The organism is Mesorhizobium sp. M0048, from assembly GCF_040323405.1.
In the GTDB taxonomy this organism is placed as follows: Bacteria; Pseudomonadota; Alphaproteobacteria; order Rhizobiales; family Rhizobiaceae; genus Mesorhizobium.
This window is the reverse complement of sequence record NZ_JAMYUV010000025.1, coordinates 1-53,982: the sequence shown is the minus strand read 5'-3', so window position 1 is coordinate 53,982 and position 53,982 is coordinate 1. Positions and strand designations below refer to the sequence as shown.

Here is a 53,982-nt window from a genome sequence, read left to right as displayed (position 1 = left end):
CCAGTGCGATGTGAATGGTGACCGGCACGGTGCGCAGGTCCGGACCGGCAAGCAGCATAACCGGCGTCACTTCGGTGCGGGTGTGAAGCGATGCCAGATGCGCCAGATATTCGGTGTGGCCGGGAAAGCGAAAGCCGGCATCGTAGAGCGGCTTCTTGGCAATGGGGCAGGTGACGACCGCGGCAGCGCGGCCGGCCAGGCAGTCGGCAACGGCGCGGTCGATCGCCTCGATGATTCCGGCGGCGTTGGCTGGATCCGGGCGGCCGGGACTGTCGACGAAACGGGCGGAAAGCGCCACCACCGGCAGCGCGCGCGAAAACATACTAGGCGCTAGCGCCGGCGTCGTCTCGGCAATCGCGATATCGGTGCCGAGCCCGTGCGCCCGCGCGGCAATCAGCGCCGGATCGGCAAGGAGATAAAAAGACGGAACGCCGGCGCTGTCGCGGGCCTGCCAAGCGGCGATGGCGATGTCCGGCCCCACGCCGGACGGATCGCCGACGCTCAACGCCAGCGGAAGCTCTGCGTCAGGCATGGCGATCGCGACTTCAGCGCTCGATGATGCGGGCTTTCTTCCGCAACTCCTCGACGTATTTCTTTGAGAGCTCGTCGGCGTTCTTGTCGCTCGAGCCCTCGCTCTGGAACACCATCTGCGCGACTTTGTCGTCCGACACTTCGCGCGACGAGCAGATGCCGACGAATTCGACGCCGCGGTCGGTCTCGCGCGTCGCGGTGGCGCCGCCGACCTTGGTGGCCTTGATCTGCTCGGCCCAGTCCGGCGGCAGTTGCGGCGCCAGCACCCGGCCGAGGTCGCGAACGGTGACATCGATCAGGCCCTTGGCAAATTCGCGCGTGGTGTTGCAGCCGTTGAAGCGGGCGCGCATGGCGTCGGCTTCGCGCTTGCGCTTGGCCAGCGTCGCGCTGCGCTCGGCTGCCGGCACGACGAAGATGACCTGCTGCAGCATGTATTCGGTGGCGCTCGGCTTGCTGCCGCCTTTTTCGAGCATGCGCTTGACGACGTCCTGCTCGCTTATGGCGCCGCCCCCGTCGGCGGAGCGGTAGCGCGCGGACAGCGCCTGGTTCCAGGCCATCTGCGCTCGGATGAATTCCTTGAAGTGCTCCTTGGTGACGCCTGATTGCGCCATCACACCGTCAAGCTGCTTGAGCTGCATCTTGTTGTTCGTGGCGAAACGCTGATAGGCGGCATCGACCTGCGCATCGCTGATGCGGATGCCTAGGCGCCGGGCCTCGGCCGAGCGCAGCGTCTGATCTATCATTTCCTGGCCGGCATCGCCCTTTCTGCGCTGCAGGCGCAGGAAAGCGGCCCGATGCTGGATGTCGCCTGTGGTGATCGGTACGTTGTTGACGACGTATTTGATCTCGGTGGCGAAAGCCGGCGGCGTCACTGCGGTGGTCGAGAACGCCACCAGCAGCGCGAACCCTGCCGAAAAGAGGTATTTCCTCATCGAAAGCATCCCAGTTCCATCCCGATTCGACCCAACCCATCCCAGTTCAGGTCGCCGAAATCCGTGCCTGCTCTATGCGGCGAAACAATGTCGTCCGCCAGCCACCCCGTTGCCGACTTCCGTTATTGGATGGTGTCGATTGAGCGTTGCGACGAGCCGAAATCGCCGAGCGTGCGGAACGACAGGTTGAAGCCGACGTTCTGCGACACTTCCCTGGTGTTAAGGTCACGTCTTTCCGAAAACGTCATCAAATAGGTAAAGCACGAATCACTATAGGCAAAGCCGACGCCGTCCTTGACCAGCACGCTCTGCTCAAGATCATATGTGCCGGTGCCAAAGACGCGCCAGTTCTCGGCAAGATGCGTCGAGGCGCCGAGCGTGACCTCATGGCGATCCGTGGAGAAGCCATAGAGCGGCTGCGCCTGGATGAAGGCGTATTTGGCGCTCAGCGATACTGGCAGGCCTGAAAAGGCGGCCTTTACCTCAGCGCGGCGGATCTCGAAGCTTTGCTCGTCGAAACGGCCGCTGACCGAGCCGGAAAACCCGCTGGGGCTGTTGAAGCCGACAAGGCCGACATAGTCGGAGGTTGCAGTTTCAAGACCCGAATAGGCACCGACATTGACCAGATCCGGCGTGCCGAACGAGTTCTGGCCGCCGAGCTGGTAGGATTGGCCGAACACCGCGTTGGTGCCCCAGCCATTGTCGTATGCGCCGGAATAGCGGAGCCCGACATTGGCGCGTGTGCCGCCTTCCATGCGGTCATAGCCCGAGAATTTGTCGCGCTCAAACAGCGTCGTGGCGTCGAAGACGAAGCTCTGGGCGTCCTCGTTGGGAACCGCCAGCCCGCCGACATATTGCTCGTTCGGACGCATGAATACTTGCGCCATCGGCTCGAAGACATGGCTGGAACTGGTCATCGAGAACAGCACCGGCCAGCGCATCTCAAGCCCGGCGGTCGCCATATAGCGGGCAAGCGATGAACGCATATCGTCCTCAACGCCGAGATTGGTCGCCATCTGGTTGATGGCGTCGAGCGAGGCGGAGGAGGCGTTGACATAGCCGGCGTCGCCGCGCAGCGCCAGGAGCGGCGTCAGCAGCAGCCCACCATCGGTGGTGATGGTGCGCTTCCATTCGGCTTCCGCGGTAAGACGGCCAGATTGACCGTCGATGCCACGAACGTTGTTGACGGACGAAGGGACGCCCGAATCTGCAAGAGCCGTATCGAGCCTGTCGCGGTCTATGACCCGCGCGTTGACGTCGAACGAGAGCTGCCCGCCGGCCACCGGCATGTCGGGGATATAGGCGTAGTCAAGCGAGGGCAGCACCCAGGGCTGCTTGGCGGCGCGTGCGGTCGGATCGCTGGCGAGAGTGTCTTCCTGAACGTCGAAGTGCATGGCGCGCACATCGAAGTAATTGCGATCGTTGAGTCCCGTCAGATACACCTCGGAGCGGTGCACGCTGTCGTTGAAGCCATCGATGTCGTAAGTGCGCGCGAAATTCTTGTCGCTCTGCAGCAGGATATCCCAACCGAAGTCCCAGCGCGGGTTGATAGCGAACTGGCCCTGGGTGCCCATCATCCCGCGGAACCTGTTCGGGTCGCCTTCGGTACCCGAATTGACGTTGTGGCCATTGTCGTCGATGAAGGCGTCGGGATTCTCCTGCCGGATGCCTGCAATCTTCAGGCTGTACTGACCATTGTTGAAGCGCTGCCTCCACTCGGCCTCACCGAGGAAACCTTGCTTGGTATAGCCGCTGCCGGTGACAGTGAGATCGTAGGTCGGCGAGAGCGCGAAATAATAGGGGACTTTAATACCCACGCCGAGGTCGCTCTTGTAGGCGACGCCGGGAATCAGGAAGCCGCTCTTGCGCTTGACCGTTGGGTCGGCGATCTCGAAAGCCGGCAGATAGGCCAGCGGAAAGCCGAAGAACTCGAAGTTCGAGTTTTCGAAGCGAACCGTCTTCTTTTCGCCGTTCCAGATGATCTTCCTGGCCTTGATACGCCAGGTCGGCGCTTTGTCGGGCTTGTCCTCGCACGGCTCGCACGCGGTATAGACGCCATTGTGGAACGTCGTCAGCACGCCGCCCATGCGCTCCGCGCTTTCGGCGGCGAAGTACGCCTTGTCTATGGTCTCGACCCGCAACGCGTTGACGAAGCCGTCGGCGAAATCGTCAGTGATGTCGGCATGCTGCGAATAGATTTTGGTGCCGTCGCTATTGACGAGTTCGACATTGCCGCTGGCGACGAGGCGTTTGGTGTTGCGGTTGTATTCGACCCGCTGGGCGACGAGACGGTTGCCGCCGTAGTCGATCTGGACGCCGCCGACGGCCGTCACGGTCTGCTTGTCGTTGTCGTAGACCAGCGTATCGGCTGCCAGCAGCATTTGCGTGCCACTCGGAACCTTCGTCGCCAGGTCACTGACGTCCTGGGCAAAAGCCGGAGCAGCCGGGGCGACGCTGGCAAGCAGGCATGCCAAGGCGCTCGCCGCAGAGAGGCGTGCCAAACCGGCGTGCCTATGGCTGCGCAAAACCGCCTCCCTCACTAGCCGTCTTCCTTGTATAGCAGGAATGTCACCCCGAAGAACATAGCCACGACAACCGGGACCCAAGCCGCTACGGCTGTGGGTACGAATCCCGCTACGCCGAATGCCTTGACCAGCACCGAAACGACATAAAGCAGAAAGCCGGCCACGATGCCACCCAGAATCATCGTCGCCGACTGCCCCATCCTCGCAAATCGCATTGATACCGTTGCCGCAATCAGCGTCATCGCGACGAGCAGGAAGGGCAGCGCCACGAGGGAATCGAACTGCATGGCGAAGGCATTTGCCTTGAGGCCGAAGGAGCGGGCCACCTCGACTTTGCCGGGCAAATCGTAGAAGGGGATAGTCTCAGGGCGCGCCAACCGCTCTTGCACGAATTCCGGCTTGAGATTGGTCGGCAGCCGATCGCTGGGTAACGACTGGATGGTGCCGTCCCGGAACACCTTGACGTCCTGCAATTCCCAGTAGCCGTCCCGCAAAAAGGCGCGCGCCGCATCCTTGCGCTCGATGATATCGCCTTGCGGACTGAAGCTGAAGAAGACCGCGTCGGCCATCTCCAAGCCTTGATTGAGAATGGCGCGCGCTCCGATGATGGTATCGCCGGAACTGGTTTTCTGCCTGATCCAGGGTGCGGCATCGGCCGAGACCGTATTCGACTTGCCCGAACGGAGTTGGGTCTCGATCTGCTCGGACCAGGAATAGGCGTGCGCGGCTATCGGATTGATGACGCCGACCGACAAGGCACCAAACAGCAGCGCCCCGATGCAGCATGGCAGCAGGAACTGCCATGCTGAAACCCCGGCGGAACGGGCGATTACCAATTCATATTTGCGGTTGAGCGACACCAGGGTCGCCATCGCCGAGAACAGGCCGACGAACGGCACCGTCTGCAGCATGATCATCGGCATCCTGAGCCCGGAAATGGCGAAGGCAGTTCCGTAAGTGAAGCCTGGCACGCCGGTCGTGCGGCCGGAAAGCTCGGTGAAATCGATCAGGAACACCAGCGCCAAAAGACCGATGAAGAACCAAATGGTGATCGTCACATAGCGAAAGAAGAAGTATCGACCCAGAGTCCAGCCCATCAGCCGGCTCCCTGTCCGGAAGCGCCGCGCCCAGCAAAACGGAGCTTGATGGCGCTCCAGCCCTCACTGAAGCGGCCGGCAAGATTGGTCACCCAGTCGGCCCAGGCAACAGGCAGTTCCATGGTCCGGTTGGAAACAATGAACCAGATGGCGATCGCCGATGCCACGATCGGGACGCCGTAGACCATATAGGCATATTGCGGCACCTTGTCGGCCTTGCCGGCGGCAAAGAACCCGAGCCAGCGCACGAACAGCGCGATCGCGATTGCCGTGATCAGCGGGTGCACACGCGCCTCACGATGCGAGCGTGCATCTCCGGCGACGGCGAGCGCGATCAGCGCGAAGACGAGCGAATAGGACCACTCGGAAAAACGCTGGTCGAGCTCGGCTAGGTACCTGTTCGGCTTTTGCTGGTACATCTTGTCGTTCGGACTGGGATTGAGCAGATACTGGGTCGTCCGGTCCTTCGGCAAAAGCAGGATGTCGGATGATGCCGACATGAAAGCGGACAAATCGAAGGCATAGGAGGTGAACCGGATCACCGAGAGGTCGCCGGTCATGGTTTTGCGATGGATCACCCCGTCATTCATCATCAGCACCTTCTCGTCGCCGCGTTCGATGATGCTGCCGGACTCGGCATAATAGACGAGATTGACGCCTTCTTCGCGCGAATCGGCGACGAAGATGCCGCCGAGGCGATTGTCGGGAAGCCGTTCGCCAACCTGCAGGAACAGGCCGTCATCGATCTTGCGGAAGGTGCCTTCCTGGATGATCAACGACAACAGATCCGCACGCGAAGATGCTATCAGCTCGCGGTTCTTCTGGCGCGCGTAGGGGTCGACGCCATTGTCGACCGCGAACGAAAAAACGCTGGCTGCTAGTGCCAGAAGCATGATCGGCCTGACGATTGTCCAGCGTGAAGCGCCGGCGGCATTGATGACGGCGAGCTCCGAATCCGAATTCATCACGCTGAGGATCTGGGCAACCGCGACCACCAGGGCGAACGGTACGACGATCGGAACGATCGTCGGGATGATCAGCGCTGCGACTTCGAAGAAGGTGAGGGCCGATTGACCGCTATCGGTGACGAGGTCGATGCGGGCGAGGACCTGAGTCGTCCAGACGATCGCCAGCGTCCAGACGAGCGCCAGCGCGAATACCGCGAAGGCACGGCGCATGATGTAACGTTCAACGACCTTCATGAAGGCTTTTCTCGGCGATTTCGAACGGCATCATGCCTTGGAACAAGGTAGTCGTCCGGCGCCGGCTGCACAACTGGCTCAGTTTGGCGGTTCGATCCGGGTTCTGTCCCGTATCGTACATTCCGCTGGGCCGGAGTGTCGGCGGCAATGGATAAGAAAGGGCGAACATTGTTGGTTAACAACAGGTTGCGGCTGGAAGCGGGGCCGTGCCGCGACGAATCGTGGGTGGTTCGATATCGCATATGGGAGCGATTTCGGCCAAAGTCTTGTCAAATGCGGCAAAACGACCAAATGTCGCGCCGGTCGCGACCGCCGCGGCGTGATAAGACGGGTCAGGATCTGTTGAGCCCCAGCATGGAAGCGGAAAAATTGCGCAGTCAAACCGGTCGAGAACCCGTCTTTGACGGCGCGATCGTGGTCGGCGCCGGCGCGGCCGGCCTTGCCGCCGCCCACGCCTTGATGAAGGCCGGCGTACCGACGCTCGTCCTGGAAAGGGAGAGCCGGCTTGCCGAACCCTGGCATCGGCGCCACCAGCGGCTACACCTCAATACCCATCGCGATCTCTCGACGCTCCCCGGTGTCGGCTATCCCGCAGGCACCCCGGCTTTTCCGCATAAATCGGCCGTCATTCGCCATCTGAACGATTTCAGCCAGACGCATGGTCTGCCGGTCGCATTCGGCGTTGCCGTTGAAGAGGTCACGTTCGACGGCGATCACTGGACCGTGCGGACGAACGCCGGACGTCGTCTGGCGCGCCATATCGTCGTCGCCACCGGGCGCGACCGGCAGCCGTTTATTCCCGCGTGGAAAGGCATGAAGGATTTTGCAGGCCGGATTATCCATTCGGCCGATTTTGGCGATGCGAAGGACTACGCCGGCAAAAGGGTGCTGGTGGTCGGTGCCGGCAATTCGGGGTTCGACGCACTCAATCATCTTGCGAATGCAGATGCCCAAAGCATCTGGCTGTCGGCCCGCAACGGCCCCTCTCTGCTGCCGAAACGCATCGGCAAGGTCGCCGTCCACAGGCTTTCACCGTTAATGGCGAGCTTGCCGGTGCGGCTGGCCGATGCGGTGATGGCGACAACCCAGCGCCTGGTTTTCGGCGACCTGACGAAATTTGGGCTTCCGCCGGCTCCCACAGGCGGTGCGAGCCGTCTGAGCGCCGACTACACCGCGATCGCAGCCGACGACGGCGCGGTTCGCGCCATCACGGCAGGCACGATCGTGGTGGTGCCACCATTGCGGGAATTTAGCCAAGACGGCGTCGTGTTGAATGACGGCAGGTTTATCACGCCCGATATCGTCATTGCAGCGACTGGTTATCGCACCGGTCTGGAGCAGATGGTCGGCAAGCTCGGCGTTCTCGACGGCAAGGGCGTTCCGCTTTTCAACGGCGGCGATGCCGATCCGAAATTGCCCGGCCTGTGGTTTACCGGCATGCGGCCGAGCATTCGCGGTTGTTTCGCCAATGCCCGCATTCAGGCCAGGGCGATAGCGGCGCGGATTGTCAAGCAGCGATAGTGAGCAGGACTATGCCGATTGTTCCGCCCGCAATAGACACGCCTTGTTGGAGCGTGCTCGAACCGAAAGGTCAATGATCATGACGCCAGTCAGCATTCGCTACATGGTCGATGATGTCGCCACCTCGATCGATTTCTACTGTGGACAACTGGGCTTTACCGTCGAACAGGACGCGCGACCGGCTTTTGCTTCCGTCACGCGCGGCGCGTTACGGCTCCTTCTGAGCGGACCCGGCAGTTCGGGTGCACGGGCTATGCCGGATGGCCGGCAGCCGGTGCCGGGAGGCTGGAACCGCATCCTGCTGGTGGTGCCGGACCTGAAAGAAGAGGTTGCGCGCCTCAAGAGTGCTGGACTTGTCTTTCGCAACGATATCATAACGGGCGTCGGCGGTTCCCAGACCCTGCTCGAAGACCCATCGGGCAATGTCATCGAGCTGTTTCAACCCGCCGCTCACTGACGCAACAACACGGCACCTTTCGGTCCGACCAATCGAACGCTTCTCGCGATAATCCAACGCACTTCCCGAAAGCAGGACATCATGAATTCGAGACCCTCGATCGCCTTCGCCAAATTCGCCGCGCCCAAAAAGGGCAGCGTTTTCGTTCTGGCGGCCGACGAGGGCGACCTCAGCGATGCCGCCAGGGCTTGTGATCCGGCAAAGACCCTTGAGCGGGCTTTTCCGGTCGCTGACTTCACCGGCAAATTCGCCAGCTTGGTCGAAGTGCTGGCACCGGAAGGGACATCGCTCGATCGACTGGTAGCGGTCGGTGCCGGCAAGGGCTCCAATCTCGATGATTATGGTTGGCTGAAGCTCGGTGGCACGATTGCCGCGTCCTTTCGCAAGGCAACCGAAGTGGCCGTCGTGCTCGATCTTCCCGGTGCCGCCATCAGCGGCAGGCAAGCCGTTCAGCTCGCAGCAGGCATCCTGCTGCGCAGCTATTCCTTCGACAAGTACAAGACCAAAAAGAACAATGGTGACGACAAGCGCGAGCCAAAAAAGCCGGTCAAGGTGACTATTCACACCGCCGATCCGGCAGCTGCAAAGAAGGCCTTCGCCGATGAAGCGGCGGTGATCGACGGTGTCTTGCTGGCGCGCGATTTGGTCAATGAACCGGCCAATGTTCTGGGGCCGGTGGAATTCGCCACCCGCATCGCCGAACTGGAGGCGCTCGGCGTCACGGTCGAGATCCTGGCCGAGAAGGAGATGAAGAAGCTCGGCATGGGTTCGCTGCTGGGCGTAGCGCAGGGCTCGCCGCGTGGCGCCCGCATCGCGGTCATGCGGTGGGACGGCGGCAAGGCCAAGGAAAGCCCGGTCGCCTTCGTCGGCAAGGGCGTCACCTTCGACACCGGCGGCAATTCGATCAAGCCGGCCTCGGGCATGGAGGACATGAAGGGGGATATGGGCGGCGCTGCTGCCGTCACCGGGCTGATGCACGCGCTAGCCGCGCGCAAGGCGAAGGTCAATGTCGTCGGCATTGTCGGGCTGGTCGAAAACGCCGTCGATGGCCACGCTCAGCGACCGGGCGACATCGTCACCTCGATGTCGGGCCAGACCATCGAAGTGCTCAATACCGACGCCGAGGGCCGCCTGGTGCTGGCCGATGCGCTGTGGTACTGCAACGACCGCTTCCAGCCGAAATTCATGATCAATCTGGCGACGCTGACCGGCGCCATCATGGTGGCGCTCGGCCAGCATTATGCCGGCCTGTTTTCCAACAATGACGAGTTGGCGGACCGGCTGACGGCGGCCGGACAGGCGACGCAGGAGCGGGTGTGGCGCATGCCGCTCGGTGCCGAATACGACAAGCTGATCGATTCCAAGAATGCCGACATGAAGAACATCGGCGGCCGCCACGGCGGCGCCATCATCGCCGCGCAGTTCCTGCAGCGTTTCGTCAAGGACACGCCCTGGGCGCATCTCGACATTGCCGGCACCGCTATGGGCGCGCCCTCCAACGAGATCAACCAGTCATGGGCTTCCGGCTTCGGCGTCAGGCTGCTCGACCGGCTGCTGCGCGATCATTACGAGCAATGAGCGGCTGGGGCGGGGTTCCGAAAATGTAGACTGAACGCATGGCCGAGATTCTGTTTTATCACCTGACCGAATCGACGCTGGAGGCTGCGCTGCCCGGCCTCCTGGAGCGCAGTATCGATCGCGGCTGGCGCGCCGTGGTGCAGACCGGCACCGAGGAACGGCGCGACGCGCTGGACCAGCATCTGTGGACTTTCCGGGACGATTCATTCCTGGCCCACGCAACGGACCGCGAAGCCCGTCCCGCCGAGCAGCCGGTGCTTCTGACCGTCAGCCCTGACAATCCGAACCAGGCGCAGATACGCTTCCTGGTCGATGGGGCGGTGCCGCCGGAGCTTGGCGGCTACCAGCGCGCCGTGTTCCTGTTCGACGGTCACGATGCAGCCCAGCTAGAGGCGGCACGCACGCACTGGAAGACAATGAAGGAGGCGGGCCACACCGTGACCTACTGGCAGCAAACGCCCGACCGGCGCTGGGAACGCAAGGCTTAGGGAATTTGCCGCCTAGTGGAATCACTGGCGCCGCAAGAATGCGACGCCAAAAAGATGGACTGCCGGCTATTCAAAAGACCTGAGCAAGCCCGATGCCGCCCGATGAACGAACACCAGGCATGCCGATAGATGCCGCACTTGTTCGCCGGCTGATTGCCGCGCAGTTCCCCAAATGGGCGGACCTGCCGGTAGAGCCGGTCGAGCCTGGCGGCTGGGACAACCGCACGTTCCGACTGGGCGATCACATGTCGGTGCGGCTGCCGAGCGCCGCCGCCTACGTCGCCCAGGTCGAGAAGGAGCATCGCTGGCTGCCCCGCCTGGCGCCTCACCTGCCTCTGCCCATACCCGTGCCGCTGGCCAAAGGCGCGCCCGGGGAAGGCTATCCATGGCCTTGGTCCGTCTATCGCTGGCTTGGCGGCAGACCGGCGGCTGGTGGACTGATTGCCGATCTTACTGAGCTCGCCCGTTCGCTGGCCGGCTTTTTGGTGGCGCTCTACCGGATCGACGCTGCCGATGGGCCACCGGCAGGGCAGCATAATTTCCACCGCGGCGGCCGGCTTTCGGTCTACGACGCCGAGACCCGAGCCGCGCTCTCGGCGCTCGGTGGCCGCATCGACAAGGCCGCAGCCGAGGCCGTGTGGGCGACGGCCCTTGCCTCGGGATGGAAAGGGCCGCCGGTCTGGGTCCATGGCGACGTCGCCTCGGGCAATCTGCTCGTCGAAGATGGCAAGCTGTGCGCGGTGGTCGATTTCGGTAGTTCGGCTATCGGCGATCCTGCCTGTGATCTGGTGATCGCGTGGACGGAATTTTACGGCGAGAGCCGCCAAGCGTTCCGCGACGCCATTGCGCTTGACGAGCACAGCTGGGCGCGCGCTCGGGGCTGGGCGTTGTGGAAGGCGCTGATCGTCGCTTCGGGACATGACGGCAACCAGCGCGAGGCGGAAAAATCGTGGCGGGTCATCAATGAGGTGCTGGCGGATCACACAAACAGTCGGAGCGGGATGGCTAATTCAGTCTGAATGCATCCCGCTCTAACAACGAAAGGCATTACTGCCCGCCCATCTCCTTCTTGAATGTATCGAAATCGACCTGCATGCCGTTGAAGATGGTGCTCCAGTGGCGGGTCAGCGCTGAAACGGCGACCGCCTCCTGGATCTCCTCGTCGGTAGCGCCGGCCCGCTTGGCGTCCTGCGTGTCCGACCAGATGCAGTAGTTGCACGGGATTTGCGCCGCCACCGCCAGCGAGATCAGTGACTTGACCTTCGGCGGCAGCGCCGTCTTGTCGCTGAGCTGGATAGCCTTGACCTCGGCCCATGCACCGGGCAGACCGGCTTTCGGGAACTGCTTTACGAAACCGGGCACCCCGCCCATGGTCGACTGGATGTCCTTGACGGTTGCGTCATACTCATCGGCATAAGAAGGAGTTGCAGCCAGCGTCAGCACACAGGCGGCGGCGAGCAGGCAGGCACGGCGGATGGAAGAATGCGTTGATGAAAGAGTACGATACACAGACATGACGTTCTCCTCTGGCGTTTGTAGACCTTACGGTGTAAGGTAATGTCGAAAATGAACCTTACAGTGTAAGTTGTCAAGCGGCACCATGGACACATCGATCAAAAAAAAGCGACCGCGCGGCAGACTGTCTCGCGAGATGATCGAGGCTGCCGCTTTGAAGGTGATCGAGAGCGAGGGCCTCGCCGGTTTTTCGATGCGCAAGCTGGCGACTGCACTCGGCTGCGAGGCGATGAGCATCTATCACCACTTTCCTTCGGTGGCGCATCTCTTCGAAGCCTTGGTGGACCGGCTGATCGGCTCCCTCGAAATGCCCGACACGGACCTACCTTGGCGACAAAGGTTGCGCATCGCCGTGCAGGATTTCCGCCGCGTCGCGCGTGAGCACCCGGCTTTCGCCAGCTTCTTCGTTACCTACCGGATGAACTCGCCGACCTGCCTTGCGTGGCTGAACGGCATCCTCGGCCTGTTCGAGGCCGGCGGCTTCGGACCGGAACTTGGTGCGCGGCTGTTCCGTACCACCGGCTATTATCTGATGGGTGCCATCCTCGACGAGACTGCCGGCTATGCGAAGGGGCCTTCGGCCGTGACCACGGTCAGCGATGAGCAACTGGCGCAGGATTTTCCAAAAGTAGCTGCGGCCGGGCGTTATTTCGGCACCGCCGAATTTGACCGGACGTTTGATCTCGGCCTTGATATGCTCCTGGACGAAATGGAACGCGCCCGCGACGGCACCAGCGCGCCGAATACCGGGTCTTGACCTCATGCGCTCTCTGTTCGCCCTGATACTGCTCATCGGTACCGGCATCGGCGTCGTCTATCCCTGGGCGATGACCAATTTCTCCGGCCGTGAGATCGGCACCTGGAGGGTTTACGACCAGGGCCGGTTCAAGCCAGTGACGGTGGCCCTTAGCGCACGCGACGGGCCGCTACGCGTGCTGGTCGACCTTACGGCAAGAGCCGAGCGTATCGTCTCGCAGCAGCGCACCGTGTTGACCCTCACTGCCGCCACCGCCGGCAGGACGGTGCTCGCCTCGACGCTGCAGTTCAACCATTCCGACAATCCTCGGCAGGTCAGTCCGCAACTGCCGGACAGGATCTTTCGCGACGAGGCCGGCCTGATCCCGACCGTTACCGCCGGCCCCTATATTTTTACCGTTGGTCCGGGCGACGCCGAGGGCATTCCGATGCGGGCCGTCGACCTCGTCCTGCGCTCGGCTGCCGGCGAGGTCGACCGCCGGGCGCGACCGGTCGGTTTTTCCCTGATGGCGGCCGGCTTGGCCGGGCTGGTGCTGGCATTCCGTTTCGGCGGCCGTCGGCCGGAAAATCCGAATTCGCAGCCGCCAGCGCCTCGCTGGGGCAGGGGCTCCAATTGAACTATCGCCACGCCTACCATGCCGGAAACTTCGCCGACGTCGTCAAGCATGTCGTGCTCAGCCGGCTGATCGAATATCTGAAGCAGAAGGACAAGGCGTTTCGGGTCATCGACACCCATGCCGGGATCGGCCGTTACGATCTGTCCTCGACCGAAGCGCAAAAGACCGGCGAATGGCAAGGCGGCATCGGCCGGCTGGTCGATGCGGCCCTCGATGCGCCGGTGGCAGCACTGCTGGCGCCGTATCTTGAAGCCGTCCGCTCGCTTAATCCGGACGGCGGCGTGAAAAAATACCCGGGTTCGCCGCTGATCGCTCGGCACCTGATGCGCAAGCAGGACCGGCTGTCGGCGGTCGAGCTGCATCCCAAGGATGCCGCCAGGCTGAAGTCGCTGTTCGACGGCGACTTCCAGACCCGGGTGATCGAGCTCGACGGCCGGCTGGCGCTCGGCGCGCATCTGCCGCCAAAGGAGAAGCGCGGCCTCGTCCTCATCGATCCGCCTTTCGAGGAAGAGGGCGAGTTCGGTCGCTTGGTCGACGGGCTGCAAAGAGCCCATCGGCGCTGGCCAGGAGGGATTTACGCGCTCTGGTATCCGTTCAAGGACCGCAAGGCGGTCGCCGCCTTCCGCAAGGCGCTGAAGCAGACGGGCGTTCCCAGGCTGCTCGACATCGGTTTTGAGATCAGGCCGGCCTCTGTCGAGCCGAGCCTCGATGGCTGCGGCATGGTGGTGGTCAATCCGCCCTTCACCCTGGAGGGCGAGTTGCGGACGCTGCTGCCGGCGCTGCACCGGCTGCTTGCTGTCGAGCAGCCATCGCATTGGACGCTGGACTGGCTGGCGGGAGAGTAGTTTGAGATGCGGTCGTTGTCGTTCCCTCAGCGCAACCGCGTCACCACAACCATAGTCGCTACAACCGCTTGACCGCGCGTCAGCGAATCCGCACAGTGCGCGCAGTCGACCTTGAGAGGCTGCCATGACTCGCTTCGCCCAATCCGCCCTTGCCGCACTGCTCGCCGTTTGCACGCCGCTGGCTGCGCCTCTTGGCGTTACTCAGGCGGTGCAGGCCGCCGACCTTGCAATCTATACTGATGAGGACAGCGGCGTGTGCGGCGAGGCCTGGGTGCTGAACAAAATCACCGACCGCTTCTCCTATCAGGTGCATCACGTGCCGCATCTGCCGGATGTGCAGATCGTCGACTTCCAGCGCATCCACCAGCATCGCTATCTGCCGGCCGACGACACCTGGCCGATCGGCCGCCGTTATTGCGGCGCCACCGTCAGCCTCTCCGACGGCCGCGCCCGCACCATCTGGTACCTGATCGAGGAAGGCCAGGGCTTTGCCTCGATCGGCGACAATGTCGAATTCTGCGTGTCGGGCTTCGACCGCTGGATGGTCTACAACGGCCGCTGCCGCGTCCTGCGCTGATCGCGCACTCGCTGATTCCGACTTTTTAGCACCGGCCACCTGATCGACCGTCACCGTTTCCATGCGGCGCAGCATTCGCGGGAAGCGCGATCTGCTGTCACGAGTTTGCGGGGAAACAGCACCACATGGATTTGCTTGTTTATACTGTTGCTCTCGGCGCGGTCGTTGCTGGCTTCGTCCAGGGGCTTTCCGGGTTCGCTTTCAGCCTGGTTGCCATGTCGATTTGGGTTTGGACCGTGGAACCCCAACTGGCTGCTGCCATGGCGGTCTTTGGGGCGCTCACCGGTCAGATCATCGCTGCCGTCACCGTCCGCCGGGGTTTCGACCTCAGGCTTCTGCTGCCCTTCCTGATTGGCGGGACCATAGGGATTCCGGTCGGTGTCGCCATCCTGCCCTTGCTGGATGTGCAGTTGTTCAAGCTGGTCTTCGGCGCGCTGCTGGTCGTTTGGTGTCCCTTGATGCTCTTTGCGCGTCGCCTCCCTCCCATCAAGGTCGGGGGTCCTGTTGCAGACGGTGCAATAGGTCTGGTCGGTGGCATCATGGGTGGACTTGGCGGCTTCACCGGCCCGGTTCCAACGCTGTGGTGCGTGCTGCGCCAATGGGAAAAGGACAGGCAGCGTATTGTCATCCAGAATTTCAACCTTGTGACCCTCTCCATGACGATGGCCGCCTATCTTGCGGCCGGAAAGATCAAGCTCGAAATGCTGCCGATGTTTGCCGTCGTCGCGCCGGCGATGTTGATACCGACACTCCTTGGCGCGAGACTCTACATCGGCGTTAGCGAGGCGACTTTTCGAAAGATCGTCCTCACACTCTTGGCCGCATCAGGTGCGGCATTGTTGGCATCGTCCCTGCCGCACCTCATAAGCCGGCTTTGAACGACACACAGAAATCCCGACTTCCGCCGTGCCATGCGCTATCGACCGGTACGGCCCGCTCCCGATAGGTAGGCGCAGATCAGTTCGACGAGTTGCTTTTGCAGCTCCGGCGCGGCGAGCATGTTCCGGCGTGCCGCGTTGTGGATCACACCTTCGATCGCTGACGACAGCACCCGCGCCACGGCCTCCGTGTCGGCGCCTTTCCTTGGCTTGCGATAACTGGCGACAGCAGCCGCATAGTGATTGAGGTATTGTGCCTGGAACGAAGCATGGGCGGCCCTGGAGCCACGATCGCCAGGCGCCTCGTCGAGCAGCACCTGGTGTAGTGTCGGGTGAATGCTGTGTGCCGCGATCATGCCGCGCACCAGCTCCTGCGCGAATGTCCTGAGCGGCTTTTGGTCTTCCGCCGAATCGCGAATGACCGACAGCACATGATCGAAGTGACGGCGCCGGACGGCTGCGAGCAGGGAGAGCTTGTCGGGAAAATACTGGTAGAGCGTGCCGATGCTCACACCTGCTGTCTCGGCCACTTTGTTGGTGGTGAAGCCGGCCCAGCCCAGCCCGCTCAGAACATGAGCCGCTGCCTCGATGATCGCCTCGACGGTTGCCCTGGAACGCGCCTGGCGCGGCTGCTTGCGCATGCGCGGATGCGGTCTTGCAATGCGAGTAGACACGCCCTCTCATTCTCCTGAAAATATAAACAACATACTCGCATTTCCGGAAAAGGACACCGACCATGAGTGCGCTCGCTCTGGTTCGCAGCCTGTTTGCCTATCAGGCCTGGGCCATGACGAACTGCTGGAAAAGCTCGCGAGTCTCGACCCGCATGTTCACGGCAAGGAACGGCAGGCCGTGATACGGCTCGTCGATCACAGCCATGTGGTGTCGCGGATATTCTCGGCGCACCTGGTTGACGCAAGCCATGGCTACTCCGCCGCCACCACTGAGGACACGCCGGCGTTCGACGAACTTCGCGCCGCGGTCGCAGCGACCGATCGCTGGTATCCCGATTATCTCGAAACCGTTTCGTCGCGGCAGCTGTCCGAGCCCCTCGCCTTCGTGTTCACCGACGGGGATAAGGTATTGATGTCGCGACAGGAAATGCTGACCCACGTCGTACTGCACGGCGGCTATCATCGCGGTGAAGCGGGGCGCATCCTGGCACAGATTTCCGTCATGCCGCCATGGGATACCTTCGCCGTCCATCTCCACAGGGCCGAGCCTTCGCGCCGGCTGCAGATGAGCCGTGAGCCGCCCGGCGCCTGAACGGCCAAGCGCTTTCGATCACGCCGGTCGGCTCGACCGGATCTATCGAACGATATCCTGTCCTTCAGAAATGTGAGCTGTCTGCTTACTTTCATCGCGCCGTGCAAGATAGTGCAGCGGCGTGCTCGTCGCGTTGCTTCCTACTTACCTGTAGTTTATCTTTTCAAACAAGACGAGGCGGGCGACCGCCTTCGTTCTGGACAATGTTCGCGCTGCGCGCCGGACGTTGAAGCGCAAAGCTGGTCGAAAAGGTCCTGAGCTTGACGAGAAGACCGGTCGAGATAGAGCGGCCAGAATTTCTGTCGCAGAACTTCACTGCGGGAGACAAAGATTCGCAGCCGGTTTTTGCGAGGGTAAAATGGTCGTGCGCTCGCCGTAACCGAAACTTAAGCTGCAAAAATCATTCTAATGCTTCGCTGGCTAGCAAGCCGCGAGTCAGATATGCAATACGCGCCGGGTCAATAACGGCCGTCGGCACAACGGAAGGGGCATGATATGGCTAAGCAGTCATCCAAGGCGCCGGCATCCAAGGCACCGGCAAAGAAAGCACCAGCAAAAGCAGCCGCGGCAAAGGCCGCAACTGCTGTGAAGAAAGCGGCACCCGCTGCCAAAGCGAAGGCCGCCGCGCCTAAGGCAAAAGCAGCGCCGGCCAAAAAGCCGGCCGCCAAGGCCGCGGCAAAACCGGCCGTGAAGAAAGCAGCACCTGCTAAGGCAAAGGCAGCACCGGCCAAGGCTGCACCCGCAAAGAAGGCGGCACCGGCCAAGAAGCCGGCTGCAAAGGCCGCCGCGAAGCCAGCTGCGAAGAAGGCAGCACCGGCAAAGGCCGCCGCTGCGAAATCTTCTGCGGCAGTGAAGAAAGCAGCGCCCGCGGCCAAGCCGAAAGCAGCGCCCGCAAAGGCGAAGGCCAAGAAGTAGTCGCCGCCCTGCTACCGTCGGGGACAATACTCAAGACAGTCAGGGCGGGATGCCGGACAGGCGCCTCGCTTCTTGGTTGACGGTCGGGCAGAACGAGAAAGAGGCGGGAGGAAGACGTCTTTTCGCAGCTCCCAGGGCTTCGCCATGCGGCGAAGTCCGGTGGGATTTTCGTGGCTGCCAAAGGCTAACCTTCGGTGCAAGGCCGAGTTGGTAGCCAATCGGATTTGGATTGTCCGACCCGCTCGCGTCTGCCGCCGCACTGCGGCTTATCGCATCGCGATTGACGTCGAGACAATGGTTGTACGCTGGCGGCGCGGTTTTCCGCCTCTGGCCGTTGATGAACCCTGCATGATCGGTCAACAGTGCCCACGCACGAGCCCCTGTCGGAATCGATTTTCGGTGAGGGTCATGCGCGAAGTCACAATGCTACCGCGTCCTTTTGCGCGTCCAACGGGGCATATGGAGCTGTAGCCGGCAAACAGGAATCGACAATGCCCAGACTGCTCTACGCGTCTACTTCCCCCTACAGTTCCAAGGTGCGCATGGCAGCACTTTATGCTGGCATCGCGGTCGATCTCGTGCCGATAAAGACCGAGGAAAGGCCGGCCGAACTGATCGGCGCCAATCCGCTCGGCAAGATCCCGGTGCTGGTGCTCGATGACGGCCGCTCGGTCCACGACAGCCGCGCCATCACGCAGCATCTCAACCGGATGTCGAAGAACGCATTGTTTCCGCGCAATCCCGACAGGCGCCTTGAGGCGGAGGTGCTGGAGGCATTGGCCGACGGTATCTGCGACTGTGCGCTGTCGATGGTCTATGAGCGGCGCACGCGGCCGGAAGAGATGGTCTACCAGCCTTGGCTCGAGCGCCAGTGGACGAAGATTTCGGCCGCGCTCGATCTGCTCAACGCCAACCCGCCGAAGCTGCCGAAGAAAATCACCTTAGGCCAAATCGCATTGCGCGCCTGCCTTGGCTATCTCTCGCTGCGCTTCGCCGGAAAATGGGAAAAGGGCCGCGGCCGGCTGACGCGCTGGGCGGCGCGCTTCGACGAGAAATTCCCGGAACTGAAGCCGGCCATCCCGGCCTGAGGGCGGGCGGCCCAACCGGTGCCACAAAAAAAGCCGGGCGCGAGGCCCGGCTTTTTCGTGTCGTGGCTTGGACGACTTAGAACTTCATACCGACGCCGAAAGTGACGCGATTGTCGGTCGACTTAACTTTGCCGATACCGTCGAAGTCCTTCCTGCCGAAGTCCGTGTAACGATACTCGACACGGCCGAACACATTGTCGGTGATCTTGATGTCGGTACCGACGCCGGCTGTCCAGCCGAACTGCGTGTTGGTGTCGCTTACGCCGGCAGCTTCAATCTTCTGGTTCTTCAGCGCGCCACCGGCGGTGCCGTAGAGCAGGATGTCCGGGCTGACGGCATAGCCGAGGCGGGCACGCAGCGAGCCCTCGAAGCCACCCTTGGCCTCGATGCCGGCATCGTCGCCCTTGACGCCGTTGTAGCCGATATCGGCTTCGGCACCGTAGACGAAGTTCTCCTGCTGCCAATTATAGCCGCCGAAGACGCCGCCGACAAAACCCTTGGTGTCGACGTCGACGCCAATGTCTTTGGCTTTGGCATGGCCGGCGAAGCCGTAGCCGACGCTCACACCGGCATAGGGACCGGCCCAGGATGCGACCGGAAGTTCTGCAATCGGGGCAGGTGCCGGCGGCTCTTCCTGAACCACGTCCGCGGCATAGGCAGTTCCGCCGAGGGCGAACAGCCCAAACGCCACCGCCAGCGGTCGCGCAAATTTAAGATTGGCTTGCATTGTTCTTTACTCCTTAAGCCACAGGACACAGGCTTGTTTTTCATGAGCGCCCTCAACCCGTCCGGGGGATGAAACGGATCCGGCGTTCAACGGTTGCAAATGTCGTGTCGAAATGCGGCTGAAGCGAACCTGAACTTGGGTCATTCCCTGGCACGAATGAGGCAGAACCTTGACGTTGCATCTTCGCAACAGCGAATGTCAGCAGGTTCGCCGTGCTGCACTGCACACGGCTTGGTATAAGGGCTCCAGCGCCCTATATTGCGGACGGGCTGGCCCGAATTCCGGTCGAACCAGAACGCCCACCGGCCACTTTGCCACAATCTTGCCGCAGGTGGAAATGGGATTTAACGCTTGGCGGGCCATAATTTGCCGGCGCTATCCCGGCAGGTCGGAATCGGCATCGGATTAAGGATTGACAGATGAGCAAGGTCGCCGCGACGGCACTGGTGACGGGCGGGGCGAGGCGGATCGGCAGGGCGATCGTCGAAGATCTTGCCGGGCATGGTTTTGCCGTCGCCATTCACTGCAATCGCTCGCTGGCCGAGGCGGAGGCGCTCGCGGCCGAAATCAACGGTGGTCATTTTGGTCGACATGGCCGGGCCGCCGTGGTTGCTGCCGACCTGACCGACATGGATGCCGTCGGCAACCTTGTCGGCCGCGCGGCGGCGGCGCTCGGGCCGGTGTCGCTGCTGGTCAACAACGCCTCGCTGTTCGAGCACGACAGTGTTGAGGATTTCGACTGGCCGGCCTGGGATCGCCATTTCGCCGTGCATGTCAAGGCGCCGGCGCTGTTGGCGCAGACTTTCGCCCGGGCCTTGCCGCAGAACAGTGAGGGGCTGATCGTCAACATGATCGACCAGCGCGTCTGGCGCCCGACGCCGCGTTATTTTTCCTATGCGCTGTCGAAGTCGACATTGTGGGCGTCGACCGAGATGATGGCGCAGGCGCTGGGTCCCCGCATCCGCGTCAACGCTATTGGTCCTGGCCCGACCTTGAAGAACACGCGCCAGCACGACAGCGATTTCGATGCCCAGATTGCCGGGCTGATCCTGAAACGCGGCCCGGAATTGCCGGAATTCGGTGCCACCATCCGTTATCTGTGGGCGGCACGCTCGGTCACCGGCCAGATGATTGCGCTCGACGGCGGCCAGCACCTTGCATGGCAGACGCCCGATGTGACAGGCATGGCGGAATGAGCCCCATGGACCAGAAACAAAAAACGCGCGGTGGCGCCGACGACCTGCCGCCCGAAATCGACCTCGAGGACGAGGCGGCCGAAGAGGTCGTCGAGCCTGCGGCCGGCGGTCCGGACGTCACCTTCACCGCCATCGACTGGACCCCGCATGCCGGCGACGCCGACGGCATGGTCGGCGCCGAGGTGATCCAGACGCTGGTCAAGCGGCTGCCCAATGCGCCCGGCGTCTACCGGATGATGAATGCCGCCGGCGACGTGCTCTATGTCGGCAAGGCACGCAGCCTCAAGAAGCGGGTCACCAGCTACGCGCAAGGCCGGTTCCACACCAGCCGCATCGGCCGCATGGTGCGCGAGACGTCGACGATGGAGTTCGTCGTCACCCGCACCGAGATCGAAGCGCTGCTGCTTGAAGCCAACCTCATCAAGCGCTTGCGGCCACGCTTCAACGTGCTGATGCGCGACGACAAGTCGTTCCCCTATATCCTGTTGACCGGCGATCATGTCTCGCCCGGTATCTACAAGCATCGCGGCGCGCGCTCACGCAAGGGAGACTATTTCGGCCCCTTCGCCTCGGCCGGCGCCGTCGGCCGTACCATCAACTCGCTGCAGCGCGCCTTCCTGCTCAGGAGCTGCACCGACTCCTTCTATGAGAACCGCACCCGGCCTTGCCTTTTGTTCCAGATCAAGCGCTGCGCCGGCCCATGCACCGGCGAAATCTCGCATGGCGATTATGCAAGGCTTGTCGCCGAGGCGAAGGATTTCCTTTCCGGCCGCAGCCAGAAGGTGAAGACGGAGATCTCCGCCGCCATGCAGCAGGCTTCGGAGAACCTCGATTTCGAACGCGCCGCCATCTATCGCGACCGGCTGGCGGCGCTGTCGCATGTGCAGAGCCATCAAGGCATCAATCCGCAGACCGTCGACGAGGCCGATGTCTTCGCCATCCATCAGGAGGGCGGCCAGGTCTGCATCCAGGTGTTCTTCTTCCGCACCGGCCAGAACTGGGGCAACCGCGCCTATTTTCCCAAGGCCGATCCGGCGCTCGAAGCCGGCGAGGTGCTGGGATCGTTCCTGGCGCAGTTCTACGACGACAAGCCGACGCCGCGCACCATCCTGTTGTCGCATGGCGTCGAGGACCAGGAATTGCTGGCGGAGGCGCTCTCCACCCGGGCCGGCCGCAAGGTGTCGATCTCGGTGCCGCAGCGCGGCGAGAAAAAGGACCTGACCGACAATGCGCTGCAGAATTCGCGCGAAGCGCTCGGCCGGCGGCTGGCCGAAACCTCAACTCAGGCGCGGCTGCTCACTGGCTTTGCCGAGACCTTCGGCCTGGAAAAGCCGCCGGTGCGCATCGAGGTCTATGACAACTCGCACATCATGGGAACCAACGCCGTCGGCGCCATGGTCGTCGCCGGGCCGGAAGGGTTTGTGAAGAACCATTATCGAAAGTTCAACATCCGCTCGACCGAGATCACGCCGGGCGACGATTTCGGCATGATGCGCGAGGTGATGCAGCGGCGCTTCTCGCGGCTGTTGAAGGAACATGGCGATGCCCCGCAAACCGAGGGCACGGGCGAGGCGAACCCTACCGAACCGGGCGACGATATCGAGGACGCGGGCGGCTTCCCCGCCTGGCCCGACGTCATCCTCATCGACGGCGGCCAGGGCCAGATGACGGCGGTGCGCAAGATCCTCGCCGATCTCGGCATCGAGGATCGCGTTGTCGCCATCGGCATCGCCAAGGGTCAGGACCGCGATGCCGGCCGCGAACGCTTCTTCGTAAAGGGCAGGGCCCCATTCTCGCTGCCCGTTCGCGATCCGGTGCTCTATTTCGTCCAGCGACTGCGCGACGAGGTCCATCGCTTCGCCATCGGTTCGCACCGCGCCCGCCGCAAGAAGGAGATGGTCAAGAGCCCGCTCGACGAGATCAGCGGCATCGGCCCGGGCCGCAAGCGCGCGCTGCTGATGCATTTCGGTACGGCCAAGGCGGTCAGCCGTGCCGCCGTCGAAGACTTGGTCAAGGTCGACGGCATTTCCGAACAGGTGGCGAAATTGGTCTACAATCATTTTCACGAGAGCTAAGACTTATTGCCGATATTTCGGCTGGCTAATCGATTCTGGCCTGTTGACCCCCCACATTCGCTTCTGATTTGACTAAGCAGGCAGAAAGAGTTCCCAAAACATGTCCCAGCGCGCGTTCAACCTGCCCAACATGCTCACTTACGCCCGCATCCTGGCGGTGCCGCTGGTCGTGCTGTGCTTTTTCCTGGAGGGTCATCTGAAATCGAGCGACTTCGCCCGCTGGTCGGCGCTCATCATTTTCCTGCTCGCCTCGATCACCGATTACTTCGACGGCTATCTGGCGCGCGCCTGGCAGCAGACCTCCAACATCGGCAAGATGCTCGACCCGATCGCCGACAAGCTGCTGGTCGCCACTTGCCTGCTGCTGCTTGCCGCCGACACCGACCGCCATGCCGGCATCGCCGGCTGGTCGCTATGGGCGGCGATCATCATCCTGTGCCGCGAGATCCTGGTCTCGGGCCTGCGCGAATATCTGGCGGCTTTGAAGGTCTCGGTGCCGGTGACGCAGCTCGCCAAATGGAAGACCACCATCCAGATGATCGCCATCGCCTTCCTGCTTGCGGGCCCGGCCGGCGACAAGCTCTTTCCGCTGACCACCCAGACCGGGCTGGTGCTGCTGTGGATCGCCGCCCTGGTGACGCTCTACACTGGCTACGACTATTTCCGCGCCGGCCTCAAGCACATCATGGACGAGTAGCATGTCGACGAAGCTCATTTATTTCGCCTGGGTGCGCGAGCGGATCGGCAGACCGGAAGAAGACGTCGAGTTGCCGGCCGGCATCGAAACGGTCGCCGACCTGTTGCGCTGGCTGAAATCGCGCGGCGAGGAATACGAGCACGCGCTGCAATATCCTGACGTGATCCGCGTCGCCATCAACCAGGAACATGTCGAGCACCGCGAAAAGATCGCCGGCGCGCGCGAGATCGCGCTGTTCCCGCCGATGACCGGTGGCTGAACCATGTCCGCGGTGGTGCCTGTCGTGCGCATCCAGGCGGAGGATTTCGACGTCGCCGCCGAGATCGCCAGGCTGAACAGGGGTCGCAACGACATCGGCGCTGTGGTGACCTTCTCCGGCCTCTGCCGCGATGAGCAACGCAGGCTCTCCGCGCTCGAGCTCGAACATTATCCCGGAATGGCGGAAGCCGAGATATCCCGCATCGCCGGCGAGGCAATCGCGCGCTGGCCGCTGCAGGGGCTCACCGTCATCCATCGCCACGGCAAGATCGCGCCGGGCGAAAACATCGTGCTGGTGGTGTCCGCTTCGGCCCACCGGCAGGCGGCGTTCGAGGCCGCGAATTTCCTGATGGATTATTTGAAATCACGGGCGCCGTTCTGGAAAAAGGAACACCATAGCGACGGTTCCGAAGGCGGCTGGGTCGACGCCAAGGAGGCCGACGACAAGGCGGCGAGCCGCTGGAAGCGAGACTGACCAGGCTTCCGCGAGCCCTCAACCTTTGTCAGTGCCGATCAGATGATCGAGCGAAATCCGGCCGGTTCCCCAGGCCATGATGCCAAGCGCCATCGCCGCCCAGGTAATGTGCAGCGGCCAGCCGTCCGGCACGGTGAACTCGATGACCAGCGTCATCAGCAGCAACCCGAATGCCGCCAGTCGCGTCGCCAGGCCGAAAACAAGGAGAACTGGCAACACGATCTCCGCTGACCCTGAAGCGAACGCCACCAGCGCGGGTGCCGGAAAATCATAAGGACCGCCCGGCAGATGCAATTTGAGTTCCGAGCTGAAAAGCAGCACTGCGACATCGTTCAACTGTAGAAAACCGTCCCATGTTGACGCCGGACCGCCAGAACGGGACAGCGAGCGCGCAGCGCAGGACAAGCTGCGTCAGCGATGGCGTCGCGATCGTGCGCAGGGCGGCATTCAGCCTTTCGACGAGAGCGGCGAACCCTCGCGGTTCGGTGCTCGCGTTCTGCCTATGGCTCATCGTGCTCACCTTTCCTGATGTGCCGTCGTGAAGGCTCCCGCTTCCAGCACACCGGCAATGTTGGCGGAAAGCTCGAATTCGGCACTCTCCGCAAACGCTGCCGCGGCCGCTGCACCGAGCGACTCGCCCGCGACCAGATGCGAGATAAATACTGCGCCGCCGGGCGGTAGGTGGCGGACGAAGACCTCGAGGCCGGGCCGCGTGACCAGCGCATCTTCAGCGCCCGTTGCCCGGATCGGCCCAACAGGAGCGTCGTTCCGGTTTGCCGCGAAGACTGTGACTGCCGGGAACCGGGAGCGCGCGATCCGCGTCGCCGGATGCGGCCGCAGCACGGTGTCGGCAAGCCTCTCGCGAGGGATCGACGCCAGTGCCTCAGCCGACAGCGCCTCCGCGTCGGCGGCATGATAGGCATCGAGCCAGGCCCGCTCGATGCGCGCCACGTCGGCCAGCCACGGCATCGACTGCGCGTGTTCGTAGCGCTCGATGAAATCGGGAAAGTCGCGGCCATATTCGAATAGAAGCGGCGAGGTGGGTGGCGTTTCGCGGATGTGAAAGCGCGCCATCGCGCGAAAGAAATCCGGGCCGGTGATGCGCAGCGTCGCTGGAAAGCTGGCGGCCAGCGCATCGATCAGGCTGACCGTGACGTTGTTGCGGTAGACGGCATATCGCTTGATCGCAGCCTTCCCGTTCGGCCCCGAGACAGAGTCAGGCGGGGCACGGTCAGGATCGAGCAAACCGGCGGTGAATGCCGCCGCATAGTCAAACCGGCGGCCGAGATCGCCCGACTGGAGCTCATCCTGCGGCATGGGCTTTTCCGAGACAGCCGCCTAGCGTTTACTTAACAGAGTTTGCGGAGCGGCCAAGAAGGCGGACGACAAGGCGGCGGGCCGCTGGAAGCGCCCCGCCGTCCAAACAAATTTCTGGGACAGCCATGCCCATACGCCGCCGGCCATTCATTGACCGCAATCCTGCGAAACCCTTTGCCGAAGGGGAGCAGGATCATGCTGGACAGGATCGCCGAGTTCTTCATCTTCGGACTGGTGCCGCTGGCCGTTGGCATACTTGCCGTTCCGGATCGTTCCGTGGCTGCCGAAAAGACCCTCAAGGGCGAGGTGATGTATCGCGAGCGCATCGCGCTGCCGCCCAATGCCGTGCTTTCCGTGCAGCTTGCCGACGTGTCGCTGGCCGACGCGCCGGCAGCAATCATCGGCGAGCGCAAGGTGGTGCCGGCCGGCCAGGTGCCGATCAAGTTCGAGATCAGCTTCGACCCGCGGGTGATCCGGCCTGATATGACCTACGCGCTGCAGGCGCGCATCACCGTCGATGACCGGCTGCTATTCGTCACCGATACGCGCCATCAGGTCGACCCGCTCAGCGACGCGCCACAGACCATCATGCTGAAAATGGCGGCGCCGGGCGACGAGCCGGCGGCACCTTCCGTGTTCGGCCAAAGCTGGCTGGTCGAATATATCGACGGCGTCGGCGTGATTGCCGAGCCGCGGGCGACATTCCGCATCAGCGAAGCCGGCAAGGCCGGCGGCAGCGGCCCTTGCAACGTCTATTTCGCCACCGCCAGGATAAACGGCTCGACGATCGCTATCAGCGGCATCGGCTCGACCTTTAAGGCCTGCGCGCCTCAGGTCATGGCCGAGGAAAAGGCGCTGTTCGAGGCGCTGGCCAAAGCAGCATCCTACCACGTCGACGCCGGCAAGCTTGTCATCGCCGACAGAGATGGCCGCGACATCCTGCGCTTCAATGCCGCGAGCTAGCGCTTAGTCCGCGCCGATTGGCCCGCGCGGCAGCCGCATGTCGATCACGATGTGTTTCAGCGGGAAGAGGCCGGGCAGAGGGCGCGTTAGTTCCACATAAAATGGCGGGTAAGGCAAAAGGGACATTTGTCCCTTCGTTGAAGCCGCCAGAATGGCTGCGGCTCGTTCTGGCCTTAACTCAAAGGAGTCCAGACATGAAAACGCACACGCTTATCCTTGCCGCCACCGGTGCATCGCTCCTTGCCTTTACCGGCCTTGCCAAGGCGGACGACCATCTTGTCAATGCTCTTGACCACGGTCTCAAAGCGGACAGCCAACCGTTCCAGACCAACAAGGCCGGCCATAGCGGCGATCTCGCACCGGGGCAGGGCAGCCCGTTTTCAGGTGAAGAGACCAAGACCCCGTCCACCGACACGGAGGCGGCGAATGAACATGCGAACGTGAAGGAACGCCAGGCGAAATAGACTGACAGAACCCGCCGCTAGGGGGCGGCGGGCGACACACATCCTAGCGACAAAGTCGCATACGCCCGGCATTCTCAATTTGTCGCTTGTTTGAATACCGCGCCATAGTGATAGGGCGGCACATCAACCAATTCGGCAAGCTTGAACCCGCTCGCTTCCACCGCCGCGATGGTCTGTTTGGGTGACAGCCTCAGCTCGGTCTTTGGCCCGCGCGGCTCGCCCAAGAGCGTGGTTTGCTCGCGCGGATACTGGTGCCAGTTGACGATGGCAAAACGACCGGCAGGGTCAAGCGTCGTCCGCACGGCGCGGGCAAGGCGCGGCCGGTCCGGAACGCCATGGAAAGCGTTGGCCATGAAAACGAAGTCGACGGTCTGAGGCACCAGCCCGGCAAGCTCATAGGCGTCGCCCGCCACAAACTCGCAATTGCCCGCGCCGCCTTCGGCCAACCGCCACCTTGCGACTTCGAGCAGATCGGCATCGATGTCGATAGCGATTACATGACGGGCGACCCTGGCGATTGGCAGCGTGAACCAGCCGTCGCCGCAGCAGAGATCGACCACGTCCGTGCCGGGCTTCATGCCTACTGCCGCCAGGACGCTGGCGGGCTCGGGCCACAGCGCTTCCCACCAGCCGCTGGTTGGCATTTCGGTGCCCTGGAAGAAGCCGGGAATGGCGCTGGTCATGGCCTTGTCGGCTCCCCAAAATCCTCATTGTCGGGACGGCGTTTGATCCGCCCTCCGAGCTTAACGCACCGGTGACCCGTCGAGGAGCCTGAAGCTGAAAATGTCCGCTACTGCATATCGCGCAGCAGCGTGCAGCGGTTTTGCGATACCGGCATGCATCAAAACAAGAACCTGAAGTGCATCGCATGAGACCGATCGAACGCGACGCGCTTTAGCGAAAAAGGCCGGCGTTGCGCCGGCCTTTTGATGGGGTTCGAAATGCCGGCTTAGCCGACGATCTCGGTATCCGAGAACCAGTATTTGATCTCTTGCGCGGCGGTTTCCGGCGCATCGGAACCGTGCACGGAGTTCTCGCCGATCGACAGTGCGTGCAGCTTGCGGATCGTGCCTTCGGCGGCGCTTGCCGGATTGGTGGCGCCCATCACTTCGCGGTTCTTGGCAATGGCGTTCTCGCCTTCCAGTACCTGCACGACTGTCGGGCCCGACGACATGGATTCGACCAGCTCGCCGAAGAACGGACGTTCCTTGTGGACGGCATAGAAACCTTCCGCCTCGCGGCGGCTCATCCACACCCGGCGCGAAGCGACGACGCGCAGGCCGGCATCTTCCAGTATCTTGGTGATAGCGCCGGTGAGATTGCGACGGGTCGCGTCCGGCTTGATCATGGAAAAGGTGCGTTCGAGCGCCATGGGGTCGTCCTTGTGATGGAGAGTGGAATTGAGGGTGGCGGGCTCTATACAAGCCGCCCGCCGCCTTGCCAAGGGGAGGCCGGCGCAGCGCGCATTTCTGCGCTGGGGCGGCGGACTTTCAAGTCGAACCATGCCGCCGCTCATCTTTTTGTTGAGATCGGATTTTCCGACAACCGGTACCCACTTGGGTCCGATCGACTGGCCGCCCTATAGCGCGTCGTCGTCAGCCTGACCCGACGTCGTCATAACTGCATCTCGATCGTCAGGTTGGCCGTGTCGCCAGCCCCGAGGCCTTCGCGGACCCGCACCGCGGTCTTGATCGGCAAGAGCAGGCTGCCGGATTTCTTGTCGGGAAACAGCGATGTCCGCCATCTGGTCTGGCCGATGACGGCCTCCACGCCAAGGGAGCCCCAGGGGCCTTGCCATCCCAACCATCGCCGCCTTGATCCGGGCTCCAAGCTCCGGCGGCAGGGTCACGAAATGCCAGCCGCCCTTGCCCGGATAGACCCAGATCTCGGCCTGCATGTCGTAGCGAAACATTCTATGCACTTCCTCAGGTCAAGGCCTTCACGACCGGCTTTGCCATGGTGTCTTGCTGGCATGCTGACGATCGGCGAACCATCCATGATATCCACAGCCCTGCTGGGGAGGAGTCATTCTTCCCCGCAAGGAGGATGGCAGCGCTGCCATTCCACTACCGCCTTGTCACGATAGACGGCCGCCGCGTTTCCCAGCCTTCCCGTTCCAGTTCCGGCACGCTGTGGTTCTCGCTGGGGTAGCCGATGCAGAAGTAACCGATCAGTGTCCACTCCGGCGGCACGTCCAGGATCGTCGCCATCTCGGCCGGATCTAGGATCGAGACCCAGCCCATGCCTATTCCCTCGGCGCGCGCCGCCAGCCACATCGTGTGGACCGCCATGACAGCGGAATAGTCTATGGTGGCTGGCATGGTCTGGCGGCCAAGCCCATGCCCTTGCTCGGTTGCGCGGTCGGCGAAAACCGCAAGCTGGCAGGGCGCCTCGTTCAGGCCGGCAAGTTTCAGGCGCCCATAGAGCGCGGCGCGTTCACCGCAAAAATTTGCGAGTGCCTCCGCGTTGCAGCGCTCGAAGCATGCCCTGACGGCGGCGCGGCATGTTTCGCTCTCGACGATGACGAAGCGCCAAGGTTGGCTCAGCCCGACGGACGGCGCGGCGCTGGCAAGCTCGAGCAGCCGCTCCAGCGCCCCTTCCGGGAGCGGCGTCGGCTTGAACCGCCTGACGTCGCGCCGCCACAGGAAGAGCTTGGCGAGCCCGGCGCGAAAGTCGGCCGGGAACTCTGGGTTTGCGGTCATGGCGCGCTGCCTTTGTTGTGGTTGCCCGGTTCGCCGGATTTTCGTCTTGTTTGCTTCGATCCGGGCAGTGATGCGGCGCCTCAAGCGACACGTCGTCTACCCGCGTTGTCGCATTTCGCCGGGCGGGAATTCTAATCCATGTCGCGCAAAAGTGTGCAGCGGTTTTGCGGCAACGACATGCGTCAAAACAAGTGCATGTCGCGCAAAGGTGTGCAGCGGTTTTGCGGTAACGACATGCATCAAAACAAGAACCTAAAGCGCGTCACATGAGGCAGGCCAAACGCGACGCGCTTTAGAGGCCGGGCGACGTTGCCGTCATTTACGCCGTTGAACCTTGATCGGCAAACAAAACCCGCCTCGGCAAGCCGGGCGGGTCGTCGGTACGAATCAGCACCATACCCAAATTACTAGCATAGCTGCCGGCACAAAGCAAGAACAAAATGTGGCGTTGCCGATGAAGCTGCCGAGCTCAACTTGCGAGAGGTGCGATCGCTGCCGGCGCGACCGTGCGGCCGAGGCCGCCATGCAGATCGAGGCATCGTTCGAACCATTGAGCCACGACATCGCTGTCGTCGAGCAGCCGGTAGGGCGTGGCGATACGCGCCCATTGCAGCGCGCCGAAAACGATGTAATCGGCAAATAGCGGCGACGGGCCGCCAATGAAGGGCTGATAGCCGAGCATCGAGCGGAGCGGCTCCAGCGAGGCGCGGAAGCCGGCGAGCCCGGCGTCGCGGGTGGCGTAAACCGCCTCCAAGCGCTTGCCGAAGCGCTGTTCGCGGTTCTGCCGGAAATAGGCGGCATTCGCCTCGTCCTGCATGGCATGCAGGTCCAGTAGCGCCGCGGTGGTGACGTAGGGATGGATGGTCAGCTGCGACCAGCGTTCGATGAAGCGCGCCGTCGCCTTACCGCCGTCGCCGGAAACAATGTCGGCCGCTCGGGATAGGCCTCCTCGAGATAGAGCGCGATGGCGAAGGAATCGGCGACCACCGTCTCGCCGTCGCGGATCACCGGAACGAGCTTCGAGACACCGCCTTCCACCTTCGGCACTTCGAGGAAACGGGTCGGCACGCTGGTGATGTCGAGCCCTTTGTGGGCCAGCGCCATCACCGCCTTCCAGCAATGTGGGCTGAATGGGCGGGCGGCGTCGCGTCCAACAAGGTCGTAGAGCAGAATGGTCATTGGCGGCAGCGTCCTTGCAGTCTAACTATGGCCGAAACAGACCCGCGCGAAACAGGGTCCCGCAGGTCGAGAGAAGAATGAAACAGCATTTCAGGATGTTTGCGGCCTACAATCAATGGGCCAACGGCCGCATCTACGATGCCGCCGCCGATCTCGACGAGGAAGAGTTCGACCGCAATGTCGGCGTCTTCTTCGGCTCGATGATGGGAACGCTCAACCACCTCCTGGCAGCCGACCGTATCTGGATGAAACGCTTCACCGGCGAGGGCGACGCGCCGGCAAGGCTCGACACGATCCTGCACCGCGCCTTGCCAGGCTTGCGGCTGGCGCGCGAGGCCGAGGACAAACGGATCATCGACTGGGTTGCCGGCTTGAGCGACAAGGCGCTGTCGGGCCGCTTCTCCTACATGACCGTCTCGGATATGCGCACCGTCTCGCAGCGGTTGGCGCCGGCGCTCGACCACTTCTTCAACCACCAGACCCACCACCGCGGCCAGGCGCATGCGATCCTGACCGTTCTGGGCAAGCCAAGCCTCGGACTGGACCTGACGATGTTCCAGCGCAGCGAGGAGGGCAGGGCATTCGCCTGAACCTGGGGCGGCTGGTGAAGCGGATGGTCGATAGCGGACGATCTGCCGAGATTGCAAAAAGCGCCAAAACATTTTATGGAGCGCATGGTCGTGAGGGCGGCCGCTTCAGCAGCATTCAGCAGCAACAGCGAGAATTGGCACGCATGCCCAATGAACCCTTGCGCCTTGTGGCGTTCTTCGCCGTGGTCCTGGCGCTTCTCAACTCCGGTTATTATTTCCACCAGGGCGACATTGTCGCGACCATCTATTTCATGATCGGCGCCATTCTTGTGACTGCGGTGACCCGGATGAGCATCAGAAGGCAGCTGATTTAGGACCGATCTTCTTATCTGGCCGCCATCTCGACGGCTGGTTCGCTTCGACTGCGATCGAATTGAAAGCAAAGTCTTAGGACTTCGTTTGTGCTGTTGCTTCAAGGTAGCCGGCTGAAGCAGGAGCAAAAGCATGCAGATCGATGTGTCCCCGACGAGCTGGGGCAGGGTCGTGGCGGTTACCGTCGCGGGCACGGCGGTCTGCATTGCAGCCGCATTCCTCGTCGATTCCTTCAATTTCCCATATTTGTCGCCGGAAGCGCTGTGGCGGGCGCAGCTGACCGACCTGCTGCTGCCGCTTATCCTGGCCAGCTCGTTCTTCTTTTTCCTGATGTGGAAAATGCGCCAGCTGGCGATCGCGCAAAAGGCACTGGCCGTCGTCGCGGCGACCGACAGCCTGACGGCGGTGTTCAACCGGGGTGCGTTTTCCATGCTCGTCGAGGCCTATCTCGAACAGGCCCGCAGCCATTCTGTCGTTAATGCCGGCGCCTTGCTGATCGTCGATGCCGACCATTTCAAATCCGTCAACGACCGCCTCGGCCACGACTGCGGAGACCAGGCGCTCAAGCTGATCGCCAAGACAATCCAGGGCCAGCTACGCGGCGCCGATATCGTCGGCCGGATCGGCGGCGAGGAATTTGCGGTTTTCCTTCCCGGCGCAGATCCTTCGCAGTCCTGGCTGGTGGCGGAGACAATTCGCCGACGCGTCCGTGAGGCGGAGTTCTCGCCTGACGGCCGGCCCTGTCCTCTCTCGGTCAGCATCGGCGGCGTCGCCTTCAGCGGGCCGACCACCTACGCCGAGATGTTCGTGGTGGCGGACAAGCACCTTTACAAGGCCAAATCGAACGGCCGCGATCAGGTCAGTTTCGAACCCGCAGCAGCGGGCGACCCGCCGGGCAGCGGCCCGATGACGGTCCATTGATGGTCGTTTCGGTCAGGCGGCGTAGCCGCCGAGGCCCCGGGCGACCGGCTTGACCGAGACCGCCGGCTGGGCGGCCGGCCAGAGGATGCCTGCCGTCACGGCGAAGGTGATCAGAGCGTCGCGTGCCGCTTCGGCCGAGATCTCGCCGGCACGTGCCGCCTCGCAGGCCTTCACCGCGGCGCCATAGCTCAGCCGGCGGCGCGAAGGCGGGAACTCGGTGAGGAATTCGTGCATCTCGGAGAACGATGCGATCGTACGCTTGTAGCCGGCGCCAACGGTTAGGGCGACCGGGGTGGAAAACGTCCTGTCGTGCATTCTGGCCTCTCGAATGGGCGGAGGTCACGGCGGACGCCGTTCTCCGGTCTGGGGGTCGGGCAGAAACGCGGATCACGGCGCGAGGTTCCATGTTGCCGGTATTGTTTTTTCGCCGGCTCCGGGAGCGGTCGCCGGGCGAGCAGCGCCGGCGTCGAGGCGGGTGCCTATTTCCACATGCCGCGCATGCGGGCGCCGAGGTCGACACGCACCTGCGGCTGGCGGCGCGGATCGTCTCTGGCCTGGACGCTGGCCCAAGCCACCTGCTCGAAGGCGCCGAGGATAGAGCGCGGGATGAAGCGCGTGCGCGAGGCATAGACATGGCGGTCGCCGCGCGCCGTCTGGCCGTGGACGAAAAAGCGATGCGGCATGACCAGGTGCAGGCTGTCCTTGGCCCGCGTCATCGCCACGTAGAGCAGCCGCCGCTCCTCGTCGACGTCCTCCTTGCTGCCGACGCCGAGATCGATCGGGATGCAGCCGTCGACGGTGTTGAGCACGAAGACGTTCTTCCACTCCTGGCCCTTGGCCGAATGGATCGTCGACAGGATCAGATAATCCTCGTCGCGGTGCGGCGGGCCGGCCTCGTCGCTGGTCGCGTCCGGCGGATCGAGTGTCAGCTCGGTGAGGAAGCGCTCGCGCGACGCATAGCCGGAAGCGATCTGCTCGAGCTGCAGGAGATCGGCCCGGCGCATCGTTGCATCCTCGTGGATACGTTCCAGATGCGGCTCGTACCAGAGCCTGACCTGTTCGATGTCGGCCGGCCATTTTTGCGCGCCGGCACGCAGGCCGCTATAGAGCGCGACAAAGCCCGGCCAGTCGTCGGCGGCACGCTGCGGCGGCCGATAGCGGGCAAGCCCCATCGTCTCGTCGAGCGAATTTGCCATGGTCTCGACGATCGCATTGGCGGCCGAAGGGCCGATGCCCGGCAGAAGTTGCAGCACGCGAAAGCCGGCGACGCGGTCGCGCGGGTTTTCGGCAAAGCGCAGCACGGCCAGCATATCCTTGACGTGGGCGGCATCGAGGAATTTCAGCCCGCCGAACTTGACGAAGGGGATGTTGCGGCGCATCAGCTCGATCTCCAGCGGGCCGCTATGGTGCGAGGCGCGAAACAGCACCGCCTGTGCTTTGAGAACGGTGCCGGCCTCGCGTTCGGTGAGTATCGCCTGGCAGACATAGCTCGCCTGCTCGGTCTCGTCGCGCACACTCACCAGCTTCGGCTTTTCCGCAGATTTGCGCTCGGTCCAGAGATTTTTGGTGAAACGCTCCGACGCTTCGCCGATCACCGCATTGGCCGCCGCCAGGATCGTCTCGGTCGAGCGGTAGTTGCGCTCCAGCATGACGACCTCGGCCGGCTGCGCGAACTGCTTCGGAAAATCCAGGATATTGCGCACTTCCGCGGCGCGGAACGAATAGATCGACTGCGCGTCGTCGCCGACCACCGTCAGCCCCGATCCGTCGGGCTTGAGGGCCGTCAGGATCGAGGCCTGCAGCCGGTTGGTGTCCTGGTATTCATCGACCAGCACATGGTCGAAACGTGCACCCAGATGCGCGGCGATTTCCGGCTCGCCGGCCATCTGCGCCCAGTAGAGCAGCAGGTCATCGTAATCGAGCACGTTCTGCGCCTGCTTGGCCTCGACATATCGGGCGAACAATTGCTTCAGCTGTTCGGCCCAGCCGGCGCACCACGGGAACACCGAACCCAGCACCTCGCCGAGCGGCGCCTGTGCGTTGACGGCGCGCGAATAGATCGCCAGGCAGGTGCCCTTGGTCGGGAAGCGGGCTTCGGTCTTCGAAAACCCAAGCTCGTGGCGGACGAGGTTCATCAGGTCGGCGGAATCCTCGCGATCGTGGATGGTGAAGGCCGGATCGAGACCGATCTCCAGCGCATAATCGCGCAGCAGCCTGGCGCCGATGCCGTGGAACGTGCCAGCCCAGCTCAGCGCATCGGTGATCACCGAGGCATCGCGCCCCAGCACCTCGCCGGCGATGCGCTCGACCCGCTTGGCCATTTCCGCCGCGGCACGGCGCGAAAATGTCATCAAAAGAATGCGGCGCGGGTCGGCACCCCTGACGATCAGATGCGCGACCCGGTGCGCCAGCGTGTTGGTCTTGCCGGAGCCGGCGCCGGCAATCACCAGCAACGGTCCGGCGATCTTGCCGTCGCCATGTTCGACGGCAAGCCGCTGCTCGGCGTTGAGCTTCGCCAGATAGGCCGGCTGGAAGGACGAATCACGGGCGGCGAGGTTCATCGCCCATCAAGCATCGTTTCTGCTTTGTTCGCAACGGTTTGCGGAGCCGGAATAGGGCCCGTGAGCGAAGAAGCCTTGCGGGCAGGCCTGTCGACTAACGCTCGGGCTCGACGCCCATCCTTGCCGATTGCCGCCGCAGCGCCTCGCGATCGTCCTGCGGCGGCGGCAGCAGCAGCGGATCGAAATCGTCGGGCACCTCATCGATCACTTTCCTGGCGACGCGATAGGCGACATAGACGATTGCCCCGGCGATGAGCAGACGGATCATGCCTTCCTCCATTGATTGTGCAGCAACCGGAGACGCGGCATTTTGTTCCCAGGCCCCTTGGCGAATGCGGGAACGACACCGGCCGCGCAACCAAATCGCCGACGCCTCGTTGTCGGGCGAGAGGAGACTGCGATGAAAAAGCGCTCAATCCTGCTGCTTATGGCAGCTCTGACTGTTGCGGGTTGCGACAACAATATCCAGCCGACCAAGGCCCCTGGCGACACGGTCGATCAGAACCCGCAGGTCGACAAGAATCCGGTGCCGAAATCGACGACCGGCGGCGATCAGCCCGGCACGCCGCCGAAACAATGACCGCCTCAGATGGCGTCGATCGGGCAAGCGGCGCCGGTCAAGGAAGGTGGCCGGCGCCGCTTGGGAGGAAGCTGATGGCGCCGGCCAGGCGGAGATCAGGCCCGCCGCACATCCAAGGATAGCCGAGTCTTTCCGCAGCGTCATGGTCGATAGCGTACAGACGGCACGCCCCTGTGGACAAACCTGCGGGCCACAGCAGCGTTTGTTCATCACATAGTTCGTTCTTCCCATGGAACAAACCAAGCTGCTGCGTGTTTGGATGTCGATCGGACGCTCCCAAGGCCGCCGTTCACGAAAGAGCCCGCTCTCCTTGTCCCCCCTCAGGATAGCGGGTTCTTTTTGCGTTTTGCGGGACGTTGTGGTGCGCGGGGTCGACGTCACCTGCTTGCCGGTTTTCGCACCTTTGCGGGGAACCGGGGCTCAAGGCCTTGCGAAGCATGGTTGTCCCGTGCAAAAGCCCGGCCATGCTGATCATCAACGACCTTTCGCTCCGCATGGCCGGACGCCTGCTTCTCGACCATGCCTCACTGACCTTGCCGGCCGGCAGCAAGGCTGGCCTTGTCGGCCGCAACGGCACCGGCAAGACGACCCTGTTCAAGGCGATCACCGGCGACCTCGCCTCCGAGACCGGCTCGGTCAGCCTGCCCAAGAACACGCGCATCGGCCAGGTCGCGCAGGAAGCGCCGGGCACCGAGGAGCCGCTGATCGAGATCGTGCTCAAGGCCGACCTCGAACGGAGTGCCCTGCTCGAAGAGGAAAAGACGGCGACCGACCCGCACCGCATCGCCGACATCCACATGCGGCTGGCCGATATCGATGCGCACTCGGCCGAGTCACGCGCGGCCACCATTCTCGCCGGCCTCGGCTTCGACGACGCCGCACAACGGCGCCCGGCCTCGTCCTTCTCCGGCGGCTGGCGCATGCGCGTCGCGCTGGCCGCCGTGTTGTTTGCCGAGCCCGATCTGCTGCTGCTCGACGAGCCGACCAATTATCTCGATCTCGAAGGCACGCTATGGCTGGAAAACTACGTGTCGAAATACCCGCACACCGTGCTGCTGATTTCGCACGATCGCGACCTGCTCAACCGCGCCGTCAACTCGATCGTCCATCTCGACCAGAAGAAGCTGACCTTCTGGCGCGGCGGCTACGACCAGTTCGAGCGCCAATACACCGAGCAGCGCGAATTGCAGGAGAAGGGCCGCGTCAAGCAGGAAGCCGCGCGCAAGCACATGGAATCCTTCGTCGAGCGCTTCCGCGCCAAGGCATCGAAGGCGAGGCAGGCGCAGTCGCGCATCAAGGCGCTGGAGAAGATGAAGCCAATCGCCGCGATCGTGAACGACACGGTGCGGCCATTCTCCTTTCCGGAGCCGGTGAAGACGGTGGCCTCGCCGATCATTGCGCTCAACAACGTCAACGTCGGCTACACCGAGGGCGAGCCGATCCTGAAGAAGATGACGCTGCGCATCGATGCCGACGATCGCATCGCGCTGCTCGGCGCCAACGGCAACGGCAAGTCGACCTTCGCCAAGCTTTTGGCCGGCCGGCTGAAGCCGGAGACCGGCAGCATGACGGTGGCGCCCGGGCTTAAGGTGGCAATCTTCGCCCAGCACCAGCTCGACGATCTCAGGCCCGACGAAAACGCCTATGAGCATGTCCGCCGGCTGATGCCGGATGCGCCGGAATCCAAGGTGCGCGGCCGCGTCGCCCAGTTCGGCCTGACCACCGAAAAGATGAACACCGCCGCCAAGGATCTGTCCGGCGGCGAAAAGGCGCGGCTCCTGATGGGCCTGTCGGCCTTCGAGGGGCCGAACCTTTTCATCCTCGACGAGCCCACCAACCATCTCGACATCGACAGCCGTGAATCACTGATCCATGCGCTGAACGATTTTCCCGGCGCCGTCATACTGATCTCGCATGACCGCCATCTGCTCGAAGCGACCGCCGACCGGCTGTGGCTGGTCAAGGACGGCGCGGTCAATCCATATGACGGCGATCTCGAGGATTACAAGACGCTGGTCACCGGCGTCTCCGGGGACCGCCGCGGCAAGCGCGAGGCGGACAAACCGTCGAAGGCCGACCGCCGCCGCGATGCAGCCGCGCGCCGCGCCGCCTTCGAGCCGCTGGCCAAGGAAATCCGCGCCACCGAAGCGCTGATCGACCGCATCCGCAAGCGCATCGACCTGATCGAGGACGAACTCGCCAACCCGGCCGTCTACGAAAAGGACCCCTCGAGCGCGACAAGGCTGGCCAAGGAGCGCTCCCAGCTCGCGCAACAGCTGGCCGGCCATGAGGAAAAATGGCTGTCGATGTCGGCGGAGTACGAGGAAGGCACGGCGGAGTAGGAAGAGCGCAATCTCCCCCCTCGCGGGGGAGATGCCCGAAATGCCGCGCCTACGACGCGTTGCTCAAGCGTGTCGCGGTCATGTGGCCGGGTACGTTCCCGGATACCCAAATGGTTCGCGGTAGGAGGTGAATGAGATGCTTGAAGGTCGGGAGTGGCGCAAAAAAGATGGAGCGTCAGACGAAGCGATCGAGAAACTCAGGGGAGTGGGCCCTTTGGTCCTGCCTGAAAGCTATGCTGCCCTTCTCTCTTTCAGCAACGGTGGTGAGGGCCCCCTGCCAGTCCAGCCGCTATGGCTTGCCTTGCACGCTGCGGAAGAGGTGATCGAAATAGAGCAACAGGGGACATTCAAGGAGTTCTTTCCGGGTTTTTTCGTTATCGGCAGCAACGGGGGCGGCGAGGCGATTGCGTTCGATCTACGCACAGTGGGGCTTTATCCGCTCGTTGCGTTTGACATGACAAATATTGATCTTGTCGAAAGCGTTTGGCCCATTGCGCCGGACTTTGATGCATTCTTGGACTTGATCGGCCTTTCCGACGAATAGCCCAGAGGGGGATGTAGGCCCGCCCATCTGGCCCTACACGTCGCCATAACAACCGGCTAGTTTGCTCCCATGAATCAGCACGCCAAGCTCAAAATCGGCCATTCGGCCTGTCCGCATGATTGCCCTTCGACCTGCGCGCTCGAGGTCGAACTGCTCGACGCCAGGCGCATCGGCCGCGTCCATGGCGCCAAGGCCAACAGCTATACGGCCGGCGTCATCTGCGCCAAGGTCGCCCGTTACGCCGATCGCGTCCATCATCCCGACCGCCTGCTGAAGCCGCTGGTGCGGGCCGGCGCCAAGGGCGACGGCGCCTGGAAGGAAGCGAGCTGGGAGGCGGCGCTCGATCTGGTCGCTGAAAAATTCATCGCGGCGGAGGCAAAATACGGCTCGGAGACGGTCTGGCCCTATTACTATGCCGGCACGATGGGGCTGGTGCAGCGCGACGGCATAGAGCGGCTCAGGCACGCCAAAAAATACTCCGGCTTCTTCGGTTCGATCTGCACCAATCTGGCCTGGACCGGCTGGATGATGGGCGCCGGCGCGCTGCGCGGCTCCGACCCGCGCGAAATGGCAAAGTCCGACTGCGTGGTGATCTGGGGCACCAACGCCGTGGTCACGCAGGTCAACGTCATGACCCACGCCATCAAGGCGCGCAAGGAACGCGGCGCCAAGATCGTCGTCATCGACGTCTACGAAAATGCAACGATGAAGCAGGCCGATCTCGGCCTGGTGCTGAAGCCCGGCACCGACGGCGCGCTGGCCTGCGCGGTGATGCACGTGCTGTTCCGTGACGGCATGGCCGACCGCGCCTATCTGGAAAAATACACCGACGATCCGCACGGTCTGGAAGCGCATCTCAAGACGCGGACGCCGCAATGGGCCGCTGACATCACCGGGCTTTCCGTCGACGAAATCGAGGCCTTCGCCCGTCTCGTCGGCACGACGAAGAAGACCTATTTCCGCCTCGGCTACGGTTTTTCGCGGCAGCGCAACGGTTCGGTCAACATGCATGCCGCAGCCTCGATCGCCGCGGTTACCGGCTGCTGGCAATATGAGGGCGGCGGCGCCTTCCATTCCAATTCGGGCATCTTCAAGCTCAACCAGGAACTGCTCGAAGGCACACGGATGCGCGACCCCGCGATCCGTCATCTCGATCATTCGCGGATCGGCCCGGTGCTGACCGGGGCTGAGGATGCGCTCTATGGCGGTCCGCCGGTGACGGCGCTGCTGATCCAGAACACCAATCCGGTGAATGTCGCGCCCGAGCAGCGGCTGGTGAAGCAGGGTTTTCTGCGCGACGATCTGTTTTCCTGCGTGCACGAGCAGTTCATGACCGACACGGCAAAGCTCGCCGATGTCGTGCTGCCGGCGACGATGTTTCTCGAGCATGACGACGTCTACAAGGGTGGCGGCAACCAGCACATCACGCTCGGGCCGAAGCTGATCGACCCGCCGGAAGGCCCGCGCACCAACCATTTCGTCATCGAGGAGCTTGGCAAAAGGCTCGGTGTCGCCGATCGCCCAGGCTTCGGCATGACCGAGCAGCAGCATATCGATATCATCCTGGGCAAGCGCGGGCTGGGCAGCTTTTCGAGCCTCAAGGACGAAAAATGGCTCGACCTGCAGCCGGATTTCGCGGCCGCGCATTTCCTGGACGGCTTCGGCCATGCCGACAAGAAATTCCATTTTCGCGCCGACTGGACGGGGCAGGCGGCGCCCAACCGGCCGCCGAAAAGCATGGGCCTGTTCGGGCCTGTGGAGCAGTTGCCGGAATTTCCCGATCATGTCGACCTGATCGAGGTCGCCGACGAGGCGCATCCGTTCCGGCTGACGACCTCGCCGGCGCGCAATTTCCTCAATTCGACCTTTGCCGAAACGCCGGTGTCGCAGGCGAAAGAGCGCCGGCCGGAGTTGCTCCTGCATCCCGATGATGCGGCGGCACTCGGCGTCGCCGACGGCGGCCGTGTCGAAGTCGGCAACCAGCGTGGCGAAGTGGTGCTGCACGCAAAACTGTTCGACGGCATCAAGCGTGGCGTGGTCGTCGCCGAAGGCATCTGGCCGAACAGCGCCCATGAGCGCGGCGAGGGCATCAACGTGCTCACCGGCGCCGATGCGCCGGCGCCCTATGGCGGCGCCGCCTTCCACGACAACAAGGTCTGGCTGCGCCCGGCGGGTTGAGCGTCGGAACGATATCTCCATCCGGCCGTTTTCGCGTGGCGGGTGGAGGCATTGTCATGGCGGAAGTGTTGCCGGCGCCGGATCCCATCGGAAGGACACTGTCGTCCGGCGAACTCGTAACCACGATGTCCCACTTTCATCGCGCCGAGATTGCGCGCATGGCTGGGTGGCGCGACCGCCTGGACCGGACGAGCAACTGGGCGATAACCGTTGTCGCGGCGATGCTCTCCGTTTCGCTTTCGACAGCCAGCGCTCACCATGGCGTGCTGCTGTTTGCCATGCTGCTTGTCCTGCTGCTGCTGTGGATAGAGGCCCGCCGATATCGCTTCTTCGACTTCTATCGGGCTCGCGTGCGCCAGTTCGAACGGCACTATTTCGCGCAGATATTCTCGCCGCAGCCGGACTTCGCGTCCGATTGGCTGTTGATCGTCGGCGAGAGCCTGCGCGCCCCGAAATTCTTGATTTCGCAACGCGTGGCTTTGGCGCGCCGCCTGCGTCGCAATTACATCTACATGCTGCTGATTCTGCTGCTGGCCTGGATCCTCAAACTGTCGACCCCCAGTCTTCTGACCGAAGGCGTCCGCATCGGCTTCGTCGGGTCGATGCGTGAGGCCGTCGCCAGTGCTGCGCTGGGTCCAGTTCCTGGTGGCGCCATCGTCGTGCTGGTCGCCCTCCTCTATGCGGGCCTGCTGGTGACAGCCTTTCTGACGGAGAGCGACGACGGCGAACTCTCGTTCGGTGACGTTCACGTCTAGCAACGCAACGCCCTGTCGCGCGTTGTTGGACACGTGCATTTGGGCGATGGGGGTTTCATGGGTTGGCAGGCTCCGACACGTTCCAGCCTGGCGCTGCTGGTTTGCGCTTTCGTCCCCGCAGGCGCGGCCGGGGCAGCGGAGACGGTTGTTGCCGGGACCAAGGCCTCCGGCATGGGTGGTTCGGGCGAAGGCGCTTTCGTCGCCGAGATCGTGCTTCTGCTGCTTGTCGGGCGCGGCCTGGGCGAAGTGTTGCAGCGCTATGGCCAGCCGGCAATCATGGGCCAACTGATCGGCGGCATCCTGCTCGGTCCTTCGCTGTTCGGCTGGCTATGGCCGTCGGCCCAGCACCTGATCTTTCCCACCGATCCCGCGCAAAAGGGCATGATCGACGCCGTCTCGCAGCTCGGCATCCTGATGCTGCTTTTGCTGACCGGCATGGAGACGGACCTGCGGCTGGTACGCCGGGTTGGCGCGGCCTGTTTTTCCATTTCGGCTACCGGCGTCGTGGTGCCCTTCATCTGCGGTTTCGCGCTGGCGCAGTTCCTGCCGGACGCATTGCTGCCCAACCCGACGCAACGCACCGTTGCCGGGCTGTTCCTGGGCACCGCGCTGTCGATCTCGTCAGTCAAGATCGTCGCCATGGTGGTGCGCGAGATGAACTTCATGCGTCGCAACCTCGGACAGGTGATTATTTCCTCGGCGATCATCGAGGACACGATCGGCTGGCTGGTCATCGCCGTAACCTTCGGCATCGCCACCAATGGCAGGCTGCAGCTCGTACCGCTGGTGACCACCATCGCCGCCGTGGCACTGTTCATGGTGTTCTCCTTCACCATTGGCCGCCGTCTTGTCTTCACCTTGATCCGCTGGACCAACGATCAATTCCGCAGCGAGTTTGCGGTGATCACCATGATCCTTATCATCATGGGCGTCATGGCGCTGATCACCAACATGATAGGCGTCCATACGGTGCTGGGGGCGTTCGTCGCCGGCATCCTTGTCGGGGAATCGCCTATCCTCTCCAGCCATATCGAAGGCCAGCTGCGCGGCGTCATCACCGCGCTGTTCATGCCAATCTTCTTCGGCATGGCGGGGCTTTCCGCCGATCTCACAGTGCTCGCCGACCCGACGCTTGCCATGCTGACGGGCGCACTTGTGGTCATCGCCAGCATCGGCAAGTTTGGCGGCGCATTCATCGGCGCCAAGCTCGCCGCCATGTCGTTCAAGGAAGCACTCGCCGTCGGCAGTGCAATGAACGCGCGCGGCTCGACCGAGGTGATCGTCGCCAGCATCGGCTTGTCGATGAACATCCTGTCGCACAACCTCTTCACCATGATCGTCACCATGGCCGTGATCACCACCTTGGCCATGCCGCCGATGCTGCGCTGGGCGCTCGGCCGGCTGCCGGTTGGGCATGACGAGCAGCAGCGTGTCGAGCGCGAGGCGTTGGACGAATACGGCTTCATTTCCAGGCTGGAGCGGCTGCTGGTGTTGGTCGATGACAGCAGGATCGGCAAGTTCACTGCCTATCTCGCCGGGCTGGTCGGTGGAGGCAGCGGCATGCCCACCACCTTGCTTCAGCCGAAAGACGGCCGAGTTGACAGGCCGACCGACAGCAAGGGACAGGAGCGCGCCCTGCAGGAAATCAAGAAGGGTGCAAAAAAAAGCGCTCAGGCGGTGAAACGGATCGAAGATACGCTTGTCGACAAAGTCCATCTGACGGCCCGCACCGAATTGGAGGCCACGGGTGAGACGATCGCCGAAGAGGCCCGCAAGGGATACGGCCTGTTGCTGGTCGGCCTTGACAATGTGCTGACCGCCGATGGCGCCTTCGCGCCGGCCCTCAACGACATTGCCGCAGGATTTGACGGCCCGCTTTGCCTGGTCCTGAACGGCGGCAATGCTGGCGAAAAGATGCCGACGCTGAAGGCCGGAACCAGCATTCTCGTCCCCGTCAACGGTACCCAGGTGGCGCGTCGCGCCGCCGACTTGGCGCTGGCGCTGGCCCGTCCAAACCGGGCACGGATCAAAGTTCTCTACGTTTCGCAAAAGGCAGCCAAGGGCCGCAGGTCGACATCGGTGTCGCATAGCCGCGAAGAGGCCGTGCTGAAAGACATCGCCGATTTGGCGGGCCGCTACGGCCTGCATATCGACACAGCGTTCCATACCCGCGTCACACCCGACAAGGCCATCACCCGGGAGGCGGCCAACGGCGCGGCGATCGTCGTGATGGGCGTCACCCAACGTCCGGGTGGGGACCTGTTCTTCGGCGAAACCGCCGGCGCTGTTTTGGCCGCCTGCAATTGCCCCGTCGTGCTTCTGGCCAGCGCGCGGCCCAAGCATGACGCCGCTGGCGCTGAGCTGGCGGCGTGATTTTCATGGCGCGCACTGACCCGTCGGTAGACATGTCGATTGAGGCTCTGAAGCGCTGATCAGTCAAACGTAAAGAACTAGAACCGAACGGTTCGGTTCTGTTGACGGAGCGTACAGGAAAGGGTGAACGCCGGCTCCCAGAATGTTCGCCAAGAAAATCACCAATGACCGCGTAACCAATTGACAATAAAGAAGAACAGTGTGGCGGAAGGAGCCGCATGTCGAATTTCAAGCGGCCAATTTGGCGCACCCGAACAAAATTTTCGTGATTGGAAACGACAGGCTTGCCGACCCATCTCGGGGTGGTCCGAGCGACGCGAATTCCTCCCAAGGCACGCCACTTGACGGACAGAACAAAGACTACCGGAGTACCCGAAATGACCAAGATCGCTCTTACCGCCGCCGCCATCCTTGTTGCCACCGGCACTGCTTTTGCCGGCAGCGACCACTATGGCTCGGACAACGTCAACCAGCCGGCCGCTCCTGCTGCCAACGTCGACAACACGTTTACCGGCTCGATCCGCAAGCCGGTTACTTCCGAGCATGCTGGTGCCAAGACGACTTCCGAGTCGGTGGCGCCTGAATCCGGCCAAGGCATCTGGGGCCGCTGATTATCACGGCCCCGGAGCACAAAGAGCGGCGGGCTTGGCCCGCCGCTCTTGTTTGGTGCGAAGCGGGTTTGGCCGAAGGTCGGCGATCCCCGGCCTGCCAGGCAATCCCTAGCGAAGATCCTTCGGCCAGATGCAGTGCGTCAGCCGGGCGCCGCCGAAGGTGAGACCGTCCCAATCGCCATCGACGTCAAACCGAGCCAGGGCCGCGGTCGGGAATTTATCCGCCAGTTTTTTCAGCGCCGCTTCATCCGATCCAGCCCCGGCAAGACCGCGCGCGAACTCCTCCAACCCGGGATTGTGGCCGAGCAGCAGCAGCGTTCCGGTTCCCGCCTTTACTTGCCGCACCTTGGCGAGGATGTCCGCCGCCGCTGCCTCGTAGAGCGCCTGGGCAAATTTGACCTGCACCTTCGCCGGCAATTCCGCCGAGAGCAGCCGCCACGTGTCGCGGGTGCGCAGCGCCGGCGATACCAGCGCCAGTTCCGGCAGCCAGCCGCGCCGGGCCAGTTCGCGTCCGACCAGCGGCGCTGCCTTCAGCCCGCGCGCGGACAGCGGCCGGTCGAAGTCGATGAGGTCGGGATCGTCCCAACTCGACTTGGCGTGACGCAGCAGCAGCAGTTGCTTCATGGATTCAATTCAAATCCAAGGGATGTCCGGCTGAAAGTCTTTCCCATATCCGCCGCCATGTCTTGCACCCGTGACGGCATCAAAACTCGCCCAAAGCGCACCAAAGATAAACAGGCCTACGCACCGTTCATCTTTATCCCATCTGACCGAAATGTCTGCTTCAGTAATGGCCCAATCGCCCGATCGAACGTGAATTGCACCAACGACAGGACCTACTCGCCCGTCCTCGATCCGACAGAGATAAAAATATGCCGTGGCAGTTTTCGGATGGTCCGCCTCGTCGTACTCGAAGACGCCGGCCAGATCACGCTTTGTCCGGATCGCGCTGTCGAAAACGTCCATTGGTCTATTTCTGCCGACCCGACGATTTATTGGCTTTTTCGACGGACCCTTACGGGGTGATCCGCGCCAGGTGCTCGAGATCGGTCTCTTCGCGCAGCGGGTCGGGCGCGATCACCACCGACGTGGCGTTGTCGGCATCGTCGGCGAAGCGCGAAAACACCGTGCGGCCGCCTTCCATCCGCGCCTTGCCTTCGGCGACCAGCCCCAGCGCCAGTGGATAGAGTTGGTGCTCAGCCTTGAGCACGCGCGCGGCCAGCGTATCCTCATTGTCGCCGACCATCACCGGCACCGCGGCCTGGGCGATGATCGGCCCATCATCCATGTCGAGCGTGACGAAATGCACTGTGCAGCCATGGATGCGCATGCCTGCGCGGAGCGCCCGCGCATGTGTATCCAGCCCCTTGAAGGCAGGCAGCAGGGCAGGGTGGATGTTGACCATGCGGCCCTGCCACTTCTCGACGAAACGCGCGCCGAGAATGCGCATATAGCCGGCCAGCGCGACGATCTCGGCGCCAAAAGAGACAAGGGCCGCGTCGATCGCCCCGTCATGCGCTTCCTTGCTGGCATGGTCCGAGCGCGAAATCACCCTGGTGGCGATGCCGCGCGCCGCGGCGATGCCGAGGCCGGCGGCATTGGCGCGATCGGAGATGACGCCGACGATTTCGGCCGGATAGGCCGGGTTGCTCGCCGCCGCGATCAGCGCCGTCATGTTGGAGCCGCGCCCCGAAATGAGCACTACGGTGCGTTTTCTGGTCATAGGCCGATCGAGCCCCGATAGATGACGCCGGCATCGCGGCGCGGCACGATCTGGCCGATCGGCGTCACCGTCTCGCCGGCCTCCTGCAGAACGGCGGCGACCTGCGCCGCCTGGCCCGAGGCGACGACCAGGATCATGCCGATGCCGCAATTGAAGGTGCGCATCATCTCTTCCGGCGCGACGCCACCGGTCTTGGCCAGCCACGAAAACACCGGCGGCACCTCGATGGCGCCGAGATCGAGCTCGGCCGAAAAATCCTTGGGCAGAACGCGCGGGATGTTTTCGGGAAAGCCGCCACCGGTGATATGGGCCAGCGCCTTGATGCCATGCGTGTTGCGGATCGCCTTGAGGATCGACTTGACGTAGATGCGCGTCGGCTCGAGCAGCGCCTCGGCCAGCGTCGCCTCGTCATTGAACGGCGCCGGATCGCCCCAGCCAAGGCCGCTTACGGCGACGATGCGGCGGACCAGCGAGAAGCCGTTCGAATGCAGGCCCGACGAGGCAAGGCCGAGCAGCACGTCGCCCTCGACGATGTCGTCGGTCGGCAGCAACTGGCCGCGTTCGGCGGCACCGACTGCAAAGCCGGCAAGGTCGTAGTCCTTGTCGTGATACATGCCGGGCATTTCCGCCGTCTCGCCACCGATCAGCGCGCAACCGGCCTGCCGGCAGCCGGCGGCAATGCCGCCGACGATCGAAGCGCCCTGGTCGGGATCGAGCTTGCCGGTGGCAAAATAGTCGAGGAAGAACAGCGGTTCGGCGCCCTGCACGACGATGTCGTTGACGCACATGGCGACGAGGTCGATACCGATCGTGTCATGCTTGCCGGCATCGATGGCAATCTTCAGCTTGGTGCCGACGCCGTCATTGGCGGCGACCAGCACCGGATCGGTAAAGCCGGCTGCCTTGAGATCGAACAGGCCGCCGAAACCGCCGATCTCGCCATCGGCGCCCGGCCGGCGGGTGGCGCGCACCAGCGGCTTGATCTTCTCGACCATGAGATTGCCGGCGTCGATGTCGACGCCCGCTTCGGCATAGGTGAGCCCGTTCTTGCGCTTGCTCATACTCTTTCCCTGCTTTCTCGGGCTCTTCGCATGAACGGTTTCGGTCCGCAAGGATAACGGCGCTGAAACTGCCAATCTCCCCACTTGAGGGGGAGATGGCCGGCAGGCCAGAGGGGCGCTGTCCCGCCGACCTGCCGATCGGCACCATTGCGCATCCAGGTCAAACCCCAACCTGGTTCCAGATCAATGAGAAAGCCCTGCTGTCGGCTCAGCTTTATGAGGTAATGCTGGTTGATGGGGCGTTGATCGCAAATTGCGCGGTGAAAGCCCGGATATAGGCCGGCCGTGCTTCCCCGCGCGCTACATAGGCAGCCAAGTTTTGATATTCGTCCAAAATGCCGGACATTCTTAGTCGCAGCAGCACTGACACCATCAATAAATCGCCCGCGCTGAACGTATCATCGAGCCAGTCGGCGACGCCTAAGTGGGCCGAGAGTTTGTCCAGCCGAGCCCGAACACGGTCCTTTACCAACGGCAAGCGCTCCTCGCTCCAAGGCTTGTCACGTTCGAATATTCTTGCCGTCGTTAATTCGAGGATCGGCGGCTCGACGGTATTAAGTGCGGCAAACATCCACGTGATCGCACGCGCGCGGGCATTGCGATCCTTCGGCAGCAATCCCGTATGCTGCTCAGCAAGGTGAAAGACGATCGAGCCGGTTTCGAACAGCGAGAGAGAACCTTCCTCATAGGTGGGGATCTGGCCGAAGGGATGGATGGCCAGATGGCCAGGCGCCTTCATTTCTGCAAAGGAAACAAGACGAACCTCATACGGCTGCCCCACTTCTTCGAGCGCCCAGCGAACGCGCGTATCGCGCGCCAGTCCCTTGCCGCCATCGGGCGATCGTTCAAAAGCTGTGATAGTGATTGTCATCGCGTCCGTTTTCCTTGCTCGCGGTCCAGGAAGGTCTGGGCGAATTCTTCGGCTTCCCATCGTGAGACGAATGAGCCTCCCCGAAATCGACATCTGTCTTGACCTATTTCATTTGTCTTGACCTATTTCATTGCTGGCGCCCTCGAGGGGTGATTGGCAGCTTCTGTGTCGCTTCTCACTTGCCGTAACCCTCCTTCTCCATCATGTATCGACAAACAAGAGCGACGGGATATGCGTTTGACCATCCCTAACATGATCACGATCATGCGCTTCGTGCTGGTGCCGGCAGTGGTGCTGGCCATGCTGCAGGAACGCTGGGACTGGGCGTTTGCCGGCTTCCTCATTGCCGGCATTTCCGACGGCGTCGACGGCTTCATCGCCCGCCATTTCAATCAGTTTTCCAGGCTCGGCGCCTATCTCGATCCGATGGCGGACAAGCTGCTGCTGGTCTCGGTTTTCGTGGTCCTGGGCTTCAGCGGCGAACTGCCGCTGTGGCTGGTCGTTACCATGGTATCGCGCGACGCACTGATCGTCTGCGCCGTGCTTTTATCCACCGTCATGGCGCATCCGGTTGAGATGAAGCCGCTCCTGGTGTCGAAGGCCAACACCGCGATTCAGATCGTACTGGCGGCAGTGGTGCTGGGCGAACTGGCCTTCGACATCCGTCTCGATCCGCTGAGGCCGGCCCTCATATTGCTGTCCGGGGTCTTGACCGTGGCTTCGGCCGCGGCCTATCTCGTGGCTTGGCTGAGGCATATGAGCGGCTATGGCGAAGGCTCCACACCCGGCACCTGAACATCGGGCACCTGACGAACGGTCCATCGACGCCGAGGCCGAAGCCGCGGCAGCGGAGGCTGCGGCATCGGCGTCGTTTCGCCGGCAGATCCGCTTCTGGCTGGTCAGCGCCATCATCCTCGCCGTCTTCCTTTACGTCTTCAGCGGCATCCTTCTGCCCTTCGTTGCCGGCATGGTGCTCGCCTATTTCCTCGACCCTGTCGCCGACCGGCTGGAGCGTCTCGGCCTGTCCAGGCTGATGGCGACGGTGGTCATCCTCGTCGCCTTTATCGTCGTCCTGGTGCTGGCCGTCGTCATCCTGGTTCCGGTGCTCGCCTCGCAGATGGCTGATTTCGCTAGCAAGCTGCCGGACTATCTGACCCGGCTGCAGAGCCTGATCACCAGCTTCGACCCGAAATGGCTGGAAGAGAAATTCGGCGTCGACGCCAATGGCCTGCGTGAAGGCTTGAACTCGCTGCTGACCTCCGGCTTCGGCCTCCTGACCACCGTCTTCACCTCGATCTGGAGCTCCGGCGTGGCGCTGGTCTCGGTCGTCAGCCTGTTCGTGGTGACGCCGGTCGTCGCCTTCTACATGCTGCTCGACTGGGACCGCATGGTGGCAATCGTCGACAGCTGGGTGCCACGCGACTATGTCAAGACCGTCAGGGCGATCGCCAGGGATATCAACACGGCAACCGCCGGCTTCGTGCGCGGACAGGGCACGCTGTGCCTGGTGCTGGGCGCCATGTATGCCACCGGCCTGACGTTGACGGGCCTGAATTTCGGCATCCTCATCGGCCTGTTTGCTGGGCTGATCTCGTTCATCCCCTATGTCGGCTCGCTGACCGGCCTGGTGCTGGCCGTCGGCGTCGCCTTCGTCCAGTTCTGGCCGGACTGGACCATGATCGCGGCGGTGGCCGGCGTGTTCTTCGTCGGCCAGTTCATCGAGGGCAATATCCTGCAGCCGCGGCTGGTCGGCAAAAGCGTCGGCCTGCATCCGGTGTGGCTGATGTTCGCGCTGTTTGCCTTCGGCGCGCTGTTCGGCTTCGTCGGCCTGCTGATCGCCGTTCCGGCTTCCGCCGCCGTTGCCGTTCTGGTGCGCTTCGCCATCGCGCGCTATCTCGAATCGCCGCTCTACAAGGGCCATGCCGACGAGCCGGTGCCGCCGCTGCAGGTGCGCCGCCGCGGGGGCGCGCGCGGTTGAGCCAGATGCCGGACAAGATCGATCCGCCGCGCCAATTGCCGCTCGATCTAGGCCACGGCACCGGCTATTCGCGCGACGAGCTCGTCGTTTCCAGCACCAACAGCCAGGCGGCGGCGCTTGTCGACCGCTGGCCGGACTGGCCGTCGCCGGTTGTCGTGCTGGCCGGGCCGGCCGGCTCCGGAAAAACCCATCTGGCCTCGATCTGGCAGACCCGCGCCGACGCGGTCAAAGTGGAGGCCGGCCGCATCGGCGAGCGCATCGAAAATCTTGGCGCGCATCCGGCCCTGATCGACGATGTCGATGCCGGCCCGGTCGACGAGCACGGTCTGTTCCACCTGATCAATGCGGTGCGCGGCGCCGGCTCGACCTTACTGTTGACGGCGCGCCGCTTTCCCTCCGCCTGGGGCGTCGGGCTGCCCGACCTGGCATCGCGGCTGAAGGCGGCGGCTACCGTCGAGATCCACGAGCCCGACGACCTCTTGCTGGCCGGCGTCATCACAAAGCTGTTCGCCGATCGGCAGGTCGAGGTCGAGCCGCATGTCGTGCAATATCTGGTGCGCCGCATCGAACGCTCGCTGGCCACCGCAATGCGGGTGGTCGAGCGGCTCGACCGCACCGCGCTCGAGCGCAAGACGCCGATCACGCGAGCGCTCGCCGCCGAGACCGTCAGCGCCATGGACGAAGGGCAGGGCGAGTTCGAGATTTAGAGGATTCCAGTTCAGCCGCCGTCCCATTTTGGGAAAAAAGGCTGGCATCTGTCTTGCACCTGACAGCTTGCCGGCTAATCCCGGTCCTGATTGCGTATCAAATCAGGTAGTAGGCTCGCCGGGACTGGAGTGGTTGGGGTTCTCGCCCGGCGAGCTTGCCGTCAGATGCATCTAGTAGCGCCATTGCGGCGGCCAGGTCTCAACTTTCACCTCCGGCAATCGCGGCTCGTTCCACGCCAAAGCGTCGGCGATAATCGCCGGGCACCAGGCCGGTTATCCTGGCGAATACCTTGCGGAAGGAGCCGGGATCGTCATAGCCGACCTCCCAGGCGATCTGGTCGATCGATCGCATCGTGGTTTCCAGCATCTCGCGCGCCTTGCCGACCCGCAGGTGCTGACAATATTCGGTCGGCCTGAGGCCAGTGGCGTTGCGGAAGCGTCGCAGAAAGGTCCGCTCCTCCAGCCCCGCATGCTCGGCCATGGCGCCAAGCGTCACGTCGCGCGCGCCGTTCGCCTGCAGCCAATGCTGCACCTTGAGGATCGCTTCGTCGTCATGGGTCAATCGCGGCGCAAACGGGCTGTAAAAACGTTGCTCGCGGCCCGGTGGATCGACCAGCATGAAACGCGCCGTGTCCATCATTACGGGTGACCCGAGCACCCTGTCCACCAGCTTCAGGCCGAGATCGGTCCAGGCCATGTAGCCGCCGGCGGTAATGATATCGCCATCGTCGATGACCAGCCTGTCGGCGTCGAGCAGGATATCGGGAAAGCGTAGCGCCAGCGCGTCGCGATAAGCCCAGTGCGTCGTCGCGGCGCGACCGGACAACAGGCCGGTCTCGGCAAGCACGAAGGCGCCGGCGCAGACCGAACCGAGCGTCGCGCCTGCCGTGTGGCGATCCCTGAGCCAGCCGGCATAGGGCGCGGCTGCTTCCCGAGCGATCGGATCCCCCAACGTCGGCGGGAGGATAACCATGGCTGGTTCATTGTCGGCGCCGGGCTCGCTGTCGAAGCTGCGGACTACGGTGTGGCCCGCGTCCTCCAATTGCCAATGACTGACGCGAAGCCTCGCCGCGTCCGGCGACCGCTCGACAGCCAGCCGGTTTGCCAGCATGAAAAGATCGGTCAGGCCGAGCACGGCTGCTTCCTGCACGCCGGGATACAAGACGAGGCCGATTTCGATCAGATCACGCGCAGCCGTCATTTGTCAGTTTTGCCACGTTGAATGTCCGTTTTGCCAATGCCTCACCCTGACCGCACTGTTATAATTTTTCCAGCTGAGCGGGCTAAAAGCTTCCCTGTTACCCCCAACTTTTCCATCAAGGAGTAGGACGATGAGCACATTCACCACCCATGACGGCACCGAGATTTTCTACAAGGATTGGGGCAAGGGCCAGCCGATCGTGTTCCATCACGGCTGGCCGCTGAGCTCAGACGACTGGGACAACCAGATGCTGTTCTTCCTCGAAAAGGGCTACCGCGTCATCGCACATGACCGCCGCGGCCACGGCCGCTCGTCGCAGACCGCGACCGGCAATGAGATGGACACCTACGCCGCCGATGTGGCGGCGCTGGCGGCGCATCTCGATCTCAGGGATGCGATCCACATCGGCCACTCGACCGGTGGCGGCGAGGTGGCGCGTTACGTCGCGCTTTATGGCGGCGGCGGCCGTGTTGCCAAGGCGGTGCTGATCGGCGCCGTGCCGCCGATTATGGTCAAGACCGACAGCAACCCCGGCGGCTTGCCGATCGAAGTCTTCGACGGCTTTCGCGCCGCCCTGGCCGCTAACCGCGCCCAGTTCTACAGGGATGTGCCGGCCGGCCCGTTTTATGGCTTCAACCGCGAGGGCGCCAAGGTCTCGCAAGGCGCCGTCGACAATTGGTGGCGCCAGGGCATGATGGGTGGGGCCAAGGCCCATTACGACTGCATCAAGGCCTTTTCCGAGACCGACTTCACCGACGATCTAAGGAAGCTCGACGTGCCCGTGCTGATTATGCACGGCGACGACGACCAGATCGTGCCGATCGCCGATTCCGCGCTGCTTGCGATCAAGCTGGTGAAGCATGGCACGCTCAAGGTCTACAAGGGCCTGCCGCACGGCATGTGCACCACCCATCCGGAGATCATCAATCCGGATCTGCTGGCCTTCATCCAGGGCTGACGGCTTGGGTATCGGACGGGCAGCGCAGGCTCGTGCTGTCCGTCCGCTCGAGCGTGATCCGCTTGCGCTGCCGATGAGATTCGCTGTGAGGAATGGTCGGAGTGGAGAGATTCGAACTCCCGACCCTCTGGTCCCAAACCAGATGCGCTACCAGGCTGCGCTACACTCCGAACGGTCTGTTGCCTAGTGATTTCAGCCCACCAAAGCAAGCGTAAAAAGCCATCGGCCTTGCTGCCGGCGGCATTGCGCAGTAATGACGGGCTAGTGCATGGCCAGAGAACAGTAATCTGGTGTCGGGGTCGTGCGCTTGCAACCAGCAATGAGGTGGTCATGTCAGCCCGCATTTTCAGCCCAGCCAAAACCGCGATGCAGTCCGGCAAGGCCAAGACCGGCCATTGGGTGCTGGAATTCGATCCGGAGCAGCGCAAGAAGATCGATCCGCTGATGGGCTACACCACGTCCGGCGACATGCGAAGCCAGATCAGGCTGACCTTCGACACAAGAGAAGAGGCGGTCGCCTATGCCGAGAAGGAAGGCCTGGCTTTCCGCGTCGAGGAGCCGAAGGAAATCAAGCGCCGCCAGATTTCCTATGCGGAGAATTTCCGCTATGACCGCAGGACGCCCTGGACGCATTGATCCCATACCGGCCCTGCCGGCACAATCCGCCGGTCATGCGGCCGGCCAGCGGTCCCGTAGCTCAGCTGGATAGAGCACCGGCCTTCTAAGCCGATGGTCACAGGTTCGAATCCTGTCGGGATCGCCAATATCTCACAGGTACGACCCGGAGACATGGGTAACAGAATGTACCTAAGACATGGGTGACAACCTCGTGCCGAACGGGTTGTCGATGGTCTGCAAGGTTCTCTGTTCCAGGT

Annotated in this window: 57 protein-coding genes, 2 tRNA genes and 2 pseudogenes (1 of these 61 only partly in view); 36 read left to right on the top strand and 25 right to left on the bottom strand. The window is 62.9% G+C overall.

Annotation, left to right across the window (positions count from 1 at the left end; translation table 11 throughout):
* The 5 genes from pdxA to lptF form a co-directional block, all read right to left on the bottom strand.
* A protein-coding gene (gene pdxA, locus NKJ84_RS20335; protein WP_352507930.1) for a 4-hydroxythreonine-4-phosphate dehydrogenase PdxA crosses the window boundary here: on the bottom strand, positions 1 to 532 show its 5' portion. It extends 488 nt beyond the left edge of the window; 532 of the gene's 1,020 nt are visible here — the first part of the coding sequence; its start codon is at positions 530 to 532; its stop codon lies off the left edge, out of view.
* Positions 533 to 545: 13 nt separating this feature from the next.
* The gene (locus NKJ84_RS20330; RefSeq protein ID WP_352479239.1) at positions 546 to 1,472 is read right to left on the bottom strand and encodes a peptidylprolyl isomerase; all 927 of its coding nucleotides are present in this window, start codon (positions 1,470 to 1,472) and stop codon (positions 546 to 548) included.
* Between the two features lie 113 nt (positions 1,473 to 1,585).
* On the bottom strand, positions 1,586 to 4,003 hold the full coding sequence (locus tag NKJ84_RS20325; RefSeq protein WP_352507928.1) for an LPS-assembly protein LptD: 2,418 nt from the start codon (positions 4,001 to 4,003) through the stop codon (positions 1,586 to 1,588).
* Complete coding sequence (lptG, locus tag NKJ84_RS20320; RefSeq protein ID WP_352479326.1) at positions 4,003 to 5,088, bottom strand: LPS export ABC transporter permease LptG; 1,086 nt, start codon at positions 5,086 to 5,088, stop codon at positions 4,003 to 4,005. Before lptG ends, NKJ84_RS20325 begins: the two co-directional genes overlap by 1 nt.
* Positions 5,085 to 6,287, bottom strand: coding sequence for an LPS export ABC transporter permease LptF (gene lptF / locus NKJ84_RS20315; RefSeq protein ID WP_352507927.1), 1,203 nt, complete (start codon positions 6,285 to 6,287; stop codon positions 5,085 to 5,087). The genes lptG and lptF overlap by 4 nt, the downstream gene beginning before the upstream one ends.
* Positions 6,288 to 6,641: 354 nt before the next feature.
* On the opposite strand from lptF, the gene NKJ84_RS20310 reads away from it, so the two are divergent.
* From NKJ84_RS20310 to NKJ84_RS20290, 5 genes are all read left to right on the top strand, one after another.
* Complete coding sequence (locus NKJ84_RS20310; RefSeq protein ID WP_352507926.1) at positions 6,642 to 7,808, top strand: flavin-containing monooxygenase; 1,167 nt, start codon at positions 6,642 to 6,644, stop codon at positions 7,806 to 7,808.
* Positions 7,809 to 7,881: 73 nt separating this feature from the next.
* On the top strand, positions 7,882 to 8,265 hold the full coding sequence (locus NKJ84_RS20305; protein WP_352507925.1) for a VOC family protein: 384 nt from the start codon (positions 7,882 to 7,884) through the stop codon (positions 8,263 to 8,265).
* Between the two features lie 81 nt (positions 8,266 to 8,346).
* A complete protein-coding gene (locus tag NKJ84_RS20300; protein WP_352507923.1) occupies positions 8,347 to 9,843 on the top strand; it encodes a leucyl aminopeptidase in 1,497 nt (498 codons plus the stop codon).
* Positions 9,844 to 9,881: 38 nt separating this feature from the next.
* Positions 9,882 to 10,331 (top strand): DNA polymerase III subunit chi, encoded by a 450-nt coding sequence (locus tag NKJ84_RS20295; RefSeq protein ID WP_352507922.1) that lies wholly within the window; start codon positions 9,882 to 9,884, stop codon positions 10,329 to 10,331.
* 119 nt (positions 10,332 to 10,450) lie between these two features.
* On the top strand, positions 10,451 to 11,350 hold the full coding sequence (locus NKJ84_RS20290; protein WP_352507921.1) for an aminoglycoside phosphotransferase family protein: 900 nt from the start codon (positions 10,451 to 10,453) through the stop codon (positions 11,348 to 11,350).
* A 28-nt stretch (positions 11,351 to 11,378) separates the two neighbouring features.
* On the opposite strand, the gene NKJ84_RS20285 is transcribed toward NKJ84_RS20290, so the two are convergent.
* Positions 11,379 to 11,846 carry a carboxymuconolactone decarboxylase family protein gene (locus tag NKJ84_RS20285; protein WP_254820302.1) on the bottom strand — a complete coding sequence of 156 codons (468 nt, stop codon included), beginning with the start codon at positions 11,844 to 11,846 and terminating at the stop codon, positions 11,379 to 11,381.
* Between the two features lie 85 nt (positions 11,847 to 11,931).
* Here NKJ84_RS20285 and NKJ84_RS20280 point away from each other — a divergent pair, with 85 nt between their 5' ends.
* The 5 genes from NKJ84_RS20280 (at position 11,932) to NKJ84_RS20260 (ending at position 15,519) form a co-directional block, all read left to right on the top strand.
* A complete protein-coding gene (locus NKJ84_RS20280) occupies positions 11,932 to 12,603 on the top strand; it encodes a TetR/AcrR family transcriptional regulator (RefSeq protein ID WP_254820301.1) in 672 nt (223 codons plus the stop codon).
* A 4-nt stretch (positions 12,604 to 12,607) separates the two neighbouring features.
* Positions 12,608 to 13,219, top strand: a complete 612-nt coding sequence (locus NKJ84_RS20275) for a hypothetical protein (RefSeq protein ID WP_352507919.1) — start codon at positions 12,608 to 12,610, stop codon at positions 13,217 to 13,219.
* On the top strand, positions 13,216 to 14,064 hold the full coding sequence (locus NKJ84_RS20270; RefSeq protein WP_352507918.1) for a 23S rRNA (adenine(2030)-N(6))-methyltransferase RlmJ: 849 nt from the start codon (positions 13,216 to 13,218) through the stop codon (positions 14,062 to 14,064). Before NKJ84_RS20275 ends, NKJ84_RS20270 begins: the two co-directional genes overlap by 4 nt.
* Positions 14,065 to 14,188: 124 nt before the next feature.
* Positions 14,189 to 14,641, top strand: a complete 453-nt coding sequence (locus NKJ84_RS20265) for a hypothetical protein (RefSeq protein WP_352507916.1) — start codon at positions 14,189 to 14,191, stop codon at positions 14,639 to 14,641.
* 125 nt (positions 14,642 to 14,766) lie between these two features.
* The gene (locus tag NKJ84_RS20260; protein WP_352507915.1) at positions 14,767 to 15,519 is read left to right on the top strand and encodes a sulfite exporter TauE/SafE family protein; all 753 of its coding nucleotides are present in this window, start codon (positions 14,767 to 14,769) and stop codon (positions 15,517 to 15,519) included.
* 38 nt (positions 15,520 to 15,557) lie between these two features.
* Here NKJ84_RS20260 and NKJ84_RS20255 read toward each other — a convergent pair whose 3' ends face one another.
* A complete protein-coding gene (locus NKJ84_RS20255) occupies positions 15,558 to 16,193 on the bottom strand; it encodes a TetR/AcrR family transcriptional regulator (protein WP_352507914.1) in 636 nt (211 codons plus the stop codon).
* On the opposite strand from NKJ84_RS20255, the gene NKJ84_RS20250 reads away from it, so the two are divergent.
* The 3 genes from NKJ84_RS20250 to NKJ84_RS20240 all read left to right on the top strand — a co-directional run bounded on the left by NKJ84_RS20250 (position 16,180) and on the right by NKJ84_RS20240 (position 18,788).
* A complete protein-coding gene (locus NKJ84_RS20250; RefSeq protein ID WP_352507913.1) occupies positions 16,180 to 16,785 on the top strand; it encodes a DinB family protein in 606 nt (201 codons plus the stop codon). The genes NKJ84_RS20255 and NKJ84_RS20250 overlap by 14 nt on opposite strands.
* Positions 16,786 to 17,280: 495 nt before the next feature.
* Positions 17,281 to 17,700 (top strand): hypothetical protein, encoded by a 420-nt coding sequence (locus NKJ84_RS20245; protein ID WP_352479251.1) that lies wholly within the window; start codon positions 17,281 to 17,283, stop codon positions 17,698 to 17,700.
* A 491-nt stretch (positions 17,701 to 18,191) separates the two neighbouring features.
* Complete coding sequence (locus tag NKJ84_RS20240) at positions 18,192 to 18,788, top strand: glutathione S-transferase family protein (protein ID WP_352479252.1); 597 nt, start codon at positions 18,192 to 18,194, stop codon at positions 18,786 to 18,788.
* 76 nt (positions 18,789 to 18,864) lie between these two features.
* Here NKJ84_RS20240 and NKJ84_RS20235 read toward each other — a convergent pair whose 3' ends face one another.
* Positions 18,865 to 19,515: an outer membrane protein gene (locus tag NKJ84_RS20235; protein ID WP_254820293.1), complete on the bottom strand. Its 651-nt coding sequence runs from the start codon at positions 19,513 to 19,515 to the stop codon at positions 18,865 to 18,867.
* Positions 19,516 to 19,934: 419 nt separating this feature from the next.
* Here NKJ84_RS20235 and NKJ84_RS20230 point away from each other — a divergent pair, with 419 nt between their 5' ends.
* The 5 genes from NKJ84_RS20230 to NKJ84_RS20210 all read left to right on the top strand — a co-directional run bounded on the left by NKJ84_RS20230 (position 19,935) and on the right by NKJ84_RS20210 (position 24,216).
* Positions 19,935 to 20,711, top strand: a complete 777-nt coding sequence (locus NKJ84_RS20230) for an SDR family oxidoreductase (protein WP_352507912.1) — start codon at positions 19,935 to 19,937, stop codon at positions 20,709 to 20,711.
* On the top strand, positions 20,708 to 22,786 hold the full coding sequence (uvrC, locus tag NKJ84_RS20225) for an excinuclease ABC subunit UvrC (protein ID WP_352507911.1): 2,079 nt from the start codon (positions 20,708 to 20,710) through the stop codon (positions 22,784 to 22,786). The genes NKJ84_RS20230 and uvrC overlap by 4 nt, the downstream gene beginning before the upstream one ends.
* Positions 22,787 to 22,886: 100 nt before the next feature.
* Positions 22,887 to 23,483 (top strand): CDP-diacylglycerol--glycerol-3-phosphate 3-phosphatidyltransferase, encoded by a 597-nt coding sequence (gene pgsA / locus NKJ84_RS20220; RefSeq protein WP_254820290.1) that lies wholly within the window; start codon positions 22,887 to 22,889, stop codon positions 23,481 to 23,483.
* 1 nt (position 23,484) lies between these two features.
* Positions 23,485 to 23,742, top strand: a complete 258-nt coding sequence (gene moaD, locus NKJ84_RS20215; protein ID WP_352507910.1) for a molybdopterin converting factor subunit 1 — start codon at positions 23,485 to 23,487, stop codon at positions 23,740 to 23,742.
* 3 nt (positions 23,743 to 23,745) lie between these two features.
* The gene (locus NKJ84_RS20210; protein WP_352507909.1) at positions 23,746 to 24,216 is read left to right on the top strand and encodes a molybdenum cofactor biosynthesis protein MoaE; all 471 of its coding nucleotides are present in this window, start codon (positions 23,746 to 23,748) and stop codon (positions 24,214 to 24,216) included.
* A gap of 18 nt (positions 24,217 to 24,234) precedes the next feature.
* Here NKJ84_RS20210 and NKJ84_RS20205 read toward each other — a convergent pair.
* Positions 24,235 to 24,727, bottom strand: a pseudogene (locus tag NKJ84_RS20205) (DoxX family protein).
* 5 nt (positions 24,728 to 24,732) lie between these two features.
* Positions 24,733 to 25,533, bottom strand: a complete 801-nt coding sequence (locus NKJ84_RS20200; protein ID WP_352507907.1) for an HvfC/BufC family peptide modification chaperone — start codon at positions 25,531 to 25,533, stop codon at positions 24,733 to 24,735.
* 195 nt (positions 25,534 to 25,728) lie between these two features.
* Between NKJ84_RS20200 and NKJ84_RS20195 the strand changes: the two genes are divergently transcribed.
* Together NKJ84_RS20195 and NKJ84_RS20190 are read left to right on the top strand one after the other, a co-directional pair.
* The gene (locus NKJ84_RS20195; RefSeq protein ID WP_352507906.1) at positions 25,729 to 26,496 is read left to right on the top strand and encodes a YbaY family lipoprotein; all 768 of its coding nucleotides are present in this window, start codon (positions 25,729 to 25,731) and stop codon (positions 26,494 to 26,496) included.
* A gap of 194 nt (positions 26,497 to 26,690) precedes the next feature.
* Entirely contained in the window at positions 26,691 to 26,960 is a 270-nt protein-coding gene (locus NKJ84_RS20190) for a hypothetical protein (RefSeq protein ID WP_254820285.1), read from the top strand.
* A 74-nt stretch (positions 26,961 to 27,034) separates the two neighbouring features.
* Here the strand turns inward: NKJ84_RS20190 and NKJ84_RS20185 are convergent, their stop codons facing one another.
* From NKJ84_RS20185 to NKJ84_RS20165, 5 genes and pseudogenes are all read right to left on the bottom strand, one after another.
* Positions 27,035 to 27,643: a class I SAM-dependent methyltransferase gene (locus tag NKJ84_RS20185; RefSeq protein WP_352507905.1), complete on the bottom strand. Its 609-nt coding sequence runs from the start codon at positions 27,641 to 27,643 to the stop codon at positions 27,035 to 27,037.
* A gap of 266 nt (positions 27,644 to 27,909) precedes the next feature.
* The gene (gene ndk / locus NKJ84_RS20180) at positions 27,910 to 28,332 is read right to left on the bottom strand and encodes a nucleoside-diphosphate kinase (RefSeq protein WP_023677669.1); all 423 of its coding nucleotides are present in this window, start codon (positions 28,330 to 28,332) and stop codon (positions 27,910 to 27,912) included.
* A gap of 242 nt (positions 28,333 to 28,574) precedes the next feature.
* Positions 28,575 to 28,763: a DUF1905 domain-containing protein gene (locus NKJ84_RS20175; protein ID WP_352507904.1), complete on the bottom strand. Its 189-nt coding sequence runs from the start codon at positions 28,761 to 28,763 to the stop codon at positions 28,575 to 28,577.
* A 263-nt stretch (positions 28,764 to 29,026) separates the two neighbouring features.
* Entirely contained in the window at positions 29,027 to 29,662 is a 636-nt protein-coding gene (bluB, locus tag NKJ84_RS20170) for a 5,6-dimethylbenzimidazole synthase (RefSeq protein ID WP_352507903.1), read from the bottom strand.
* Positions 29,663 to 30,131: 469 nt separating this feature from the next.
* Positions 30,132 to 30,841: pseudogene (locus tag NKJ84_RS20165) on the bottom strand (glutathione S-transferase family protein).
* A 77-nt stretch (positions 30,842 to 30,918) separates the two neighbouring features.
* On the opposite strand from NKJ84_RS20165, the gene NKJ84_RS20160 reads away from it, so the two are divergent.
* From NKJ84_RS20160 to NKJ84_RS20150, 3 genes are all read left to right on the top strand, one after another.
* A complete protein-coding gene (locus NKJ84_RS20160) occupies positions 30,919 to 31,431 on the top strand; it encodes a DinB family protein (protein WP_352495582.1) in 513 nt (170 codons plus the stop codon).
* A gap of 14 nt (positions 31,432 to 31,445) precedes the next feature.
* Positions 31,446 to 31,745, top strand: coding sequence for a hypothetical protein (locus NKJ84_RS20155; RefSeq protein WP_352507902.1), 300 nt, complete (start codon positions 31,446 to 31,448; stop codon positions 31,743 to 31,745).
* 130 nt (positions 31,746 to 31,875) lie between these two features.
* Positions 31,876 to 32,664, top strand: a complete 789-nt coding sequence (locus NKJ84_RS20150) for a GGDEF domain-containing protein (RefSeq protein ID WP_352507901.1) — start codon at positions 31,876 to 31,878, stop codon at positions 32,662 to 32,664.
* A 12-nt stretch (positions 32,665 to 32,676) separates the two neighbouring features.
* Here the strand turns inward: NKJ84_RS20150 and NKJ84_RS20145 are convergent, their stop codons facing one another.
* The 3 genes from NKJ84_RS20145 to NKJ84_RS20135 all read right to left on the bottom strand — a co-directional run bounded on the left by NKJ84_RS20145 (position 32,677) and on the right by NKJ84_RS20135 (position 35,493).
* A complete protein-coding gene (locus tag NKJ84_RS20145; protein WP_352452964.1) occupies positions 32,677 to 32,979 on the bottom strand; it encodes a DUF982 domain-containing protein in 303 nt (100 codons plus the stop codon).
* Between the two features lie 164 nt (positions 32,980 to 33,143).
* Positions 33,144 to 35,225 carry an ATP-dependent helicase gene (locus NKJ84_RS20140; RefSeq protein ID WP_352507900.1) on the bottom strand — a complete coding sequence of 694 codons (2,082 nt, stop codon included), beginning with the start codon at positions 35,223 to 35,225 and terminating at the stop codon, positions 33,144 to 33,146.
* A gap of 94 nt (positions 35,226 to 35,319) precedes the next feature.
* Positions 35,320 to 35,493: a hypothetical protein gene (locus NKJ84_RS20135; RefSeq protein ID WP_352507899.1), complete on the bottom strand. Its 174-nt coding sequence runs from the start codon at positions 35,491 to 35,493 to the stop codon at positions 35,320 to 35,322.
* 132 nt (positions 35,494 to 35,625) lie between these two features.
* On the opposite strand from NKJ84_RS20135, the gene NKJ84_RS20130 reads away from it, so the two are divergent.
* The 7 genes from NKJ84_RS20130 (at position 35,626) to NKJ84_RS20100 (ending at position 44,608) form a co-directional block, all read left to right on the top strand.
* Positions 35,626 to 35,805, top strand: coding sequence for a hypothetical protein (locus tag NKJ84_RS20130; protein WP_023677659.1), 180 nt, complete (start codon positions 35,626 to 35,628; stop codon positions 35,803 to 35,805).
* 464 nt (positions 35,806 to 36,269) lie between these two features.
* Positions 36,270 to 38,147, top strand: coding sequence for an ABC-F family ATP-binding cassette domain-containing protein (locus NKJ84_RS20125; protein ID WP_352507898.1), 1,878 nt, complete (start codon positions 36,270 to 36,272; stop codon positions 38,145 to 38,147).
* A gap of 136 nt (positions 38,148 to 38,283) precedes the next feature.
* Positions 38,284 to 38,691: an SMI1/KNR4 family protein gene (locus tag NKJ84_RS20120; protein WP_352507897.1), complete on the top strand. Its 408-nt coding sequence runs from the start codon at positions 38,284 to 38,286 to the stop codon at positions 38,689 to 38,691.
* 69 nt (positions 38,692 to 38,760) lie between these two features.
* Positions 38,761 to 40,869 carry a molybdopterin-containing oxidoreductase family protein gene (locus tag NKJ84_RS20115; RefSeq protein WP_352507896.1) on the top strand — a complete coding sequence of 703 codons (2,109 nt, stop codon included), beginning with the start codon at positions 38,761 to 38,763 and terminating at the stop codon, positions 40,867 to 40,869.
* A gap of 56 nt (positions 40,870 to 40,925) precedes the next feature.
* Positions 40,926 to 41,624, top strand: a complete 699-nt coding sequence (locus tag NKJ84_RS20110) for a DUF2270 domain-containing protein (protein WP_352507895.1) — start codon at positions 40,926 to 40,928, stop codon at positions 41,622 to 41,624.
* Positions 41,625 to 41,795: 171 nt separating this feature from the next.
* Positions 41,796 to 43,997 carry a cation:proton antiporter domain-containing protein gene (locus tag NKJ84_RS20105; RefSeq protein WP_502900472.1) on the top strand — a complete coding sequence of 734 codons (2,202 nt, stop codon included), beginning with the start codon at positions 41,796 to 41,798 and terminating at the stop codon, positions 43,995 to 43,997.
* A gap of 377 nt (positions 43,998 to 44,374) precedes the next feature.
* Positions 44,375 to 44,608 carry a DUF680 domain-containing protein gene (locus NKJ84_RS20100; protein WP_352507893.1) on the top strand — a complete coding sequence of 78 codons (234 nt, stop codon included), beginning with the start codon at positions 44,375 to 44,377 and terminating at the stop codon, positions 44,606 to 44,608.
* Between the two features lie 108 nt (positions 44,609 to 44,716).
* Here NKJ84_RS20100 and NKJ84_RS20095 read toward each other — a convergent pair whose 3' ends face one another.
* The 5 genes from NKJ84_RS20095 to NKJ84_RS20075 form a co-directional block, all read right to left on the bottom strand.
* Positions 44,717 to 45,232 (bottom strand): SixA phosphatase family protein, encoded by a 516-nt coding sequence (locus tag NKJ84_RS20095; RefSeq protein WP_352507892.1) that lies wholly within the window; start codon positions 45,230 to 45,232, stop codon positions 44,717 to 44,719.
* Positions 45,233 to 45,241: 9 nt separating this feature from the next.
* Entirely contained in the window at positions 45,242 to 45,574 is a 333-nt protein-coding gene (locus NKJ84_RS20090; protein WP_352507891.1) for a hypothetical protein, read from the bottom strand.
* A 49-nt stretch (positions 45,575 to 45,623) separates the two neighbouring features.
* Positions 45,624 to 46,331 carry a phosphoribosylglycinamide formyltransferase gene (purN, locus tag NKJ84_RS20085; protein WP_254820266.1) on the bottom strand — a complete coding sequence of 236 codons (708 nt, stop codon included), beginning with the start codon at positions 46,329 to 46,331 and terminating at the stop codon, positions 45,624 to 45,626.
* A complete protein-coding gene (purM, locus tag NKJ84_RS20080) occupies positions 46,328 to 47,392 on the bottom strand; it encodes a phosphoribosylformylglycinamidine cyclo-ligase (protein ID WP_352472623.1) in 1,065 nt (354 codons plus the stop codon). The genes purN and purM overlap by 4 nt, the downstream gene beginning before the upstream one ends.
* Before the next feature lie 214 nt (positions 47,393 to 47,606).
* Entirely contained in the window at positions 47,607 to 48,263 is a 657-nt protein-coding gene (locus NKJ84_RS20075) for a glutathione S-transferase family protein (protein WP_254820264.1), read from the bottom strand.
* 237 nt (positions 48,264 to 48,500) lie between these two features.
* Here NKJ84_RS20075 and NKJ84_RS20070 point away from each other — a divergent pair, with 237 nt between their 5' ends.
* Genes NKJ84_RS20070 through hdaA form a run of 3 tightly spaced genes read left to right on the top strand, consistent with a single transcriptional unit; the run spans position 48,501 to position 50,948 of the window.
* Positions 48,501 to 49,058, top strand: a complete 558-nt coding sequence (locus tag NKJ84_RS20070) for a CDP-alcohol phosphatidyltransferase family protein (protein WP_023677645.1) — start codon at positions 48,501 to 48,503, stop codon at positions 49,056 to 49,058.
* Positions 49,030 to 50,241 (top strand): AI-2E family transporter, encoded by a 1,212-nt coding sequence (locus NKJ84_RS20065; protein WP_254820263.1) that lies wholly within the window; start codon positions 49,030 to 49,032, stop codon positions 50,239 to 50,241. The genes NKJ84_RS20070 and NKJ84_RS20065 overlap by 29 nt, the downstream gene beginning before the upstream one ends.
* A gap of 5 nt (positions 50,242 to 50,246) precedes the next feature.
* Positions 50,247 to 50,948: a DnaA regulatory inactivator HdaA gene (gene hdaA / locus NKJ84_RS20060; protein WP_352507944.1), complete on the top strand. Its 702-nt coding sequence runs from the start codon at positions 50,247 to 50,249 to the stop codon at positions 50,946 to 50,948.
* Between the two features lie 199 nt (positions 50,949 to 51,147).
* Here the strand turns inward: hdaA and NKJ84_RS20055 are convergent, their stop codons facing one another.
* On the bottom strand, positions 51,148 to 52,149 hold the full coding sequence (locus NKJ84_RS20055) for a GlxA family transcriptional regulator (protein ID WP_352479277.1): 1,002 nt from the start codon (positions 52,147 to 52,149) through the stop codon (positions 51,148 to 51,150).
* 130 nt (positions 52,150 to 52,279) lie between these two features.
* Here NKJ84_RS20055 and NKJ84_RS20050 point away from each other — a divergent pair, with 130 nt between their 5' ends.
* On the top strand, positions 52,280 to 53,107 hold the full coding sequence (locus NKJ84_RS20050) for an alpha/beta fold hydrolase (RefSeq protein ID WP_352479278.1): 828 nt from the start codon (positions 52,280 to 52,282) through the stop codon (positions 53,105 to 53,107).
* Positions 53,108 to 53,200: 93 nt separating this feature from the next.
* Here the strand turns inward: NKJ84_RS20050 and NKJ84_RS20045 are convergent.
* Positions 53,201 to 53,277, bottom strand: a tRNA-Pro gene (locus NKJ84_RS20045).
* A 160-nt stretch (positions 53,278 to 53,437) separates the two neighbouring features.
* On the opposite strand from NKJ84_RS20045, the gene NKJ84_RS20040 reads away from it, so the two are divergent.
* A complete protein-coding gene (locus tag NKJ84_RS20040) occupies positions 53,438 to 53,743 on the top strand; it encodes an ETC complex I subunit (protein ID WP_352479279.1) in 306 nt (101 codons plus the stop codon).
* Between the two features lie 50 nt (positions 53,744 to 53,793).
* Positions 53,794 to 53,870, top strand: a tRNA-Arg gene (locus NKJ84_RS20035).
* Positions 53,871 to 53,982: the final 112 nt, after the last annotated feature.

What these genes read in the sequence shown, in the direction of transcription:
- NKJ84_RS20275 (WP_352507919.1), top strand. Translation starts at nt 12,608, where the DNA reads ATGCGCTCTCTGTTCGCCCTGATACTGCTCATCGGTACCGGCATCGGC.
- NKJ84_RS20145 (WP_352452964.1), bottom strand. Translation starts at nt 32,979, where the DNA reads ATGCACGACAGGACGTTTTCCACCCCGGTCGCCCTAACCGTTGGCGCC.
- NKJ84_RS20135 (WP_352507899.1), bottom strand. Translation starts at nt 35,493, where the DNA reads ATGATCCGTCTGCTCATCGCCGGGGCAATCGTCTATGTCGCCTATCGC.
- NKJ84_RS20065 (WP_254820263.1), top strand. Translation starts at nt 49,030, where the DNA reads ATGGCGAAGGCTCCACACCCGGCACCTGAACATCGGGCACCTGACGAA.
- NKJ84_RS20310 (WP_352507926.1), top strand. Translation starts at nt 6,642, where the DNA reads ATGGAAGCGGAAAAATTGCGCAGTCAAACCGGTCGAGAACCCGTCTTT.
- NKJ84_RS20240 (WP_352479252.1), top strand. Translation starts at nt 18,192, where the DNA reads ATGCCCAGACTGCTCTACGCGTCTACTTCCCCCTACAGTTCCAAGGTG.
- purM (WP_352472623.1), bottom strand. Translation starts at nt 47,392, where the DNA reads ATGAGCAAGCGCAAGAACGGGCTCACCTATGCCGAAGCGGGCGTCGAC.
- bluB (WP_352507903.1), bottom strand. Translation starts at nt 29,662, where the DNA reads ATGACCGCAAACCCAGAGTTCCCGGCCGACTTTCGCGCCGGGCTCGCC.
- NKJ84_RS20330 (WP_352479239.1), bottom strand. Translation starts at nt 1,472, where the DNA reads ATGCTTTCGATGAGGAAATACCTCTTTTCGGCAGGGTTCGCGCTGCTG.
- NKJ84_RS20055 (WP_352479277.1), bottom strand. Translation starts at nt 52,149, where the DNA reads ATGACGGCTGCGCGTGATCTGATCGAAATCGGCCTCGTCTTGTATCCC.
- moaD (WP_352507910.1), top strand. Translation starts at nt 23,485, where the DNA reads ATGTCGACGAAGCTCATTTATTTCGCCTGGGTGCGCGAGCGGATCGGC.
- NKJ84_RS20075 (WP_254820264.1), bottom strand. Translation starts at nt 48,263, where the DNA reads ATGACAATCACTATCACAGCTTTTGAACGATCGCCCGATGGCGGCAAG.
- NKJ84_RS20050 (WP_352479278.1), top strand. Translation starts at nt 52,280, where the DNA reads ATGAGCACATTCACCACCCATGACGGCACCGAGATTTTCTACAAGGAT.
- NKJ84_RS20285 (WP_254820302.1), bottom strand. Translation starts at nt 11,846, where the DNA reads ATGTCTGTGTATCGTACTCTTTCATCAACGCATTCTTCCATCCGCCGT.
- lptF (WP_352507927.1), bottom strand. Translation starts at nt 6,287, where the DNA reads ATGAAGGTCGTTGAACGTTACATCATGCGCCGTGCCTTCGCGGTATTC.
- ndk (WP_023677669.1), bottom strand. Translation starts at nt 28,332, where the DNA reads ATGGCGCTCGAACGCACCTTTTCCATGATCAAGCCGGACGCGACCCGT.
- NKJ84_RS20090 (WP_352507891.1), bottom strand. Translation starts at nt 45,574, where the DNA reads ATGGACGTTTTCGACAGCGCGATCCGGACAAAGCGTGATCTGGCCGGC.
- NKJ84_RS20125 (WP_352507898.1), top strand. Translation starts at nt 36,270, where the DNA reads ATGCTGATCATCAACGACCTTTCGCTCCGCATGGCCGGACGCCTGCTT.
- uvrC (WP_352507911.1), top strand. Translation starts at nt 20,708, where the DNA reads ATGAGCCCCATGGACCAGAAACAAAAAACGCGCGGTGGCGCCGACGAC.
- NKJ84_RS20265 (WP_352507916.1), top strand. Translation starts at nt 14,189, where the DNA reads ATGACTCGCTTCGCCCAATCCGCCCTTGCCGCACTGCTCGCCGTTTGC.
- hdaA (WP_352507944.1), top strand. Translation starts at nt 50,247, where the DNA reads ATGCCGGACAAGATCGATCCGCCGCGCCAATTGCCGCTCGATCTAGGC.
- NKJ84_RS20040 (WP_352479279.1), top strand. Translation starts at nt 53,438, where the DNA reads ATGTCAGCCCGCATTTTCAGCCCAGCCAAAACCGCGATGCAGTCCGGC.
- NKJ84_RS20110 (WP_352507895.1), top strand. Translation starts at nt 40,926, where the DNA reads ATGGCGGAAGTGTTGCCGGCGCCGGATCCCATCGGAAGGACACTGTCG.
- NKJ84_RS20120 (WP_352507897.1), top strand. Translation starts at nt 38,284, where the DNA reads ATGCTTGAAGGTCGGGAGTGGCGCAAAAAAGATGGAGCGTCAGACGAA.
- NKJ84_RS20150 (WP_352507901.1), top strand. Translation starts at nt 31,876, where the DNA reads ATGCAGATCGATGTGTCCCCGACGAGCTGGGGCAGGGTCGTGGCGGTT.
- NKJ84_RS20115 (WP_352507896.1), top strand. Translation starts at nt 38,761, where the DNA reads ATGAATCAGCACGCCAAGCTCAAAATCGGCCATTCGGCCTGTCCGCAT.
- NKJ84_RS20280 (WP_254820301.1), top strand. Translation starts at nt 11,932, where the DNA reads ATGGACACATCGATCAAAAAAAAGCGACCGCGCGGCAGACTGTCTCGC.
- NKJ84_RS20100 (WP_352507893.1), top strand. Translation starts at nt 44,375, where the DNA reads ATGACCAAGATCGCTCTTACCGCCGCCGCCATCCTTGTTGCCACCGGC.
- pgsA (WP_254820290.1), top strand. Translation starts at nt 22,887, where the DNA reads ATGTCCCAGCGCGCGTTCAACCTGCCCAACATGCTCACTTACGCCCGC.
- NKJ84_RS20160 (WP_352495582.1), top strand. Translation starts at nt 30,919, where the DNA reads ATGAAACAGCATTTCAGGATGTTTGCGGCCTACAATCAATGGGCCAAC.
- NKJ84_RS20105 (WP_502900472.1), top strand. Translation starts at nt 41,796, where the DNA reads ATGGGTGGTTCGGGCGAAGGCGCTTTCGTCGCCGAGATCGTGCTTCTG.
- NKJ84_RS20230 (WP_352507912.1), top strand. Translation starts at nt 19,935, where the DNA reads ATGAGCAAGGTCGCCGCGACGGCACTGGTGACGGGCGGGGCGAGGCGG.
- NKJ84_RS20250 (WP_352507913.1), top strand. Translation starts at nt 16,180, where the DNA reads ATGCGAGTAGACACGCCCTCTCATTCTCCTGAAAATATAAACAACATA.
- NKJ84_RS20305 (WP_352507925.1), top strand. Translation starts at nt 7,882, where the DNA reads ATGATCATGACGCCAGTCAGCATTCGCTACATGGTCGATGATGTCGCC.
- NKJ84_RS20185 (WP_352507905.1), bottom strand. Translation starts at nt 27,643, where the DNA reads ATGACCAGCGCCATTCCCGGCTTCTTCCAGGGCACCGAAATGCCAACC.
- NKJ84_RS20095 (WP_352507892.1), bottom strand. Translation starts at nt 45,232, where the DNA reads ATGAAGCAACTGCTGCTGCTGCGTCACGCCAAGTCGAGTTGGGACGAT.
- purN (WP_254820266.1), bottom strand. Translation starts at nt 46,331, where the DNA reads ATGACCAGAAAACGCACCGTAGTGCTCATTTCGGGGCGCGGCTCCAAC.
- NKJ84_RS20235 (WP_254820293.1), bottom strand. Translation starts at nt 19,515, where the DNA reads ATGCAAGCCAATCTTAAATTTGCGCGACCGCTGGCGGTGGCGTTTGGG.
- NKJ84_RS20295 (WP_352507922.1), top strand. Translation starts at nt 9,882, where the DNA reads ATGGCCGAGATTCTGTTTTATCACCTGACCGAATCGACGCTGGAGGCT.
- NKJ84_RS20290 (WP_352507921.1), top strand. Translation starts at nt 10,451, where the DNA reads ATGCCGATAGATGCCGCACTTGTTCGCCGGCTGATTGCCGCGCAGTTC.
- NKJ84_RS20195 (WP_352507906.1), top strand. Translation starts at nt 25,729, where the DNA reads ATGCTGGACAGGATCGCCGAGTTCTTCATCTTCGGACTGGTGCCGCTG.
- NKJ84_RS20130 (WP_023677659.1), top strand. Translation starts at nt 35,626, where the DNA reads ATGAAAAAGCGCTCAATCCTGCTGCTTATGGCAGCTCTGACTGTTGCG.
- NKJ84_RS20300 (WP_352507923.1), top strand. Translation starts at nt 8,347, where the DNA reads ATGAATTCGAGACCCTCGATCGCCTTCGCCAAATTCGCCGCGCCCAAA.
- NKJ84_RS20200 (WP_352507907.1), bottom strand. Translation starts at nt 25,533, where the DNA reads ATGCCGCAGGATGAGCTCCAGTCGGGCGATCTCGGCCGCCGGTTTGAC.
- NKJ84_RS20140 (WP_352507900.1), bottom strand. Translation starts at nt 35,225, where the DNA reads ATGAACCTCGCCGCCCGTGATTCGTCCTTCCAGCCGGCCTATCTGGCG.
- NKJ84_RS20190 (WP_254820285.1), top strand. Translation starts at nt 26,691, where the DNA reads ATGAAAACGCACACGCTTATCCTTGCCGCCACCGGTGCATCGCTCCTT.
- NKJ84_RS20245 (WP_352479251.1), top strand. Translation starts at nt 17,281, where the DNA reads ATGGCTAAGCAGTCATCCAAGGCGCCGGCATCCAAGGCACCGGCAAAG.
- NKJ84_RS20210 (WP_352507909.1), top strand. Translation starts at nt 23,746, where the DNA reads ATGTCCGCGGTGGTGCCTGTCGTGCGCATCCAGGCGGAGGATTTCGAC.
- NKJ84_RS20260 (WP_352507915.1), top strand. Translation starts at nt 14,767, where the DNA reads ATGGATTTGCTTGTTTATACTGTTGCTCTCGGCGCGGTCGTTGCTGGC.